Source organism: Aquimarina sp. MMG015, assembly GCF_018100855.1.
GTDB classification, from domain to species: domain Bacteria; phylum Bacteroidota; class Bacteroidia; order Flavobacteriales; family Flavobacteriaceae; genus Aquimarina; species Aquimarina latercula.
This window is the reverse complement of record NZ_JAGJEB010000021.1, coordinates 1-40,518: the sequence shown is the minus strand read 5'-3', so window position 1 is coordinate 40,518 and position 40,518 is coordinate 1. Positions and strand designations below refer to the sequence as shown.

The following is a 40,518-nucleotide window of genomic DNA, read 5'->3' as shown; positions in this document are numbered from 1 at the left end:
GGACTAATGTTGTGATTAACAGTTCAGATTTTGTAGATGCCGTAGGAAGTTATACGATTACCTATAATGCTATTGATATTTTTGGTAATGTTGCTACAGAAGTAATTAGAACTGTAAATGTGGTGGATATAGCAGCGCCAGTAATTTCCTTATTAGGAGATAACCCACAGACAATAGAATTAGGAACTGGTTATACGGAATTAGGCGCTACTACTAACGATGGAAGTACTGTAATCATAGATAGTTCGGATTTTGTGGATGAGTTAGGTAGTTATACGATTCGCTATAATGCTACGGATGCTTCAGGTAATATGGCGATAGAAGTTGCAAGAATAGTTAACGTGGTGGATACTACTGCTCCTGTCATTGTATTATTAGGAGCTAATCCACAGGAATTAGTTAAAGGAAGTACGTATGTAGAACTAGGAGCTACTACAGATGATGGTTCTTATCTTGTAATTGATGCTTCTTCAATAGATGTTAATACGCAAGGAAGTTATAGTGTGACTTATAATGCAGTAGATGATTCTGGTAATGTAGCAATGGAAGTTATCAGAACTGTGAATGTGACACCATTATTGAGTGTAGAAACTCATGTTTTTAATACTGTTAGTTTGTATCCTAATCCAGTATCTGATGAATTTGTAATATCCGGATTAAAAGAGGAAATAATTGTAGATATTTTTGATTTACAAGGTAAGCATGTTAAAAGAGTTGAAGGATATGTGTTTGAAAATATAGACATTAGTAATATGGAATCCGGTATTTACTTAATAAGACTTATCAAGGGTAAGACTGTCAAAAATTTGAGATTATTAAAACGTTAAAAAACAGTGTAAATTCGTAGATATCATTTTTAGTTTCTTTTACTTTTTATAAATAATACGATTCTTAATATATGAAAATTGGATTAATCTTAATCCTTTGTAAATATCAATTGCCGAGTTAAGAGGCTGTAATAAATTTAGAGTTTACAATTATAAAAACCATTCAAATATTTGAGTGGTTTTTTTTATATTTAATATAAGATTAGGTAAAAAAATAAAGCTAGAAATTACTTGCTATAAAAAAACACTACTATACTTATGTTAAACAAGTAGTTTTATTTTGTAAATTGACTAAAAATTATGAGAAAGTATAGTTAAATGACTTTGCTTATGTATAATAATTCAAAACCCAAAATTAAAATATGATGAGATCACTACTATTATTATTTGCTGTTACCCTTTTGTTTTCTTGTAAAACTCAACAAAAAGGAGAATCTTTAGGTGGAAACGAGGATATTGAGGCTATAGCAGAAGATGAATTACTTACAGGAAAAGTGTTAGGTAAAAGGAAAAAGAAAATGGAATATGTAGCTGTTAAGTTAGTTGTAGATGAAAATACTTGTATGAAGGCTTATACAGATAAAGATGGTCTATATGATTTTTTAATCAATCCAAGTAAGTTAAAAGCTGATAGTTATTTTGAGTTTGTTTATAAGGGATACGCTAAAAAACAGATTCCTTATAGTGAGATAGCAGAAAAAGGTACTGTTACTTTAAGCACAAAAGGAGAGGTTGTAACAACCACAGATTATCGTTTGTTTTATGAGGCAATTAGATCTTGTAAGGACGAATTATAATTGGTGAAATTGCTTAATAGGTAAAAACTATATCTTTTTTAGTACTTATTAAACTAGTTTAATTTTCTTTTTGTCTTTAGCAGATTTATAAATTGCTTCTACAATTCTAATGTCTTTTATACCTTCTTCACCGGGAACTAAGACATCAGTATTATTTATTATAGATAAAGCATCATCATCCATTTGTTTGGCTTGTTGGTTTTCTATATATGTATTTAATAAAGTTCCGTCACTGGCTTCGCCTTGTACGCCACCATACATTGAAAATGGTTGTAGTTGATACCATCCATTATTAGTGTTTACGCGTAACCGATGCATATCATGTCCAACACTTGTTTTTCCATGGGCTATTACGCCTGAGGGGAACTCTAATGTAAAATGCGTTGTTTCATCGGTTTCAGTAAATATATCTGGTCTTGTAGTCATTTGTTCAGCTACTACAGATATTGGTTCTTCTCCGGTTGCATACCTCGCCGCATTTAATGAATATACACCTAGGTCATACATAGTTCCTCCTCCTAAAGCTGCATCTAGTCTCCAGCTTCTTTCTGGATTTCTTACATTATAACCAATTTCAGCATAAACTTCTTTAATATTTCCATAAGGTTTGGTAGTAGCCCATTTTATAACTTGTTGTGTATTGGGTTCGTGTTGCATTCGATATCCAATAGATAGTTTTACTTTATTTTTTTTACAAGCACTAATGATGGATTGACATTCTTTTTCGGTTTTTGCCATCGGTTTTTCACACCATACGTGTTTTCCTGTATTAGCCGCTTTAATTGCATATTTTGCGTGTAAACCAGTGGGTAGTACAATATATATTACATCTATATCTGGATTATCCGCAATACGGTCCATATTCTCATAGTTATAAACATTTTTATCTGGAATATTATATTTCTTTTGCCAGATAGGTATTTTAGATGGTGTTCCAGTAACTATTCCAGTCAATTGGCAATGTTTTGTTAATTGTAATGCTGGTGCCAGGATTGAAGTACTATAGTTGCCTAATGCTACTAAACATACTCCTAGTTTTTTATTTGGAGTGTTAGAGAATAAATGTGCGGATGGTATAATACTATAACTTGCTATTAACCCAATATTTCGGATAAATGACCTTCTATTTATACTCATAAACCTATTTATTAAATTTTTTAAAGGAAAAATCTATTAAAAAAATATTATTGTTTAAATATCAATGTATTGAGAAACAGTCCTTTCACTTTCTACTTCTCCGGTATGTTTAGTACTTGCTTTTTCAAATAATAGAACGTGAACTTCTTCATCATTTTCTGTAGAAGGACAATGTTCCACTCCTTTTGGCACAACAATGATTTCCCCTGCATTAACTTTAACAGTTTTATCTCTAAACTTCATGAAAAGTGTACCTTTTACAACTTGAAAAAGTTCGTCTTCGTCGTCATGCTTATGCCAAATAAAATCACCGCTTAACTTTGCAAGATAAACTTGATTGTTATCCACCATTGCTATGCGATGTGGATGCCATTGCTTGTTAAATTGAGATAGTTTATCTTTAATATTAATTGCTTCCATGTTTTCAACTTAATTATGTCAAAACAAGGTACTTATTTCTTTATTGATTCTGGTAGGTCTTAACGTTTCTTTATGGAGTAAACACCACATGGTTTTGGCGGTAACTATTACTTTTTTGGTAGAAGTTTTTATTATTTTAGTGTGCCGTTCACTTTTTGCACCATGATGATGATCAATCCATGTTTGGATTGTTAGTTCATCATGTTCAAAGGCTGGACTGTGATATTCTATGAAATGATTTAAAACTACCCATACGTAGGTTTCTCTAATCGTTTCTGTTGTTTTTGTTTCCCAATGTTTTTTTGCAATATCCTGTACCCAATGCAAGTAGGTAACATTATTTACATGATTCATATCATCAATTGCGGATTTTGGTACCGTGATAGTATATTGAAATACGTCAGAGTTCATAATAAGAGTAGTACTAATTATAATTAATGGAGTTCTAAAACTTAAAACCCAAGTATTAATTTTGCGATGTAAAAAAACAAGAAAATTCCAAAAATATCATTACTAGTAGTAATAAATGGACCAGTTGCAATAGCTGGATCAATACCTCTTTTGTCAAGAATTATAGGAACAAATGTACCTATCAAAGCGGCTACTATGATTACACTCATAAGTGCTGTAGCGATAGTTAAACTAAATGAAATTTCGTAGCTCATAACAATTCCAAATAGTATCACTAAAAGAGCTAGAGCAACTCCATTTATTAGACTAAGCCCAATTTCTTTTAATAATCGTTTCCAAAGACTACCTTTTACATTATCATTTGCTAAACCTTGTACAATAATTGCAGACGATTGAACTCCTACATTACCTGCCATCGCTGCAATAAGCGGTGTGTAAAAGAATAGATCTCTTATTCTGGGATTAGTCATTACATCTTCAAAATCTTGCATGATAAAAACACTTCCTAAACCTCCAAATAACCCTAAGATTAGCCAAGGTAAACGTGCTCTAGTAAGTTCCCATACATTATCATCGGCTTCTACATCCTGAGATATACCAGCTGCCATTTGATAATCTTTTTCTGCTTCTTCCTTGATAAAATCAACCATGTCATCAATTGTAATGCGTCCAACAAGAACCGTTTCGTGGTCTACTACAGGAATAGCTTCAAGATCATATTTTTGCATGATTCTTGCGACTTCTTCACCTTCAGTTTCTATATTGACATAGTCTACTTTAGGGATATAAACATCCCTAATATATGCTTTAGCAGAGGCAGTAAGTAAATCTTTAAGAGATAATCTTCCTTTTAATTTTCCTTCTTTATCTATTACATAGATTGAATGTACTCTGGTTACTTTTTCTGCTTGACGGCGCATTTCGCGAACACATCCGGCAACTGTCCAAGTTTCTTTTACTTTTACAAGTTCTTTTGCCATTAATCCTCCTGCCTTATCTTCTTCGTACAGCAGTAGTTCTTTTATGTCTTCAGCGTGTTTTTCATCCTCAATCTTAGCGATTACTTCTTCTGCACGATCTTCAGGAAGTTCTGCAATAATATCTGCAGCATCATCCGTGTCCATTTCTTCTAACTCTTCTGCAATTTCTTTTACAGATAGGTTTTCAAGAATACGTTCTCGGAAATCTTCTTCCAACTCCATTAGAGCTTCAGAAGATTTTTCACTATCTAATAATTTAATTAAGTAAGTCGCTTGATATAAGTTAAGCTCACCGATTATTTCGGCAATATCGGCAAAGTGGATTTCATCGAGCATTTCTTGTAAACGAGTATCGCTTACATCTTCAATAAGATGCTTTACTTGATCGATAAGCTCATCTGAAATCTCGAATGACATAATGTACTTGTTTATGGGATTTCTTTACAAACGCTCACAAAGATAACCAAAGAATTGAATTGCAGTTTAGATTGACGTTAAATGAATTAAATTCTTGATTTTTCAATTAACAAAGTGAGTTCTATAAATTGATCAACACTTAACTGTTCTGGTCTTTTAGTTAGTATTTCCATTTCTTTTATTTCATCAGGTAATTGAAATGTTTTAAGACTGTTTCTCAATGTTTTTCTTCGTTGCCCAAAAGAAGTCTTGACTACTTTATAAAAAAGTTTTTCATCACAAGGAAGTGTGTGATTTGATTTTCGAATCAATCGTAAAACTCCGCTATCCACCTTGGGCGGAGGATTAAAAACAGAAGGAGGAACTGTAAATAAATACTCAGCATTATAAAATGCCTGGGTTAATACCGATAAAATACCGTAGGCTTTACTTCCTGGTTTTTCACAAATACGTTGGGCTACTTCTTTCTGAAACATCCCGGTAAACTCAGGAATTCGTTTTCGTTTTTCTAATGTCTTAAAAACAATTTGAGAGGAAATGTTATATGGAAAGTTACCAGTAATAGCAAATGGATCATTGTCAAATAATGTATCTAAATCGTATTTAAGAAAGTCTGCTTCGATAACTTTAAAAGCTACTTTTCCATTTCTAATTTCTGGATGTTCTAAAGGGAAACTAGTATTGAGGTAATCTATAGATTCTGTATCTAAATCCATAGCAATTAAATCTACATCTTTTTGTAGTATATATTTAGTAAGTACACCCATTCCTGGGCCTATTTCAATTACATTAGTATAACCGTTTAGTGTTAATGTGTCTCCAATTTTTTTAGCAATATTTTCATCTTTTAAAAAATGCTGGCCCAAATGTTTTTTAGCACGCACAGCAGTTTTTTCTGTTCGAACTCTATCGTTAGATGATTGCTTTTTATTTTTTTTAAATTTAGAGGACATCCTAAACTTGTTTTGTTAAAGGTTTTATATTTTCTAGGATTGTCTTTTCGATTTCTACTCTATCTTTTTTTGAAAGCCAAGAAATTTCAAGATCAATTTTTTCTCCGTCTGTAGTAATAACATAAGGTTCAGAACCACCCTTAGCTGGATAAAAACTCTGGATTAAATTATAGGGTATATCTTGGTTGCCGATATTTATATAATCTTCATAGGTCGTAATACCAGGATTGTTAGAACGTATTATTAAAAATGCGGATATTATAAATAAAGCAATAAGAACTACAGTTATAATTTTTTCGAAAATAGAGCTTGCTATAAAAAATGAAACAATATTTAAAAAAACACTAATTATAAAAACCCCAAAACCAGCACATACTATAAGACCAAAAATCTTAATAGCATACAGTAATGTTGGTCTATATTGTTTCATATTATTGTTCACTAATAATTTCTAATTCTGTTCTAAACGCAACAAAATGTCCTGCAAATCGATTTGTTTTAGCTCTTAATTTTTCTGCGTCTACTTTATAATATTGTTCTAAGGTACTTTTACTATCCGTTGTGTATTGTACAGAATATGTATAGCCTCCCATTTCCTCTTCCACCAACACCTTACTCATTAAGGCTTTACTAAACTTCCCTGTTGCGAGCATATCAGGAATATGCTCATTTTTCATCCAGGATAACCATTCTTGGTGCTTAGTCTCTTCTATATTAATAGTAACATTGTAAATATACATATTCGTAATTGTCTTTATTGATCTAAGGGAATCAATGCTTTTATAATTAACTTACAAAGTTACGAAGAAGCTTAGACCTGTTATAACGATCACATTGTTATTTGAGTTTTGGATAGAATAATATATAAAAGGAAAATATATTTTAAAAAAGAATCAATTGATGGCATCACCACGCAGTGTTCGATACTTTTTTCTAGCATCTACAAAATAGATACTGTCCGCGTGATTAAAGATTAACTTCTCATATAATTCTTTTGCTTTTTCAGGTTCACCCAGAATGTTTACATATAATTCTGCTAACCAGTAATAGGCATCATCTACCAATATATCATCAGGATAGAATTCGATGATTTTGAGATAGTTTACTTTTGCCTTTTCGAATTCTTTTTCTTTTTCAAATAATTTCGCTTGTCTAAGAAAAGCTTCATCTTCAATTTTTTCTCCCTTGTGATTCACTAAAATTTCTTCGTATTTAGTGATTGCTTCTTGGTTTTTATTTTGAAAAGCTAACAAGTCAGCTCTGGCAAAAATCTTTAAAGCTGTTTGCGTCGAATCTTCTAAAGAATTATCACTTATAATAAGACTTAATTCCATAGCATCATTAGCAATTAATTGAGAGGTAGATGATTTTAGTACATCTAACTGAGTTTGCGCCCAAGCAAAATCCCCTTTATAATAACTAGTTTTAGCTACTTTAAAACGTGCATCTTGAGCTAGAAAGTTATTTTTTAATGCATTCTGTACTTGCGTATAATAGATAAGTGCTTGATTAAATTTTTGATCTAAAACTAAAATATCTGCAATTTTCATTTTAGCTCTAGAAGATTGAAACCTCGAAAGTCTTTCTTGATTTAATAGACGTTTTAAGAATTCAATTGCTTCTTTTTTATTATCCTGATTGAATGCTAAAAAATGAGCGTAATCTATTTGTAAACCGATGGTTTGTGAGCCTTTCCCATAGGTTTCAAATACTTCTTCGTACTGTTGTTTGATTTCTTTGTAATCCTTTTTATCAGCAAGATCGGTTTTTGCTTTTAAAATGATTTTATGAGCTGTCAATTTCATATCATTCCCAGCAGGTGCGTTTAGTATGTAATCTAAAATCTGGGTAGCGGATTTTATATCTTTAGCGCCTATAGCAATTCGGGCAAGCCCAATGATACCTTGTAACCCTTGATCTTTTCTTTTATAGATTGCTTTTTCTTGTACAAACGCTTTTTTAAAGTCCTTTTGTTGCACAAAAAGCCAACTTAACATCTCATTATATATGATGTCAGGGTTTTGCTGTAATTTTTTGATTAATAATTTTCTGAAAATAACATTGGCATTATTTAATGGGTCATCTGTGATATATTGATTAAAATTACGTTGAACAATGTTTTTATAATTTGGTTGTAATTGTAGTAATGAAAGATAACTGTCGAACATTTTTTCTAGTTTACCTTGTTCTCCGTAAATTTTAGCAAGTTGTACATTAAAATTAGCTCCTGGGTTAGATGCCATTCCTTTTTCATAAATTAAGGCTGCTTGATCTAAAAGATTGTATTTTTCGAAAGTTTGTGCTAGTGAATACGCCGCATTTACATTATTACTATTAAAAACTTTTAAAGCTTTATTATAATAGGTAGTGGCTTTTTCAGAATTCCCTTGAACTTCGTAATGGTGACCCAACTCAACAAGTAGTTGTGCGTTTTTTGGTTTATTCTCAATTTGCTTCTGCAGAATTTTTTCTGCTTTTTCAAACTGTTCTAATTGTTGATGAGATTCTACTAGACCTAGGAGATAGGTAATTCGATTAGGGTTTCTGGTATGTAATTTTTTATATACAGAAAGTGCTTTTTCATATTCACCTTGTTGTACATAGTTTTTTGCTAGCTGTTCGGATTGACCAAACATAGGTATAGCAAAAAGAAAAATGATACAAAGATAAATAAAGCGCATGCTGCAAGTTTTTTTGTAAATATAGCAAAATGCTCTTTGATATTATGTTATAAGTATTGTTAAACTAGCTGATTATCTAGCTCTAAAAGAATTAGTCGATATATTCAAACCCACAATAAGGTACTAAAACATCTGGTATTTTAATCCCTTTAGGCGTTTGATAGTTTTCTAAAATACCAGCTAATACTCTTGGTAATGCTAGAGAACTTCCGTTTAATGTATGAGCTAATTGATTTTTACCATTACCGTCTTTATATCTTAGTTTTAAACGATTGGCTTGATAAGATTCAAAATTAGAAACAGAACTTATTTCTAACCAACGATCTTGAGCGGTAGAAAACACTTCGAAATCATAGGTAAGTGCAGCTGTAAACCCAATATCTCCTCCACATAATCTTAATATACGATAAGGTAATTTTAATTCATTAAGAATTTCCTTTACATGATCTACCATTCCATCTAGTGCCTGATAAGAGTTTTCCGGTTTTTCGATACGTACAATTTCTACTTTGTCAAATTGATGTAAGCGGTTTAACCCACGAACGTGAGCTCCATAAGAACCTGCTTCTCTTCTAAAACAAGGAGTGTATCCAGTACAGCAAATTGGGAGGTCATTCTCATTTACTAAATCATCTCTAAACATATTGGTTACCGGAACTTCTGCCGTAGGTATTAAATATAAATCATCTGCTGTAACGTGATACATTTGGCCTTCTTTATCCGGTAATTGGCCAGTACCATAACCAGAAGCTTCATTTACTAAATGAGGAACTTGATATTCTTTATATCCAGCATCTGTATTTTTATCTAGAAAATAACTAATTAGGGCACGTTGTAATCTTGCTCCTTTTCCTTTGTAAACTGGAAATCCGGCACCTGTAATTTTTACTCCTAGTTCAAAATCTATGATGTCATATTTTTTTGCTAACTCCCAATGCGGTAAGGCTCCTTCTTCTAAGGTTGGGATATCACCTTCTCTAAAGACTTCTTCATTATCCTCATCAGTTTGTCCATCAGGAACAGAAGAATGTGGAATGTTAGGAATTGTATATAATAACTCAATAAGTTCAGCTTTTACTTTTGGAAGTCTATCTTCTAAAGTATTCATGCTTTCCTTGATTTGAGAAGCTTTTTGTTTTAATATGTTAGCTTTTTGTTGTTCTCCATTTTTAAACAAAACTCCAATTTCTTTATTCAATTTGTTAGAGTCTGCTTTGATATTATCCAACTTGGACTGTGTAGCACGTCTTTCTTCATCTAAATTGATTACTTTTTCTAGAATTGGAGCAGCATCAAAATTTCTTTTGGCTAATGCAGCAATATATTCTTCTTTATGTGCTATGATTTGTTGTGCAAGTAACATGGTTTTTGTTTTGGGCGATTCCACTCGCTTCCTCGTGGTCGGGCTATCCGCTATATCTTTTGTTTTTCCTTCTACAAGTTCAGGATGATAAAACAAAAGGATGTCGCTGTTATCCCTTTCGCATTAAAGCAGCAAATTTAAAGAAAAGGTTGGTTTTGTATGAATGAGAAAGAATGAATTTTTTAAAAAAGATGAACCTTTTATTTTTTAGTCTTATTTCTAGACTTAAAATAGATGATATTATTCGGTGATTACTTAGGGTAAACAATAAAAAAGCTATGCAACAATGCATAGCTTTTGGGTAATATGACGATGTGGGATCTTGGGGATCAATATTTTTTATGTATGGATTATATGTTTCTTTCTAGAGGGAACTCTCGGTTACTTATTTTATGTTTCATATAAACAACACTAATTTGTTATTTTCTCTGATGTAAAAATACTACAGGTCTTTTCAATATTTTCTTAAGATTAGGTGGGAGTAAAGTTTCTGTAGACCAAATCTAATTTTCTATCGCCCAATGGAAATTATAGTGATGAGGTTGATTTGTTTCATTTTCCTTGAAGACGTTTTGAGTTATTATTTTTTTTGAGGAATTCTCCCTGTTTTTCTAAAATAAATTAGATTTTAGTGTGTTGTTTATCGGTTTAATATCAACTCTTAACGAAAAGAAACTTTGCTTGAGTAACACTTTTTAGATTTAAGTTATTAACTGATTAGAGATGATTTTCTAATTAATGAAGTAGTAAGAAGTAAGTGATACATAAAATAGTATAAGAAATAATGTGATCAAACGACACAAACCTTGAGTGTCGATAAATGTTCAGGGCATACAAATCATTAAATATTTCACATATGAAAAAATCAATTTTAAACATCGGAAAAACTTTAAGTAGAGAGGAATTAAAACAAATCAATGGACAAAGTGGAGGTTATTATTGTCCAGGTGGCAATAGCGAGCCGAATGCTCCTAGATGTCCGGTTCCTTGTTTTATGGGTAATTGTTTTTTGTAAATTAATTGTAAACGAGGTTGTCTTATTTAAGATAATCTCGTTTTAAAACATACTTATTAGCTGTTAAAAACGCATTTAGTCTATATTATATTTTTATTATTGGAAGTTTTTTCCTACATTTATATCGAATGAATTAAAGATACCATTTATGAAACTATGTTGCTTTTTATTTACAGTACTTTTCATTCACACAATTTCTGCTCAGAATATAGATGATCACGATGCCGTTATCATTGATTTTACTAAAGGATATAATTATCTATCTCCCACAACGATTTTTGATTTATTAGATGAAAAATATCAGCAGACAAAAACTATTGATGATATTGATCAATTTTTAGAAAGCCATAATAAGACATTAGGCATGATAGAAGATTGTAGAGTAATTTCAAAAAAGAATGGAGAAACGTCATACATCATGCAAGCCGAAAAATCCGTTATGATTATGAAATTTGAGTTCTCTGATCAAAATAAAATTACTCATTATGAGTCAACGGTATTACAAGCTTCATTACCTACATTCTAAAAGCGATTTTGAAAAAATAAGGACTAGATAAAATTTGTCTTATTTAATATGCGGTATTTCCCTATATCAATAATTAAGTTTTATAATTAACTATTTCTTCAAATAATTCCTTAGCTTCTTTATTCTTAGAATATGAGTTTTTAATAATAACTTGGAGTATTTTTTTACATTTATCTAAATCTTTTGTTTTTAAGTATAGGAGTGATTTGTACCAGTATCCTTTTTCGGAGTCAATAAGGTCACTATTAATTAAAGTATCTAAACTCTCTTCAGCCGAAGAATAGTCACCTAGTTCCCAATGAGATATTGCCTTGTATACATATAAAGTACTATTGTCTTTATCTTTTTTTAGTAATTTATCAATATATATTATTACTTCTTTATAGTTTCCATTTTTAAAATTATTCTCCGTCAAAGCTAAATCAGGATCTACTTCATTAGGGTTTCTAGTAACTAACGAAGGTAGTTCATAAGTGCTGTAATTAGTGTAAATTTCCTCAATAGTCTTTTGGTTTTTTTGAGGGTAAAAATTAATAAGCAGTGCAAATAGCGCAACAGCAGCAACAGCAGAAAAATAGGTTAATCTTCTTATTTTATTCTTACGCTTATTACTGGTTGTAGCCTTATGTATTACTTGTTTTAATCTATCTGCATTATTTCGATATAAAGAGGTATATTCTTCTACTTCTGTTACATCTATTTTTGAAACATAACTCCATTCTTCTTCATTTAGAGTTTCAAAAATTTGCTTCTCTAAAAGAAATTTTTCTTTAAAATTTTGATCATTGGCAATGGTGTCCAAAAAATCATTCCGTTCCTTTTCAGAAAGTTGATTTCTTAAAAAGCGTTCAATTAATATGTCTTCTTCTAAACTCATAATTCTTTTAATGAATTATATCTACTATCTTTTTTAATTAATTCTGCCAAACGTTTTTTGCATTTAAACACGCGTTGTCGAACAACCAATTCAGAGGAATATTCTGTGTTGGCAACAATTTCTTCGTATGGAGTTTTTGCAAAAAAAAGTGTTAAAATCTCTTTACAATTTCCGGTAATTTCTGCAAATTTTTCAATAAACAGTTCTTGTCTCTTTTGCTCTAGAAGGGCAAATGAACTATCTATATATTCATCATGTACTTCAACTTTTTCTACATTTGTTACCCTTTTTTTATGAAGATTTAATTCTCTTCGCCATAAGTTTTTACAAATTGCCATTAAATAGGCATCAAAATCTCCCGAAATACTAAACTTTTCTCTTTTGTATCGAATTATTATCTGAATCAATGATTTTTGAAATATATCTTCTGCATCCTCCGTATTTCCGCTATTTAGAAGGATAAATTTTTTAATTGAAGGGAAGTTTTTATTATATATCTGAGCAATTATTTTTGAATCTTCTTTTACGAGCTCTTTTAAAAAAAAATTACCGTCCATATGTAAATGTTAAAAAGCAAAAATAAAATTTTATACTTTTACGTGGGTAACATTTTAAGTTTTTATGAAGAATAGGAAAATAAAAAACGTAAAAAAAATGAGGAAAAACATTATTTTAGGAGTGCTAAGTTGTTTGTTCTTCTTTGCTTGTGAGCAAAATGAGGAACCTACAGAAATCGAAGGAAACGCTAAATTCGATGATTTAACTTTTGTAGATGGAACTCCTGTTCAGTATACCATCGAAGATATAGAAGTTGTGGTTATTTATGAAGTAGGAACTACAGAATCTCAGAAAGCTGAAATTAGAGCGAGGCACGCGACTGAATACGGCCAGGTTAATGTAACTTCCTGTTCATTAAATCCTAATGGAGAAATCTGGAGTTATAGAGATTTGGTGATTCATAATTGGGAAGATGCCCCATATCAGGAATTGAATCATAGAGCTACGGATCCTATTGAAGCAGAAGATCCGGTAGAAAAATCTGTACTTCTTAAAATTGATTATAGAACATATTCAATTAATGATCCAAATATTGTTTGCGATTAATTAAATATTGAAGATTAAGATTAAGAAATATAAAATCTTTTTTTGGCTACTTATTGGGCATATTCTGCCTATAAGTAGCCAAAATTATTATAAACAATTTGTAGAACTCAAAGAAAGTAAAAAGATAATTGAGGAGATAGAGAGTGATCATCTTTTGGGCTTAACAAAAGATACGACCCATATTCTAGAAATGTCTCATTTTTTTTCTGTACAGTGGTACAATAAAAAAAAATATGATCTAGCGATAAAGTATGCGAAGATTGAGATAAGTCATTTTAATGATCAATTAAAAAAAAGTGTTTCTTATGAAAATGCACTTTATAATTTAGGGAGGTTTTATTTTAAAAACAGAGAATTTACTAAGGGAGTTTGGTGCTTTAATAATGTGATAGAAGCTAATATTACAAGAATTAAAGTAGCGAGATCATATGGAGAGTTAGGTAAATATTATAGGCGAAAAGGAGAATTATATAAAGCTTTAAATTACTCCAAAAAAGGAATTTACTTATTGGAAACAGATTCAAGTAAGAAAAGTTCGTTAGAATCAAGTCTTTTATCTTTGTATATCAACACTACGATTATTTGCGATGAGTTAGATACCAAAACATCCTCCAGGCAAGGTGTTGAATTATTAAAAAATGCGGATAGTTTAATACAATTAAACGAAAAACTACTTTCACAAAAAAACTTTTATTCATTAAACGCTACTTATGCAAATTTATATGCTAATGCGTACCTGAATGATTTTAGCAAATCCAAATATTATTATATTAGGAATTTAGAAAGAGGAATAGAACAAAATGACTCTTCGGTAATTTCTAATTCATATGTAAATTTAGGGGAATTGTATTTTGATTACCAAAAAGATAGTGCGCTATTCTATCTGCAACGTAGTTTGATATTTAATAAAAATAATAAAAACAGAAAGGCTGAAAGTTATAGAAATATTGCAAACTATTTTAGAGAACAAGGGAATTATAAATTAGCTCTTCGAAATATTGAAAATTCATTGGGTTGGAGTTTTGGACTAAATGGTGAGCTAACTAATCCCACGCCATCTGAACTACAATTGTTCGACACGGATGATAGAAGAAATGTTTTTAGAGCGTTAAGAAGTAAAATAATAATTCTATTTGATTTATACGAAAAAACTAAAAATCTTAAGTACCTAGAACAGGTAATCAATACAGTAACAATTAGTGATCGACTTGTTACTGTAATTATAGAGAATAGTTTCGAGATTAATACAAAATTATTATGGCGTAAAGAGGCTTCTGATACCTATACCATGGGAGTACGAGCAGCTTATCTTTTGGGAGATAATGCTTCTATATTCCGTTTTATGGAAAAAAACAAGGGCTTATTGCTAATACAAGGTGTTAAAGAAAATACGATTCAATATGACTTGCCAAAAGAATTATTGGACAAAAGATTACGGCTAAAAGAGAATATTTTAAGTCTAGAGGATAACATAAATCAAAATCAGGATGTCTATAGTAAAGAAAAAGATTCCTTGTTCGAATTAAAAAAGTCATATCAAGCTTTTAATGATTCGCTCTATAAGGTAAATCCAAAATACTTTGATAAAAAATTAAGAATAGAGCCGTTTGCACTTTCACAAGTAAAGGAAAAATTAGATTCGGATACAGTAATTATTTCATATACCCTCGATGAACAAAATGCTGAAGAGAAAAGTGTTTTTGGACTCGTAATCACTTCTAAAAATACATTCAGTTTCAAAGTAAAAAACGCCAATGATTTATTGGTTAATTTAGATGAGTATCGAAGGTTAATATCGAGGCCCTTAAAAAAGAAAAAAGAATTGATATCTTTTAAAGATGTTTCTTACGCTATCTATCAACAACTTTTTCCTGGAGAGTATTTTAAAAAAATGATTAAGAATAAACATTTGGTGTTTATTCCTGATGTTGCTATGCAAAACATCCCTTTTGAAGCTTTTAATGTAAGTGCGGAATCATTGAAATATCTAATTGAGCAAAATGATATTAGTTATACATATTCTGCATCCTTTTTAGAACATAACAGTAAAACCGAAAGAAAAACCAAGCTTAATTTTGTTGGATTTGCACCAATTCAGTTTTCAAATCCCAATCTTCCAGAACTAAGTACTACCGAAGAAGAGGTTTCGTCGATAAATACTATTGTAAAAGGAGAGTCTTACTTGTCGGATCGGGCAAGTAAAGAAATGTTTCTAAAAATGAGTGAGGATGCTAAAATTATACATTTGGCTACTCATGCAAATTCTGGAGAAAAGCCTGAGATTTACTTTTTTAAAGATACTATTAAGCTTCATGAGTTATACACATATAAAAATAATTCAGATCTCGTAGTGTTAAGTGCATGTCAAACTAACCTGGGGAAAATTAATAAAGGAGAGGGTGTCTTTAGTTTAGCAAGAGGGTTCTTTTATGCTGGGGCCAATACCGTTATTTCATCCTTATGGAATGTTAATGATACTTCTACTTCTAATATTATGAAATATTTTTATGAAGATTTAAATGCTTCTTCATCTAAAGTAGAAGCCTTAAGTAATGCTAAACGAAAATACCTAAAAGAACATTCATTATCTGAGATGTCCCCATATTATTGGGCTTCTTTTGTGCTGATTGGTGATACTGATCAAGTTTTTGAAAACAACTTCGTTCCCTACTATATCATGGGATTTCTAATTTTTATCTTTTTTATTTTTATTTTTTTTAAAAAAATGGGTAACAAATCATAAAAGTATGAAGAGTTAGGAGAAATGAAGTTCATTTTGAAAGACTCGATACTACATATGATCACGTTAATATTTTAAAGAGAATAAGGTCTCTTGCAATAAAGAAGCATCGATTTTTTTTAAAACAAAGTCATCTTTCTTATGAATTTCATCATAGGTTTATATGAAAACATGCTTTTATTAAAGCAGTTTTATGAATCCACAGCTATTATAGACTAGAAATAATGAAAATATAAAAATAACTACCGGTTGTATAAATGTATTGACACAAACCTTGAGTGTCGTAAAATGTTCAAGGACTTAATCATTTTAAATTATTTACTTATGAAAAAATCATTGTTAAACTTAGGGAAAGCACTTAGCAAATCGGAACAAAAAGACATTCACGGAGGAAGAGGAGGTTTTGTGGCGTGCGGTTGTTCTTCGGATTATATTTTAGAAGGAGGAGAATTTGTAAATGGTAGCGAGTGTTCATTTGTTGCAAATGGTACTGCATGGGGAGATCCTTTTCCAGGAGGTCGTTGTTTAGGAAGTGTACAAAATGGAATGTGCTGTGTTTAATGTAAAATTAATTTAATCATGAAAAAATCAATTTTAGATTTCGGTAAAGCGTTAAGCAAATCGGAACAACAACAAATTAACGGAAAAGGGAATATCTACTGGTGTGCAGGAGGTAATTCACATACAACTAATCAATGGTGTCCAGTTCGCTGTTTTATGGGGAATTGTTTGTTGTAAATTAATGATTATCGAGGTTGTCTGAAAAGGGAGCCTCGTTTTTTTAGTTTTAATTGACTCAATGGCTAAGAGTATATATCGTATATTTAATATATGATCACCAGTACTACGCGTCGTTTTTTAACCTCACTCTTAATCTTTATTGGGTCTTTATATCGAAATAAAAGAACCCGAAAATTTACATTAATCCCTTTGGTTGTAATTGGATTAGGATTTTTGGTTCCCCAAAAAATGATAATTCCTGTACAAGGAGCTACTATAAAGGATTGGGATGACCATTCGTTCTGGGCATATCCTTGGGGAAGTTCAGTCACGCATAAAGGGATTGATATTTTCAAGGAAAAAGGCACCGATGTAATTTCATCTACGCACGGCATTGTGATGTATACCTATGAAGGAGGAAAAGGAGGGAAGACAGTCATGGTTTTGGGTCCTAAATGGAGATTTCACTATTATGCGCATTTGGATCAAGTAGATGCTTTTCCTTTTCAACCTGTTAATGTAGGTACAAAACTAGGAACGGTAGGAAATACTAAAGGGAAGCCACCTCATCTACATTATGCTGTTACAACACCTTTTCCTTATTGGTGGTTAAGAGACCCAGATGCTATACAAGGAAATCGTAAAATGTTTTATCTAAACCCGGATACATGGTTTAGAAAGTAAAGTGGAATTAGAATTCTTACGTGCTTTTTGATTTTATACAGGGATTTCTATATTAACTACGGTGCCTCTATTTTCCGTGGAATCTATCATCATTTTACCAGATAGAGGACTTAGTCGGTTTCTAATATTTTTAAAACCAATTCCGTCTTTTATTTTAGCGGTGTCAAAACCAATTCCGTTGTCTTCAAAGAGAAGCTGTAAAGAAGTTTGGTATTCATTTAGATAAATATCTATATGATCAGCTTTAGCGTGTTTAAGGGTGTTGGTTAATAGTTCTTGAACGATTTTGAATAATTCCTCTTTTAAAGGACTTTCAATTTCATTAATTTTTTCTTCTGGATGAGGGTTGAAGGATATGTTTTGATTACTTCCTTGTTGAATATTATTTACATACTCCTTTATTAGCGTAGAAATACCATTGTTTTGAAACTTTTTGGAAGCTAGATTATGTGATAAATCCCTGACTTGATGATAAGTCTCATCTATTTGTTTTATAATTTTTGTTTGTAACGTTCCGTTGTCATTAGAGCTAGAAAGTTGCAATTTAATACTAGCTAAATTTCCCCCTATACTATCGTGTAATTCTCGTGCAAGACGTTTTCGTTCTTTGTTTTGGCCATCCATAGTGGCATTTATCAGGTTGAGCTCTTGGTCTTTCATCAACCCGTGAACTTTTTGAGAATTGACTTGTTTCTGAGATTTGTTTAATTCAATTTGTGTTTTTAATTTTTGGAAGTATACAAATAACAATGCTATTACTGGTAGCAATACTACCAAAAACCCTATAAGGAATGCTTTTTTAATAGTTCGTTGTCTTTTAAGTTCACTTTCCTTAAGTAGCTTTTCTTCCTTAAGTGATAGAATTTCTTTTTCCTTTTGTAAAGTTTGATACTTAACTTCCATCTCCTTTACAATCGCTTTATTTTGATTCTTAAGAATTTGGTTAGAAATAGATAAATATTGAGTCATCAAATTATAAGCATTTTCATAATCTTTGTCCGCTACCTTAATGTCTTTAAGTACCATAATAACATCTCTTTGTAGCTCAAGTTTATTCCATTGCATAGTATTTACGTAGGCAGTGGACAGGATCATTTCTGCATCTTTAACATGCCCTTGGTTGTAATAAACGATTCCCATTCGTATCACCGCATCTATATAGAGATCATAGAATTTACTTTCTAACGCGATGTCTTTTACAGATCTAAAATACTCGAGCGCGTGTTCTAGGTTATTTTCAAAAAAATCAATTCTACCAAGTTTTAATTGAGTCTCTAGTCGGATTTTATTGTTTTCGTAAATTTTTAATTCTTCTAAAACTTCAAGATATGTGGATTTTGCTTTAGAAATATCTTTCTTGAAAAAGAATACGTCTGCAGATAATTTTTTTGCTAGTACTTGGACATCATTGTCCTTGCTTTTTTGAATACAAGTTTCGAATACAGATAAAGCTGTGTCATATTCTTTTTGATGCAAATACACTGTTCCTAACCCTAATTGATGAATATAATGCATCCTATTCATTTCGGAAATCGAAGAAATAGCAATACCATCTAAATGATGTTTCATTGCATCATCAAATAACCCTTTTTCTAGTTTACCTTTACCAAGGATATTATAAGACTTGGATAGATAGAGATTGTAATCAGAAAAATTATCCTTTTCTATAAGAATCTCGTTTTTTAGAAGTTCTCCGTAATGCAGTATAGAGTCTGTATTTCCTGACTCTATATGGATTGCGGCAATCGTATCAATAAACTTAACTTTTTCTAGAAGATCTTTTGCATTTTTTAGATTCTTATAGTAATATTTGTCTACTGTATTAGGGATTTTTCCAAAAGAAGAATACCAGTCTTTCTTTTCCTGAGCCTTGCTAGAAAATGAAACTAGTATAATTAATATTAAAAACCTCTTAATTAAAATACCCATAATATTACATTGAAGATATGTTATCAATATAAAAACACCTATTCTTTGTCATATTTAATAACCCAGGGATTAGTCGCAAAATAATTCCATTTTACACTTGTTAAATCAACATCTGGATCTATTAGTACCCTCGATTTTTTACGATTTACAGAAACTCTGCTTTTTACATATACAGCTATATCTCTTCCTTCTTTTTGGTGTTCTTTTTTGAGAAATTGAGCAAACTGCCAGATTGCATCAGGCTTTGTGTTTACGATACGGCGTTGTTTTTTTGATAAATACTGATTCTTGTCTATTTTAACTCTCTTACAAGTATTGTCATTAAATTCTACATAAAAATTAGTATATCCTGATCTGCCTCGTAGCATCATTCTCCAGCTTAGCTTATGTCCTTCTTCTGTCCATAAAACGTCACCTGGAATAAACCAATGACGAATTGGTAAAGTAAGTTGAATTATAAACCAAATTGCCAATGCTGGGATTAATAATTTTCTGTATGATGGAACAATTAACTCATTTGCTGAGTAGAACTCTTTTTTAGGCATAAAAAGACTATGAATACGTTCTTTAGAAAAGAAAAAGACCGTAAACGCTAATGATAAGTATGGGAATATTCCAATTTGAAATACAATAGAGTTAAAAAGATGAAAAAAGATACTAATAATAAATGCCGCTAAGCGCGTTTTTCGCCATAGCAGTAAGGGGATGATTAGTAAATCAAATAAAATTCCAAAATATGCAATAGCTACATGAGCCCATTTTTGTTGTAATACTTCTCCAACAATAGGATAGTCTGCTCTAGATAACATTAAGTTTCTAGCTACACTAAAGTCTAGCCAATCTGGGTATAGTTTAGCAACAGAAGCATATGTGTAAACAATCCATAACTGCACTATTATGAATAGAATACACCATCTAGGCATAGAGATTCGTTTAAGTGCTGGATTTTTCTTAACATCTAAAGAAAAATAATTTCCGGCAGGTAATGTACTCATAAGAATACACAGTAATAACAGGAGATAATAATGATTGTTGTAAGAAGCTTTTTGCATATAATAAACACCAGCCCAAAGAATAGTATAAGAAATCATACTCCAGCGGTATTTAAAACCTATCATAATAAAGATTCCGAAAACTCCCATAAGGGCGAAATAATAGTACATTCCGCTTCCTGGAAGTGGTTGTAGAAAATCTAATCCTATAAAATTAAAGGTAAATTGAGGCTCTACAAGAGTTCTTCTAACCCAACCGGTAAGAATAGCACCAAAAGATTCTGCAGTAATTAGAAACCCAAAAAATACTCTAAAGATTATTAAAGCACTATTGTCTATTTGTGTAAATAACCAACGATTGATCATACCGTAGAATTTATGTAATCTCTAGAAAAATCTTCGTCATCTTGCATTGCATTTTTTAAATCTTCGATAGAATCGAATTTTTTCTCATCTCTAATACGAATGAGTATTTCGATCTGTATTTTCTTTTCGTAAAGGTTAAATGACGCATCAAAAAAATGAGTTTCAATAGTTTGATGTGTCCCATTTACTGTGGGATTATTCCCAATATTCATCATCCCGAAATACATTTTGTTATTGATATGGGATTTTACAACATACACTCCTTTTTTTGGAATTAGTTTGTAATCCTCTTCTATATGAAGATTGGCTGTAGGGTATTCCAGTTTGCGTCCTAATTCTTTGCCTTTTATTATTTTGCCAGTTAGCATAAAATTGTACCCCAAGTATTTGTTCGCTTTAATAATATCTCCTTCGAGTAAAGCCTCTCGGATTTTAGTAGAACTCACAGCAACATCATCAATATCTTGTTTGGAGATTTCTTCTACAGTAAAATCATTCTGAATTCCGAAAGAAGCAAGATCCGTAATGTTGGAATTACGATTGCGTCCAAAACGATGATCGTAGCCAATAATTACGTGGCGAACATTTAGTTTGTTTATCAACATTTCTTCCACATATTCTTTTGCAGAAAGACGAGAAAATTCTTTTGTAAATGGATGAATTACTAAACTATCTAACCCAGTTTTTTCTAAAATTTGTATTCGCTCTTCAATTGTGTTAATGAGTTTTATACTTGTATCTTTTTGCAAAACCATCCTTGGGTGCGGGAAAAAGGTAAGAATAACAGATTCTAGATTATCGCGTTTAGCAGCATCTACTAATCGTTCAATTATCTTTTTGTGACCAATATGAACACCATCAAAAGTTCCAATGGTAACAACCGATGGAGTGTGATTATCATATGTGTTAGCGTCGGTATAACGTTTCATCCGTTAATTTTTATTTATTTTTTTAGTAAAACGGAATTCGTAATTGTACGCGATAATTACTTTCAATTGAGTATATGTATTTTGTTTCAAGAAGATTATTTTAATTAAAACCGTGTAGGATTTATCTACATTTATCTAATTCTTATTACAATGTCTTGGTAGTAAGAATTGTTAGCTATAAAATTAAGCAAATGTTGTGAGATCTACTATTTATTTTCCGTTAAAGGTATTCATTGTGTTAGCTAATCCTGCGCTAACAAAGGATTTGATAAGCGCAATTCCTTTATCTAATCGTTCCGGCATAGCAGCTTCTTCTTCAGAATTCCATTCTCCGAGAACATAATCCACTTGCCTGCCTTTGCTAAATTCTGCTCCAACACCAAATCTAAATCTACAATACTTTGATGTATTAAGTTGTGTCTCAATATCTTTTAGTCCATTGTGTCCTCCGGCGCTTCCTTTTGCCTTAACTCTAATGGTACCGAAAGAAAGATTAATATCATCAGTTATAACTAAAAGATTCTCAATAGGTACTTTTTCTTTAGTTAGCCAATATCTTACAGCTTTTCCACTAAGATTCATATATGTATTAGGCTTTAATAGTAAGATGGTGCGTCCTTTGTGCTTATAAGTTGTCACATCGCCAAGCTTCTCGGTTTCAAAATCAAGATTTTCTTCTTTTGCTAGAGCGTCAAGAATTTTAAAGCCAATATTATGACGAGTGTTATGATACTTAGGTCCAATATTACCAAGACCTACAACAAGAAATTTTTTCATGAGATCTTCCTGGGTTTCTTCTTTTGTATTTTGAGTTTGATTAGAGAATATTTTTCTAAATAGAGAGAACATTGGTGTTTCTTTTCTGTAAAAATAAAAAAAAGCACTCTGAAAATAGAATCAGAATGCTTTTTGATTGTTATCTCTGTAAAGAAAAGATTATGCTTCAGCAGCTGGTGCTTCTGCAGCTGTTGCTTCTCCTTCTTCATCTTCATCTTCATCATCCACAATTGCGGTACGAGAAGTTTTAACCATACAGATTACAGTGTTTTCTGGGTGTAGAATAGAGAAATCTTCGCTAGCTACATCAGTCACATATAATTTGTTACCTATTTTTAGGTTTGTAATATCTCCTTCGATTAGATCAGGTAAATTAGAAGCAAGACCTTTTACTTTAATACGTCTTAAGTTGTAACGTAATACTCCTCCGTTAAGAACTCCTTTTGCAGCTCCTGTAGTTCTAAAAGGAAGTTCTACAGTGATTGGCTTATCATCAAAAATCTGAATAAAATCGATGTGTAAAATTCTGTCAGTTACAGGGTGAAATTGAATATCCTGTAAGATAGCATTGATTTTTGTACCATTATCCAACGCTATTACCACGGTATGAACGTCTGGAGTATACACTAAGTTTTTAAAAGCAATTTCTGGCGCTGCAAAGTGTATAATAGTGTCTCCACCATAAATAACACAAGGTACCTGTCCAGCATTACGTAAGGCTTTTGTTGCTTTCTTGCCTACGCTTTCTCTTTGAGATGCATTGATTGTTAATGACTTCATTTTAAAATATATTAATAATTATTAATTTACATTATAAATTTAGAGCTAATAGACTCATTGTTATGAACTCTATTCATAACATCTGCAAATAAATTAGCACAAGTAATTACTCTAATTTTATCACTTTTTTGTTTTAGAGGAATAGAGTCAGTTACGATTAATTCTTCTAATTTCGAGTTTTCTAATTTTTCATAAGCTGTTCCAGAAAGAATAGGGTGTGTGCATATTGCTCTAACACTTTTTGCTCCTCTTTCCATCATAAGATCAGCAGCTTTAGTAAGTGTACCTGCAGTGTCCACCATATCATCTACTAACACTACGTTTTTACCGGTCACATTTCCTATTAATTCCATATGAGAAATTACATTGGCCTTAGCCCGTTGTTTGTAACAAATAACTACATCGCTTTGTAAAGCCTTAGAATATGCGTATGCTCTCTTAGAACCACCCATATCAGGAGAAGCGATTGTTAAATCACTTAAATTTAACGATTGTAAATAAGGTAAAAATATAGTTGATGCGAATAAATGGTCTACTGGTTTTTCAAAAAATCCTTGAATTTGATCAGCGTGCAAGTCCATAGTTATGATTCTTGTTGCACCTGCAGTTTCTAGCATTTTAGCAATAAGCTTTGCAGCAATAGGAACTCTTGGTTTGTCTTTTCTGTCCTGGCGTGCCCATCCATAATATGGAAGCACAGCAGTAATATGTCTTGCCGAAGCTCTTTTAGCAGCATCTAACATTAACAACATTTCCATTAAATGATCTGAGTTTGGATGTGTAGATCCAATAATAAATACCCTAGACCCTCTTACTGATTCTTCAAAAGAAGGCTGAAACTCACCGTCACTGTAGGTAGATGTAATGACTTTACCTAATTTCGCACCATATGCTTTCACAATTTGTTCTGCGAGTTCAGTACTTTGGTTACAAGCAAAAAATTTTGCTTCTGTAATTAAATTAGGCATAGGGTAAAATGTTGTTTTGTAATGAGTTAAAACTTATTTTCTAAAAACAAGGTGCAAATTTAAAAATTTATTTCTACTCTGGCTCGTATTTTATTACTTATTTAATGGATGTGATAAAATATTTTTTTAATTTTGCCGTCCAATTCATTCAAAGTTGCTCAAGTGGCGGAATTGGTAGACGCGCTGGATTCAAAATCCAGTTCTTTCGAGAGTGTGGGTTCGATTCCCACCTTGAGTACAAAAAAACCTGATAAATAGATGTTTGTCAGGTTTTTTAATACTCAATTTTAATATTTTCTATCCTTTTTTGTGCAAGAAAAGAACATCAAAAACATTATTTATAGGTTTCAAATTATAATTTGAAACGTCTTCACTAACATTAATACATAGTTTTGATAAAAATGAAATGAATCTTGTTCATGCAATTTAGATTCATTTTGGAAACTAAATTAAAAACAACGGTTTTCAGGGTTGTCTGGGGTAAGAAGAGACCATAGTTTTGTTTGCGTAAATATAAGGTCATCCCTAGCAATGGTTGATTTTAATTTGGTTTACAAGGAAAAATTGATTTTAAAAATTTCTTATGATAAAAAAAATACACTTACGTACCATACTGTATTTGCTGAGTTATAGTTTGCTAATAGTTCCTTTATTTGGTGGATATTCTTTAGAATATACTATAGAAAAATCTGAGTTTACCAGTTTTGTTGGAGAGTTTACTTCGATTTGGGATACAACACAACCAGGAACTTCTTTAGATAATGAAATAACGATTCCTACTAATCCGGCATATACCTATAATTATACAGTAGATTGGGGAGATGGATCTTCGGACACTGGTATTACAACCGATATTACTCATACCTATGCTACATCTGGAATATATACTGTAAAAATAAGTGGTGATTTTCCAGCTATTTATTTTAATAATTCAGGAGATCAAGAAAAGATTATAGAAATTTTGGAGTGGGGAATTATAGAATGGTTAACCATGGAGAATGCCTTCTATGGATGTAGAAATCTTAATTTTGACGCGATAGATTCTCCAAACTTGTCTCAAACAACTTCGCTAAAAAATATGTTTAGGGGGTGTCTTTCGTTTAACGGTATTGTTAATAATTGGGATATAAGTACAATTACAGATATCTCGGGAATGTTTTATGACGCAGAAATATTTAATAGGCCTTTAGATAATTGGAATGTAATAAATGTAACTGATATGTCCGAAACTTTTCGGGATGCAGAATTGTTTAATGAACCTTTAGATAACTGGAATACAGCAACGGTAACCAACATGCAAGGTATGTTTGATGATGCTGAACGTTTCAATCAAAATATCAATAATTGGGATGTGTCAAATGTTACCGACATGTCAAGAATGTTTCTTGATGCTAGTGCATATAATAATCCTCTAAATAATTGGAATGTTTCTAATGTTACCAATATGTCTCAGATGTTTGATGATGCTAATTCATTTAATCAAAATATTAATAATTGGATAGTGGATAATGTTACGGATATGTCCGGGATGTTCTCATGTATTAATTTTAACCAACCTTTAGATAATTGGAATGTTTCAGCTGTAACAGATATGTCATCAATGTTTTCTGTTAATCGTAATTTTAGTCAGCCTATTAATAATTGGGATGTATCTTCAGTTACCAATATGGATACGATGTTCTTTTTTACAGTTTTTAATTTACCATTGGATCAATGGGATGTAAGCGGGGTTACTTCTATGAATTCAATGTTTAATAGAGCGTTATTTAATCTGCCATTAAATGATTGGGATGTGAGTTCTGTAACTTCTATGTCTAGAATGTTTGGTGGAAATACTTCTTTTACTACACCATTTAATCAGCCCTTAGATCAATGGAATACATCTGCTGTTGTAAATGTTTCAGGTATGTTTGGTTGGTCAGCATTTAACCAAAATATTAATGATTGGGACGTATCTAGCGTTACAAATATGTCAACAATGTTTGCAAGTAACACGATTTATGACCAACCTTTAGACAATTGGGCTATATCTACTGTTACGAATACGCAAGCAATGTTTAGTGGAGCAACAAGTTTTAATCAGGACATAACAAATTGGGATACTCAAAACATAACTAATATGAATGTAATGTTCAGTGGAGCCCAAATGTTTAATCAAAATTTAGCTTCTTGGAATATTACCTCGGTTACGCAAATGGGTAATATGCTGTCTAATTCGGGTTTGTCGCAAGAAAATTATGATAATATCTTGATAGGATGGGCATCACAAGCAGTGCAATCAAATGTTTCTTTGGGAGCCTTAAATATTCGTTATTGTGATGGTAGAATTGCTAGGCAAGAACTAATAGATAATTTTAACTGGACTATTACAGGTGATATTGTTAATTGTACCAATGTTTTTTGTACAGAAATAATCTCTCCTTTAGATGGTGCAACAGGAGTGCCAGCTAATTCTGATATTGTATGGAATGCTGCCCCGCAAGCAACGGGTTATTTAGTAAGTTTACGAAGAGAAAACGGTGGTGCTACACAAGTGATTTATGACAATGAAGATTTGGGAAATGTTACTCGTATCACGTTTACTAATGAATTTCTGGATGGAGATGTTGTATACATTACCGTCGTTCCTTATAATGCTGAAGGACCTGCAGAAAACTGTGATGAAATAAGTTTTTCGGTAGTATCCTCTTGGCAAAATAACCCTAATGCATATAGAATACAGATTGATACCCGAATAGATGGTTTTGCTACAACACCTTTAGATCAATTTGAAGTAGAAACAAATAATGATTTTACCTATAATATAAATATCGATTGGGGAGATGGAGAATATGATAATAATGTAACTTCTGATATTATCCATACGTATGATGTTCCTGGAATATATAATGTAGCCATTATAGGAGAGTTCCCTAATCCTTATTTTGGAGTTTTTGGAGATGGCGAAAAAGTACTTTCTATTGATCGATGGGGAACATTCGAATATCTATCTATGGAAAAAGCCTGTAATGATTGCGAGAATATGATTTACAATGCTACGGACATACCTAATTTATCACAGGTGGCAAGTATGAACGAGATGTTTGATGGGGCTGTTTTATTTGATGCAAATATTAATGATTGGGATGTGAGTAATGTTACAGATATGAGTGGTCTTTTTAATCGTACCACTGCTTTTAATCAACCTCTGGACAATTGGGTCGTTGATAATGTTACGAATATGTCGAGAATGTTTTCTGCCGCTACTAGTTTTAATCAACCTTTGGATGCTTGGAATACATCTAATGTAGAGTTTATGTCAAGTATGTTTAGATCTGCAACTAGTTTTACTCAAAATATTAATGGTTGGGATGTTTCGTCGGTAACAAATATGGCATCAATGTTTGAGGGTGCTAGACTATATAATTCTCCTATGGACTCATGGGATGTTAGCAACGTAACCAATATGGCAGGAATGTTTAAAAGAGCATTGATCTTTAATCAATCTTTAAATGCTTGGGATGTTAGCAATGTAACTAATATGGCAGAGATGTTTAATGGTTTTTTTCTAGATATGGAGTTTAATGCATCTTTAAACGATTGGGATGTAGACAATGTTACCGATATGAGAGAAATGTTTGCGTATTGTCCTCAATTTGATCAACCTCTAAATAATTGGAATGTTGGAAATGTTACAGATATGTCAGAAATGTTTCATGAAGCTTCTGTATTTAATCAAGATATAAATTCTTGGAATGTGACCAATGTAATCACTATGCAGTCCATGTTTGAGGATGCTTTGGCATTTAATGAACCACTTAATAATTGGGATGTAAATTCTGTGGTAAGTATGGTTTCTACTTTCCAAAATGCCCAAGCATTCGATCAACCATTAAATGCTTGGAATGTAAGTGCAGTTGCCAACATGACTTCTATGTTTAGAAGAGCTAATGCATTCAATCAACCCATCGATAATTGGAATGTGAGTTCTGTAACACTTATGACTTCTATGTTTGAAAGTGCTTCAGCTTTTAATCAGAATTTGAATCCTTGGGATGTTGCTGTGGTAACAAATATGGATTCTATGTTTAAGGATGCAATTGTATTTGATCAATCATTAGATAGTTGGGATACAGGAGAGGTTCAGAATATGCAAGAAATGTTTAGTGGCGCTACTGCATTTAATCAAAATATTGATTCTTGGAACGTTTCTTTTGTAACGACTATGGAAGAAATGTTTAGAAACGCTACATCTTATAACCAAGCAATGGATTCTTGGAATGTAGCTTCGGTAACTACGATGGAAGGAATGTTTCAGGGTGCTACTTCTTTTAATGAAGCTATTAGCAGTTGGAATGTAAGAGGAGTAAATACGATGGCATATATGTTTGATGGAGCTACTTCTTTCAATCGATTATTAAATAATTGGAGAGTTAGTGGAGTTCAGAATATGGATTATATGTTTAGAAATGCCAGTAGTTATAATCAAGAAATGAATATGTGGAATATAGGTAGTGTTAGTATGCAATCTATGTTAGAAAATGCTACGGCCTTTGATCAGTTTCTCGGTGATTGGAATATAAGTAGCGTTAGCAATATGTTAGATATGTTGGATAATACTGCATTAACAAGAGAAAATTATGATAGTACATTAATTGCTTGGTCAGAACAGGCATTGACTACAGGAATTAATTTAGGTGCAGAATCATTGCTTTATTGTGATAGTATAGATGAAAGACAATCCATGATCGATACCTATGGATGGATTTTTACAGATGATATTCGGGATTGTCCGATTCCAGTATGTACACAGCTAACATCGCCTGAAAACGGCGATGTAGATGTGCCAATAAATACAAACCTTGTTTGGGAACCAGTTCTGTATGCAACTGAATATGTGCTTACAATTACGCTTCAACCAAGTGGAACCATAATTAATGCAACTGTTACTACAGAATCTTATGAATTTATGGCTAATGAACTTGTCGGTTCTACTAGCGTAACAGTTCTTATAGAGCCTAGAAATGACGAAGGTACCGCCACAGGTTGTGTTGCCGAAACATTTTTTCTGTCAACAAATCCTGCTACGGTGCCAGATTGCACAATATTGGTAACTCCTTTGGCTGGAACTATTGATGTTACTATAACAACCGATGTTTCTTGGCAAGCAATTGCTGATGCTGATGGTTATTTTTTAACAGTAGGTACATCTACAGGTGGGAATGATATTTTAAATAATGAAGATGTTGGCAATGTTACCACTTATGATTTGACAAATGATTTACCGGAAGATACCGAAATCTTCGTTACTATAACCCCGTATAACGAAGAAGGAAATGCAACTGGATGTGCAGAAGAAAGTTTTACTACAGAGTTGATTCCTGTTGTGCCTTCTTGTACTACGATTTCGGATCCTTTAAATGGAGCAACTAATGTAGCAATCGATACAGATTTAAGTTGGAATAGTGTTGATGGAGCCACAGGTTACTTGGTTTCTGTAGGAATCACTCAAGGCGGTATTGAAATAGCGAATAGTATTGACGTAGGAAATGTAACTATATATGATTTTCCAACGGATCTTATTGAAAACAGAACTTTTTATGTAACAATTATACCATATAATGATGTTGGTGACGCGGTTGGATGTATGGAAGAAAGTTTTAGAACAGGAGAATCTACACTAAATGATCCTCCAGCATGTACCACACTTACTATTCCCTTAAATGGAGCTATAGACATTGCAATAGGTAGTAATTTAACATGGGGCAGCAGTTTTAATGCGGATGGATATCGATTAACAGTAGGCACAAGTTCTGGAGCCACGGATATTATAAATAATCAAGATGTTGGTAATGTTACTACCTTTGATTTACTAGCTGATTTGCCAGAAGGGACAGAAATATTTGTTACAATAGTTCCTTATAATAGTTTTGGAGATGCTACAGGATGTTCAGAAGAAAGTTTTACAACAGAGACTTTAGCGACGATTCCAAGTTGTACAACTTTATCGATTCCTTTAGATGGAGCTACTAACGTTTTGATAGGAACAGATTTAAGTTGGAATTCAATTTCTGATGCTACAGGATATCGATTAATAGTTGGAACAAGTTCTGGCGGAAGTGATATTATAAATAATCAAGATGTAGGTAATGTAACGACTTTTGATTTGCCAGCAGATTTGCCAGAGAATACTGAGATTTTTGTTACCATTATTCCGTATAATGCAGTTGGTGATGCTACAGGATGTTCAGAAGAGAGTTTTATTACAGAAACTATAGCAACGATCCCAAGTTGTACTACGTTATCGATTCCTTTAGATGGAGCTGCTAACGTTGGGATAGGAACGGATTTAAGTTGGAATTCAATTTCTGATGCTACGGGATATCGATTAACAGTTGGAACAAGTTCTGGTGGGATTGATATTATAAACAATCAAGATGTAGGTAATGTAACGACTTTTGATTTGCCAGCAGATTTGCCGGAGAATACTGAGATTTTTGTTAGCATTATTCCGTACAATGCTGTTGGTGATGCTACTGGATGTTCAGAAGAGCGTTTTACTACCGAAACTGTTGCAACGATTCCAAGTTGTACTACCTTATCGATTCCTTTGGATGGCGCTACTGATATTTCGATAGGAACGGATTTAAGTTGGAATGCGGTTTCTAATGCTACAGGATATCGATTAATAGTTGGAACAAGTTCTGGCGGAAGTGATATTATAAATAATCAAGATGTAGGTAATGTAACGACTTTTGATTTGCCAGCAGATTTGCCAGAGAATACTGAGATTTTCGTTAGCATTATTCCATACAATGCCGTTGGTGATGCCACTGGATGTTCAGAAGAGAGTTTTACTACCGAAACTGTTGCAACGATTCCAAGTTGTACTACCTTATCGATTCCTTTGGATGGCGCTACTGATATTTCTATAGGAACGGATTTAAGCTGGAATTCAATTTCTGATGCTACCGGATATCGATTAATAGTTGGAACAAGTTCTGGCGGAAGTGATATTATAAATAATCAGGATGTTGGTAATGTAACTACTTTTGATTTGTCAACTGATTTACCGGAGAATACTGAGATTTTTGTTGCTATTATTCCGTACAATGCAGTTGGAGATGCTACAGGATGTTCAGAAGAGAGTTTTACTACAGAGACTTTAGCAACGATTCCGAGTTGTACTACATTATCTAATCCTTTAAATGGGGATACAGATGTTTCTGTAGATACAGACATAAGTTGGAATGCAGTTTCTGATGCTACTGGATATAGACTAACAGTTGGGACGAGTTCTGGTGTTACGGATATTATAAATAATCAGGATATTGGTAATGTTACAACTTTTGATTTGCCAATTGATTTACCAGAGAATACTACAATTTTTGTAACTATTACCCCATACAACATATTAGGAGATGCTACAGGATGTTCTGAAGAGAATTTTATCACAGAAAATCCGATAATTATTGTAGAGGATGATACCAAATACGGGTTTTCTCCAGATGGTGATGGAATTAATGAATTCTGGGAAATTGACGGAATTGAAAATTACCCTGGAAATACTGTCTCTATTTATAATCGTTGGGGAGATATGGTATTTGAAATTTCAGGATACAATAATACTTCAAGGGTTTTTAGAGGTGATGCAAATCGTCTAACCAATCTTGGTGGTGGTGCATTGCCAGAAGGCACCTATTTCTTTAGTATTAATATCCCCCAAAGTAATTCTCTAAAAAAACTAAAAGGATTTTTAGTTTTAAAACGATAATTTTATGACAAAACATATATATAATGTGCTAACAATACTTATTTTGTTAGTATGCAAGAACTCTATACAAGCTCAGCAAACACCAGTGTTTTCTGATTATTATTATAATCCAGTATTAATTAATCCTGCTCATTCTGGATATAGTCCGGATACAGAGGTAAGCTTAAGTAATTTTGGATACCTAAGTGGGTTTGAGGGAAGCCCAAGAACGTTTTCAGGGATTCTTAATACAAGTCTTTTTGATAATAATGTTGGAATAAGCGGAGGTTTTATAAGTGATCAAATTGGAGTCACTTCCGCGACAACGCTATTTGGATCCTATGCTTACAAAATATTGTTGGACGAGAATTATAATAGAGGACGTTGGTGGAACTATAATCCTAACGTATTATCATTTGGATTAACTACGGGAGTACTTTTCTTTAATGAAGATTTATCTCGATTAAATATACAAGGAGACCCAAATTTTGAAAATGATGTTAATGTCACTGTTCCTTCCTTTGGTTTTGGGGTTCTCTATAATCACAATAAATTGTATGTAGGATTTTCTGTCCAAAATTTATTTGCTGATAGTGTTGCTTCTGATCAAAATGTAAATATCCAGACACCATATTACTTATATGGTGGTTATAGATTGTATCTCAGTAGATTTCAAGAAATACGGATACAACCTAGTATGTTGGTAAAGTTTGAGGAAGATGCACCTGCTCAGTTTGATTTTAATGTATCTGCAAATTATAAAAACAGAATAGAAATTGGAGCTGGTTATCGGAGTAGTTCATCGTTTAATGGACTGGTAGGACTCTATTTTTTAAAAAATTGGCGTTTTGCATATAGTTATACTGCTTTTAACAGCGATACTCCCTTTAATAATACTAATGGATTTATTCTTACATACAAATCCGGAGAAGGATTTTGATCTAGGGTAGAGATAAATTAAAATTATATCTTTTATAATCTGGACCACCTCAATATTATACTGGATTCTTCTGAGCGGTAATAAATTATATTTCTAAGATCAGCTTTTGTCTGTAGTAAATTATGGAGAATGGTTTTTGGTGCGAAATTCTATTGAATTAGTATTGATTAATTGATGTGTTTATTAAGTAAAGAGGGTATGTTAATGCCATTTTTTATATTGAATTTTATAAAATTAAAAATCTAATAATCAGATACTTGTATTTATTTACCCCTAAAAGTGTATTATTAAAATAGCATTTAACACTAATATTACGATGCATTAATTTTAAGACTTATTGTGATACACACACATCTTGATAAGTAATTAATTTTTCATTAATTTATTAAATGAGATAGTGCTAATACGAATAGTATAGTTTCCCCAGAAGAGCTAGAAAGAGTAAAAAGCATTGTTTTTTAGTATAAATAGAATAATTAAAAGGTTATAGCAATTAGTATTCATTTTGCTAGTAGAAATTTTAGAAAAATGGAATACTAAAAAGAAGTAAAAAGAGTTAACTAAAGATCGTCTAAATTGATTTCTTAGATGTCTTGTAAATAAAAATCATGTAATTTTTCCTTTAGAAAAGGAGTATTAATAAAAATGTTTGATTTTGAGATTGGCAAATTAATTTTAAGTAAAGTTTAATGAACCCACAAACAATTACTAAAAATTCCAATTAATTAGAATTAAATAAAATTGCAAGTAAGTTCGATATCTAAATTCTATCTCCCACCCTTCCGGAATTTGGACATATCATTTTAAATAATGGATCGTACCAGAAGAATTTCTGGCTCGTTACTAATGACTGTAATCATTTTTCAGTGCATTCGGATATGATATTTCAGTAGTTGTAATACTGATTTAGATTAGACGTCTACGATGAATATCTCTGATTGTATTTTCATTTAAATAGAGCTGTCGATTTCTTTAGGTAAGTAATAATGATGTATAGGAACCTATATAAATAACGCTGTAGGCCTATATTTTCAGATCATTTTATAATAATATAACACACAAACAAGCGTAATTATGAAAATGTATTACACACACAAGAAACATTTTTCAGCAAACCGTTTTTTATGGTTAGCACTACTATTATTTATTTGGGCAGGAGGAGTAGCTCAAACAGTTGTACAGAAACATGGAAGATTAAGAGTACAAGGAAATCAAATTGTTGATAAAAATAATGATCCGGTCAGTCTGGCTGGAAATAGTTTATTCTGGAGTAATGCGGGAGATACTTCGGATTTTTATGATGCCGAAACCGTATCACATCTTACCAGTGATTGGAATAGTTCAATCATCCGCGTAGCTATGGGAGTAAAAGAAAACTGGGATGGAGGTACAGGTTACATTGATAGTCCTAATTTTCAAAAAAATAAAATTAGAAAAGTAATTGATGCAGCGATAACAGAAGGAATCTATGTGATAATAGATTGGCATACTCATGAAGCTGAACAATATACTTCGGAAGCTGCTGACTTTTTTAAGGAAATGGCACAATTATACGGAGATAAACCTAATGTTATTTATGAAGTATATAACGAGCCGATTAACCAATCTTGGTCAATAGTAAAAAGTTATTCCGAAACGGTAATTGCAGCTATTAGATCTGAAGATCCGGATAATCTTATTATCGTAGGTTCTCCTACTTGGTCTCAGGATGTTGATGTAGCATCAAATAATCCAATAAGTGATGCTAATACAGCATACACTTTACATTTTTATTCAGGGACACATACAAATAGTTTAAGACAAAAAGCTACAACAGCTATGAACAATGGTATAGCATTATTTGTTACAGAATGGGGAGCGGTTGATGCTAGTGGTGATGGAGCTTTAGAAATTCCAGAAACGGAAAGATGGATGCAATTTTTCAAAGACAATAATATTAGCCACGTAAATTGGTCAGTTAGTGATAAACCTAGTAACAATGATCCTACAAGAGCTGAAAGATCTTCTGTAGTAGAATTAGGAAAGGGGATTGATGGATTAAAAAATAATCAACTAACACCAACAGGAAATTACATAAAAGACCTTATAAAAAACTGGTCAGAAGATGATGGAGGAGATCCTGATGGGCCTAGTGGTACCATCAATTGTAATACAGTAGACTGTATTAGAAATGCTATGCAAAATGCACAACCAGGAGATGAAATTATAATTGCTTCAGGAACCTATGAGGCTCCAGATAAAATTAATATAGGAGGAAGAGCAGCTAGATTTGCTTCAGATAAAAATGGTACAGCTTCGCAACCTATCATTATGAGAGCACAAAGCCCTTCCAATCCACCAATATTAAAAGGTGAAAATGGGAAGTATGATGGATATGTATTGCACATGCTAGGAGATTATTGGGAAATAAAAAATATAATTTTTGAAGAAGGTTCTAAAGGAATTGTATTGGATAATGCCAATAATGGAATCCTAGAAAATCTAACAGTTAGAGAATTAGGAGAAGAAGGAATTCATTTAAGAGATGGGTCGAGTTCTAACCTTGTAAAAGATTGTCGAGTATATAATGTGGGTATCAAAAAACCAGGAATTGGAGAAGGTTTATATGTGGGATCTGATAAAGGACAGCATGATGATTACGAAAGAGAATGTAATAATAATATTATTGATGGTTGTATTGTAGGACCTAATGTAACGGCAGAAGGTGTCGATGTAAAAGAAGGAACTAAAAATACAATTATCCGTAATTGTACTTTCTCTGCGCAAGGGATATCTGGAGAAAATAGTGCAGATGCTTTTATTGATCTTAAAGGAGCTTATGGTTTTGTATATAACAACACCTTTAATTTGGATGGATCTACGATTATTAATGCTGGAGTTGATTTTTTAGATAGAGGAACTGGATTCAATACTGGTTTTAGAAATGCAATTTTTGATAATACTTTTAATTTAGGTAGTAGAGCTAACGAAATTCAAACAGCAAGAAAGAAACAAGGAGACCCTTCAGAAATTCACGTATGGAATAATACGCGTAATCCAAACTCTCCAGATTTCCCTATAAGTGATGGAACTACGAATTTTGTTACACAATCTTGCCCAAGTTGGAACATCGTTCCTTGTGATGACGATGGGGGAAATCAAAATCCAAGTGTCAATATTACATCTCCTACTAATGGACAATTATATCAAGAAGGAGATAATATAACAATAACAGCTAATGCATCAGATTCAGATGGAAGTATAACAAAAGTTGAATTTTATAACGGCTCTGTAAAATTAGGAGAAGATTCTTCATCTCCATACCAGTATAATATAAATAATGTGCAAGCAGGTAATTATAATTTAACAGCAAAGGCAACGGATAACGATGGAGCAACAACAACTTCTGGTAACGTAAATATTACGGTATCTAGCGATAATGGAGGAGATAATACGCCTCCTGCCATTTCTTTCGAAACACCTTCTGGTAATTTAACAATCGATGAAGGATATAGTAGCCTGTATATTAAAGTAAATGCTTCAGATAGTGATGGAACCATAGATAATGTAAAACTTTATATCAATGGTAATTTTATAAGACAAGAAAGATTCGATCCTTATGAATGGGGGCATAGCACATCACCTAACCCAGCAGAAACAACTGGTTTAGCAGCTGGGGATCATACATTTCGAGCTACAGCTACGGATAATGAAGGAACTACTTCCGAGACCACCTTTACATTAACAGTAACAGGTGAAGATACTGGTGGAGGCAATGATTGTTCATTTGGAACTCCTTCTAGTGGTGCTTTACCAGCGTTTGATGGAGTATCTTTTACAGAAGTACATGTGTTAGGAAGCGGAGGACCATCCTTAAGCAATTTCAGAAAATTTAGTATTAATTGGAATCCACAGTATAATGGATTGTATCAATTTGCAATGAATACTAATAACGGTGTGCCGAATTATTATGTAGACCTTAGACCTTTTAGTAGCACTAACTTTAATACTAGTAATCCTGAAGTAACGATAAGCAACTCAGGTTTTAGTGGATTAGATGGTTCTTATTGGGTAGCAAAAGACGGAACTAATTTTGTTATGGTCTCTAAAAGTGGAAACTTCTCAATTTATTTCAGTAACTCTGATACAGCTCCTAACTGTGATGATGATAAATCACCGGTAGATGAGGATAAATTAACCAATATTAAATTGTTTCCAAACCCTGTTAGTGATAACATACTTAACGTTACAGGGATAGCTCAGGAAAAATCTACTTTAGAAGTAGCTGATATGCAAGGTAAGATTGTACTTCAAGAGAATATTGAGAATACAGAAGTAGGTTTAGATGTTTCTAAACTTAAATCGGGTATGTATGTTCTCATTGTTAAAGGATTAAAATTCAGAAAATCCATTCTATTTACTAAACAGTAATAGTATTAGCCAATCATCATCATCAGGTAGCTGACTAAGTTATCTGATGATGATTCTAATGATTCAAAACGCATACAACATGAATTACAAATACGTAAAAAATAGTTTTACATTTATTTTGTTGAGCCTTACTTCATTCTTATTTGCTCAAGAAAACTATGTATATCAATATGATTTTGATCATTTGTCCTCTGGGCAATATAATAGAGATCAAATAAAAGAAGCACTAAATGTTTCCTTTTGTAAAGGAGCAGATGAAGGTAGGGTACATATTTCTGATTTTGAAACTCACGGTAAGGTATTAGATGTTAAGTATCCTAAAGGACAGGTTAAAACCGGAGAAAGTGGTATGCATACTAAAGTACCGTTTGATGTAGAAGGCGAATTTGATGAATTATACATTAGTTATTGGATATATTTTCCGGAAGATTTTGAATTTCGAGCAGGTGGTAAATTACCTGGTTTAGCATATCAGACTTCAGAAAGAAATATGTCACTGAGATTGATGTGGAGATATGATGGACTTATTGAATTTTATGTGCATTATAATACAGAGCCAACTTGGGATGGGTGGCATGCTTCTATTAATTGGAGTTTAACGGATCCCTATGAAGAACCTAACGGAGAACCTCAGGCAGATCAGGTGAAGTTTAAAAAAGGGCAATGGAATCATGTCGAAATGTATAATAAGCTAAATACTCCTGGACAAAATGATGGGATTATGAGAGGTTGGTTAAATGGAGACTTAGCTATAGATATTACAGATAATGGAGATTATAGACAAGCGGACGAAGAAGATATTCATCTTAATATTATTTATTTATCAACCTTTTTTGGAGGTAGTGATGAAACTTTTCAACCTACCAAAGACCTAGAAGCCTACTTTGATGATTTCATTGTTTCCACAACCAGAATAGGAGATGACAGCGATAATGATGGAGACGGAGATAATGGTGGTGATACAAATCAACCTCCAGCTGTTACGTTTGTAACGCCTTCTAATGACATTACAGTAGATGAAGGTTATAGTCTTGATGTTAGAGTTAATGCCTCTGATGTCGATGGAAGTATTAGTAATGTAAAACTTTATATAGATGATACTCTTGTAAGACAAGAAAGTGTTGCTCCTTATGAATGGGGTCATGCTTCATCGCCAAATCCAGATGAAGTAAATAACTTGTCTGTTGGGACACATGTTTTTAAGGCAGTTGCTACAGATAATGAAGGGGCAACCTCAGAAACTATATTTACACTTATTGTAAAAAAGGAGGATACGGATGAGAGTAATAATTGTTCCTTCGACACTCCTATAAGTAATAGTATTTCCAGTATAAACAAAACATCTTTTTCCGAAGCATATGTTTTAGGAAATAATGGACCTGCACTAGACAATTTTAGAAAGCTTACTATTAATTGGAATGAGGGTAATAATGGTTTATATCAATTTGCGATCAATACCAATAATGGAATTCCTAGTTATTATATAGATCTTAAAAATAAAGTAACTCATACGTTGGGACAATCAAGTCCTGAAATAACAATTAATGATTCTGGAATTTCTGGATTAGACGGTTCTTATTGGATTGCTAGAGATCAAGATAATTTTATAATGGTTTCTAAGACTAGAGGATTTACATTGTATTTCAGTAATTCTAATGAATTTCCTTCTTGCGATAATAAATCCCAACCTGATTTAGAAAAGGTAGATTCCTTTTCTTATTACCCAAATCCTGCCAATAGTTCAATTTTGCTAAGCGGTGTTGATCCATCTATTAGCGAAATAGTGATTTATAATATAAATAGTCAGAAAGTTAAATCAATAAAGCCAATTAAGAAAGAATCGATTTCAATTGATGTTACTTCATTACAGAATGGACTTTATTTTATCGAGTTAAAATCTTTCAAGGTAGCATCGAAAAGATATAAACTAATAAAGAATTAATAACCAAACTCAACTAATTAACTAATTAAAAATTTTATAATCATGAAAGAAAAGATTGTTTATAAACGGTATATAAATAAGAATGTTTTTACGCTATCATTTTTGATAGTGATCGCACTTCTTTTTAATAATCAAGACACTTTTGCTCAATGTAATACTATAATCGATGTTGATTTCAATAATTGGAACAACAGACGATACTCTATTGCAGATATCAAAAATGATTTTAATAATAAAGTCAAACCTTGGACTGCATCTACATATAGAGGAGTAGAAGGTCCCGGCGCTGCAAGTAATTTGATAGAAAATACTCCGCAAGAAACAAGGATTGTTAATGGAACTTTACGAGCGCAGTATTTAAAAAATGATGCCTCAGGTAGATCAGGTGGTTTTCTTTTTGATCCTTATTTTGATGCCGTAGATGAAGCGTATTTAGAATATAAGGTAAAATTTGATGATAATTTTTTCTGGGCTACTGGTGGAAAATTGCCAGGGTTGGGAGGTTCTACCAGCGGGATTAATAGTGAAAGTACAGGTCGTGGAACTATTCCATCTGGATGTAAATACAATACAAATGGATGGTCTGCACGTTTGATGTGGAGAAGAAATAGGGCGCAAACCAATGCACCTTATCTTATTCTTTACAGTTACTTTGCCGAAAAACAAGATGGGAGTGCTAGAAAAGATGGAGATTGTGGAGACGGAAAAAGAATTTTTTCTAATCTGAAAGACGATAAATGGTATACAATCCGTCAGTACATCAAAATGAATACACCAGGCCAAAAAAATGGTAAAGTAATCATGTGGATTGATGGAGTAGAAACGTATCGTGATAACAATGCGAAAATTCGAAACTCAGGAAAAAGCAGCTTAAAAATCAATGCTTTAATTATGAATACCTATCGTGGAGGAAGTAGAACAGATCCTGTTTGGCATTCTCCAAGAACAGAATATACGTTTTTTGATGATTTTAAAGTTTGGACAGGATGTGGTAACCCACCAGACGGTGGCGAGGATAACAAACCACCACAAGTTGCATTAACCAATCCATCATCGAATAACCAAGAGTTTACTTTAGGCGAAACGATTACCTTAAGAGCG

At 32.4% G+C, this 40,518-nt stretch carries 31 protein-coding genes and 1 tRNA gene; 15 read left to right on the top strand and 17 right to left on the bottom strand.

Annotated features, from left to right (window positions below; translation table 11 throughout):
* The coding region (locus J8L88_RS23185; protein WP_211062033.1) for an immunoglobulin-like domain-containing protein at nt 1-827 on the top strand (827 nt) is incomplete at its 5' end.
* Nucleotides 828-1,192: 365 nt separating this feature from the next.
* Nucleotides 1,193-1,624: a hypothetical protein gene (locus J8L88_RS23180; protein WP_035085465.1), complete on the top strand. Its 432-nt coding sequence runs from the start codon at nt 1,193-1,195 to the stop codon at nt 1,622-1,624.
* A gap of 48 nt (nt 1,625-1,672) precedes the next feature.
* Here J8L88_RS23180 and J8L88_RS23175 read toward each other — a convergent pair whose 3' ends face one another.
* The 9 genes from J8L88_RS23175 to serS all read right to left on the bottom strand — a co-directional run bounded on the left by J8L88_RS23175 (nt 1,673) and on the right by serS (nt 9,986).
* Nucleotides 1,673-2,761, bottom strand: coding sequence for a Gfo/Idh/MocA family protein (locus J8L88_RS23175; protein ID WP_118388811.1), 1,089 nt, complete (start codon nt 2,759-2,761; stop codon nt 1,673-1,675).
* A gap of 54 nt (nt 2,762-2,815) precedes the next feature.
* On the bottom strand, nt 2,816-3,181 hold the full coding sequence (locus J8L88_RS23170; RefSeq protein WP_027393327.1) for a cupin domain-containing protein: 366 nt from the start codon (nt 3,179-3,181) through the stop codon (nt 2,816-2,818).
* 18 nt (nt 3,182-3,199) lie between these two features.
* Nucleotides 3,200-3,592, bottom strand: coding sequence for a thioesterase family protein (locus J8L88_RS23165; protein WP_211062031.1), 393 nt, complete (start codon nt 3,590-3,592; stop codon nt 3,200-3,202).
* Nucleotides 3,593-3,633: 41 nt separating this feature from the next.
* Nucleotides 3,634-4,989, bottom strand: coding sequence for a magnesium transporter (mgtE, locus tag J8L88_RS23160; protein WP_211062029.1), 1,356 nt, complete (start codon nt 4,987-4,989; stop codon nt 3,634-3,636).
* Nucleotides 4,990-5,075: 86 nt separating this feature from the next.
* Nucleotides 5,076-5,942, bottom strand: a complete 867-nt coding sequence (gene rsmA / locus J8L88_RS23155) for a 16S rRNA (adenine(1518)-N(6)/adenine(1519)-N(6))-dimethyltransferase RsmA (protein ID WP_211062027.1) — start codon at nt 5,940-5,942, stop codon at nt 5,076-5,078.
* 1 nt (nt 5,943) lies between these two features.
* Nucleotides 5,944-6,372 carry a hypothetical protein gene (locus J8L88_RS23150; RefSeq protein ID WP_211062025.1) on the bottom strand — a complete coding sequence of 143 codons (429 nt, stop codon included), beginning with the start codon at nt 6,370-6,372 and terminating at the stop codon, nt 5,944-5,946.
* Nucleotide 6,373: 1 nt separating this feature from the next.
* Nucleotides 6,374-6,682, bottom strand: coding sequence for a DUF4286 family protein (locus J8L88_RS23145; RefSeq protein WP_211062023.1), 309 nt, complete (start codon nt 6,680-6,682; stop codon nt 6,374-6,376).
* A gap of 153 nt (nt 6,683-6,835) precedes the next feature.
* The gene (locus J8L88_RS23140; protein WP_027393333.1) at nt 6,836-8,623 is read right to left on the bottom strand and encodes a tetratricopeptide repeat protein; all 1,788 of its coding nucleotides are present in this window, start codon (nt 8,621-8,623) and stop codon (nt 6,836-6,838) included.
* Nucleotides 8,624-8,714: 91 nt separating this feature from the next.
* Entirely contained in the window at nt 8,715-9,986 is a 1,272-nt protein-coding gene (serS, locus tag J8L88_RS23135; RefSeq protein ID WP_027393334.1) for a serine--tRNA ligase, read from the bottom strand.
* Between the two features lie 856 nt (nt 9,987-10,842).
* On the opposite strand from serS, the gene J8L88_RS23130 reads away from it, so the two are divergent.
* Nucleotides 10,843-11,001 (top strand): hypothetical protein, encoded by a 159-nt coding sequence (locus J8L88_RS23130; RefSeq protein WP_155839685.1) that lies wholly within the window; start codon nt 10,843-10,845, stop codon nt 10,999-11,001.
* Nucleotides 11,002-11,149: 148 nt separating this feature from the next.
* The gene (locus J8L88_RS23125; protein ID WP_211062022.1) at nt 11,150-11,527 is read left to right on the top strand and encodes a hypothetical protein; all 378 of its coding nucleotides are present in this window, start codon (nt 11,150-11,152) and stop codon (nt 11,525-11,527) included.
* Nucleotides 11,528-11,600: 73 nt separating this feature from the next.
* Here the strand turns inward: J8L88_RS23125 and J8L88_RS23120 are convergent, their stop codons facing one another.
* Complete coding sequence (locus J8L88_RS23120) at nt 11,601-12,404, bottom strand: hypothetical protein (RefSeq protein ID WP_211062021.1); 804 nt, start codon at nt 12,402-12,404, stop codon at nt 11,601-11,603.
* Complete coding sequence (locus J8L88_RS23115; protein WP_027393337.1) at nt 12,401-12,961, bottom strand: RNA polymerase sigma factor; 561 nt, start codon at nt 12,959-12,961, stop codon at nt 12,401-12,403. The genes J8L88_RS23120 and J8L88_RS23115 overlap by 4 nt, the downstream gene beginning before the upstream one ends.
* Before the next feature lie 97 nt (nt 12,962-13,058).
* Between J8L88_RS23115 and J8L88_RS23110 the strand changes: the two genes are divergently transcribed.
* From J8L88_RS23110 to J8L88_RS23090, 5 genes are all read left to right on the top strand, one after another.
* A complete protein-coding gene (locus J8L88_RS23110) occupies nt 13,059-13,508 on the top strand; it encodes a hypothetical protein (RefSeq protein ID WP_035085472.1) in 450 nt (149 codons plus the stop codon).
* Between the two features lie 7 nt (nt 13,509-13,515).
* Nucleotides 13,516-16,251 carry a CHAT domain-containing tetratricopeptide repeat protein gene (locus J8L88_RS23105; protein WP_211062020.1) on the top strand — a complete coding sequence of 912 codons (2,736 nt, stop codon included), beginning with the start codon at nt 13,516-13,518 and terminating at the stop codon, nt 16,249-16,251.
* Nucleotides 16,252-16,572: 321 nt separating this feature from the next.
* Entirely contained in the window at nt 16,573-16,809 is a 237-nt protein-coding gene (locus J8L88_RS23100) for a hypothetical protein (protein ID WP_035085474.1), read from the top strand.
* An 18-nt stretch (nt 16,810-16,827) separates the two neighbouring features.
* Nucleotides 16,828-16,986: a hypothetical protein gene (locus tag J8L88_RS23095; protein ID WP_155839686.1), complete on the top strand. Its 159-nt coding sequence runs from the start codon at nt 16,828-16,830 to the stop codon at nt 16,984-16,986.
* Between the two features lie 93 nt (nt 16,987-17,079).
* The gene (locus J8L88_RS23090) at nt 17,080-17,652 is read left to right on the top strand and encodes a M23 family metallopeptidase (RefSeq protein WP_211062019.1); all 573 of its coding nucleotides are present in this window, start codon (nt 17,080-17,082) and stop codon (nt 17,650-17,652) included.
* Between the two features lie 33 nt (nt 17,653-17,685).
* Here J8L88_RS23090 and J8L88_RS23085 read toward each other — a convergent pair whose 3' ends face one another.
* The 6 genes from J8L88_RS23085 to J8L88_RS23060 all read right to left on the bottom strand — a co-directional run bounded on the left by J8L88_RS23085 (nt 17,686) and on the right by J8L88_RS23060 (nt 24,393).
* Nucleotides 17,686-19,581, bottom strand: a complete 1,896-nt coding sequence (locus tag J8L88_RS23085; RefSeq protein ID WP_211062018.1) for an ATP-binding protein — start codon at nt 19,579-19,581, stop codon at nt 17,686-17,688.
* Nucleotides 19,582-19,619: 38 nt separating this feature from the next.
* Nucleotides 19,620-20,939: an HTTM domain-containing protein gene (locus tag J8L88_RS23080; protein WP_211062017.1), complete on the bottom strand. Its 1,320-nt coding sequence runs from the start codon at nt 20,937-20,939 to the stop codon at nt 19,620-19,622.
* A complete protein-coding gene (locus J8L88_RS23075) occupies nt 20,936-21,868 on the bottom strand; it encodes a bifunctional riboflavin kinase/FAD synthetase (RefSeq protein WP_027393343.1) in 933 nt (310 codons plus the stop codon). Before J8L88_RS23075 ends, J8L88_RS23080 begins: the two co-directional genes overlap by 4 nt.
* A 210-nt stretch (nt 21,869-22,078) precedes the next feature.
* Nucleotides 22,079-22,717, bottom strand: a complete 639-nt coding sequence (gene pth, locus J8L88_RS23070) for an aminoacyl-tRNA hydrolase (RefSeq protein ID WP_211062016.1) — start codon at nt 22,715-22,717, stop codon at nt 22,079-22,081.
* Between the two features lie 87 nt (nt 22,718-22,804).
* On the bottom strand, nt 22,805-23,425 hold the full coding sequence (locus tag J8L88_RS23065) for a 50S ribosomal protein L25/general stress protein Ctc (protein ID WP_211062014.1): 621 nt from the start codon (nt 23,423-23,425) through the stop codon (nt 22,805-22,807).
* Between the two features lie 26 nt (nt 23,426-23,451).
* Nucleotides 23,452-24,393 carry a ribose-phosphate pyrophosphokinase gene (locus J8L88_RS23060; RefSeq protein ID WP_108803221.1) on the bottom strand — a complete coding sequence of 314 codons (942 nt, stop codon included), beginning with the start codon at nt 24,391-24,393 and terminating at the stop codon, nt 23,452-23,454.
* Between the two features lie 156 nt (nt 24,394-24,549).
* Between J8L88_RS23060 and J8L88_RS23055 the strand changes: the two genes are divergently transcribed.
* From J8L88_RS23055 to J8L88_RS23030, 6 genes are all read left to right on the top strand, one after another.
* A tRNA-Leu gene (locus J8L88_RS23055) sits at nt 24,550-24,631 on the top strand.
* A gap of 345 nt (nt 24,632-24,976) precedes the next feature.
* Nucleotides 24,977-32,146, top strand: a complete 7,170-nt coding sequence (locus J8L88_RS23050; RefSeq protein WP_211062012.1) for a BspA family leucine-rich repeat surface protein — start codon at nt 24,977-24,979, stop codon at nt 32,144-32,146.
* 4 nt (nt 32,147-32,150) lie between these two features.
* Entirely contained in the window at nt 32,151-33,065 is a 915-nt protein-coding gene (locus tag J8L88_RS23045; protein ID WP_118388832.1) for a PorP/SprF family type IX secretion system membrane protein, read from the top strand.
* A 1,074-nt stretch (nt 33,066-34,139) separates the two neighbouring features.
* Nucleotides 34,140-37,475: a cellulase family glycosylhydrolase gene (locus J8L88_RS23040; RefSeq protein WP_211062010.1), complete on the top strand. Its 3,336-nt coding sequence runs from the start codon at nt 34,140-34,142 to the stop codon at nt 37,473-37,475.
* 79 nt (nt 37,476-37,554) lie between these two features.
* Nucleotides 37,555-39,417, top strand: coding sequence for a polysaccharide lyase (locus J8L88_RS23035; protein ID WP_211062008.1), 1,863 nt, complete (start codon nt 37,555-37,557; stop codon nt 39,415-39,417).
* Nucleotides 39,418-39,459: 42 nt separating this feature from the next.
* A partial coding sequence (locus J8L88_RS23030; protein WP_211062006.1) for a polysaccharide lyase occupies nt 39,460-40,518 on the top strand: 1,059 nt, incomplete at its 3' end.

Coding starts and splice junctions, on each gene's coding strand:
- J8L88_RS23180 (WP_035085465.1), top strand. CDS start 1,193: ATGAGATCACTACTATTATTATTTGCTGTTACCCTTTTGTTTTCTTGT.
- J8L88_RS23175 (WP_118388811.1), bottom strand. CDS start 2,761: ATGAGTATAAATAGAAGGTCATTTATCCGAAATATTGGGTTAATAGCA.
- J8L88_RS23170 (WP_027393327.1), bottom strand. CDS start 3,181: ATGGAAGCAATTAATATTAAAGATAAACTATCTCAATTTAACAAGCAA.
- J8L88_RS23165 (WP_211062031.1), bottom strand. CDS start 3,592: ATGAACTCTGACGTATTTCAATATACTATCACGGTACCAAAATCCGCA.
- mgtE (WP_211062029.1), bottom strand. CDS start 4,989: ATGTCATTCGAGATTTCAGATGAGCTTATCGATCAAGTAAAGCATCTT.
- rsmA (WP_211062027.1), bottom strand. CDS start 5,942: ATGTCCTCTAAATTTAAAAAAAATAAAAAGCAATCATCTAACGATAGA.
- J8L88_RS23150 (WP_211062025.1), bottom strand. CDS start 6,372: ATGAAACAATATAGACCAACATTACTGTATGCTATTAAGATTTTTGGT.
- J8L88_RS23145 (WP_211062023.1), bottom strand. CDS start 6,682: ATGTATATTTACAATGTTACTATTAATATAGAAGAGACTAAGCACCAA.
- J8L88_RS23140 (WP_027393333.1), bottom strand. CDS start 8,623: ATGCGCTTTATTTATCTTTGTATCATTTTTCTTTTTGCTATACCTATG.
- serS (WP_027393334.1), bottom strand. CDS start 9,986: ATGTTACTTGCACAACAAATCATAGCACATAAAGAAGAATATATTGCT.
- J8L88_RS23130 (WP_155839685.1), top strand. CDS start 10,843: ATGAAAAAATCAATTTTAAACATCGGAAAAACTTTAAGTAGAGAGGAA.
- J8L88_RS23125 (WP_211062022.1), top strand. CDS start 11,150: ATGAAACTATGTTGCTTTTTATTTACAGTACTTTTCATTCACACAATT.
- J8L88_RS23120 (WP_211062021.1), bottom strand. CDS start 12,404: ATGAGTTTAGAAGAAGACATATTAATTGAACGCTTTTTAAGAAATCAA.
- J8L88_RS23115 (WP_027393337.1), bottom strand. CDS start 12,961: ATGGACGGTAATTTTTTTTTAAAAGAGCTCGTAAAAGAAGATTCAAAA.
- J8L88_RS23110 (WP_035085472.1), top strand. CDS start 13,059: ATGAGGAAAAACATTATTTTAGGAGTGCTAAGTTGTTTGTTCTTCTTT.
- J8L88_RS23100 (WP_035085474.1), top strand. CDS start 16,573: ATGAAAAAATCATTGTTAAACTTAGGGAAAGCACTTAGCAAATCGGAA.
- J8L88_RS23095 (WP_155839686.1), top strand. CDS start 16,828: ATGAAAAAATCAATTTTAGATTTCGGTAAAGCGTTAAGCAAATCGGAA.
- J8L88_RS23090 (WP_211062019.1), top strand. CDS start 17,080: ATGATCACCAGTACTACGCGTCGTTTTTTAACCTCACTCTTAATCTTT.
- J8L88_RS23085 (WP_211062018.1), bottom strand. CDS start 19,581: ATGGGTATTTTAATTAAGAGGTTTTTAATATTAATTATACTAGTTTCA.
- J8L88_RS23080 (WP_211062017.1), bottom strand. CDS start 20,939: ATGATCAATCGTTGGTTATTTACACAAATAGACAATAGTGCTTTAATA.
- J8L88_RS23075 (WP_027393343.1), bottom strand. CDS start 21,868: ATGAAACGTTATACCGACGCTAACACATATGATAATCACACTCCATCG.
- pth (WP_211062016.1), bottom strand. CDS start 22,717: ATGTTCTCTCTATTTAGAAAAATATTCTCTAATCAAACTCAAAATACA.
- J8L88_RS23065 (WP_211062014.1), bottom strand. CDS start 23,425: ATGAAGTCATTAACAATCAATGCATCTCAAAGAGAAAGCGTAGGCAAG.
- J8L88_RS23060 (WP_108803221.1), bottom strand. CDS start 24,393: ATGCCTAATTTAATTACAGAAGCAAAATTTTTTGCTTGTAACCAAAGT.
- J8L88_RS23050 (WP_211062012.1), top strand. CDS start 24,977: ATGATAAAAAAAATACACTTACGTACCATACTGTATTTGCTGAGTTAT.
- J8L88_RS23045 (WP_118388832.1), top strand. CDS start 32,151: ATGACAAAACATATATATAATGTGCTAACAATACTTATTTTGTTAGTA.
- J8L88_RS23040 (WP_211062010.1), top strand. CDS start 34,140: ATGAAAATGTATTACACACACAAGAAACATTTTTCAGCAAACCGTTTT.
- J8L88_RS23035 (WP_211062008.1), top strand. CDS start 37,555: ATGAATTACAAATACGTAAAAAATAGTTTTACATTTATTTTGTTGAGC.